The organism is Microcoleus sp. D3_18a_C4, assembly GCF_036702415.1.
Lineage (GTDB): Bacteria > Cyanobacteriota > Cyanobacteriia > Cyanobacteriales > Microcoleaceae > Microcoleus.
This window is the reverse complement of the sequence record NZ_JAUBTI010000014.1, coordinates 1-57,671: the sequence shown is the minus strand read 5'-3', so window position 1 is coordinate 57,671 and position 57,671 is coordinate 1. Positions and strand designations below refer to the sequence as shown.

Sequence of the window (57,671 nt, the reverse complement as noted above, 5' to 3'; positions counted from 1 at the left end):
ATTTATAGCAGGAGGCAGGAGGCAGAAGGCAGGAGGCAGGAGGCAGAGGTAATCAGAGCAAGGGTTTCAGCAATCGATACCGTCCTAACCGCCAAGGCGGTTGCTATACATATTTCAGTTAAAAATTAGAACATAAAGATTGACAGAGAAACCCAGTTTATCTTAGATAAACCGGGTTTGTAGGGGTAGGAAATTTTCATACATCCCGCAAGAATTGCTTAGGACTTAGGCACTCCGAACTCAAGAAACCGGGTTTCTGAGTCCAGGAATGTTGCTATATGTGCGTAAAATGGCGCTCTGTTAAATTGGCAAGCGATTGATATCTTTATTAGAACCAATTACTACCATCACCTCGCCCTTTCTCAAGCGTTCGCTTGGCTCCGGATTAATCTCGAACTTGTCGGCGCGCCCGACTGCTAGCAAGTTCAAACCATACTTGCGCCGGAGTTCCAATTCGGAGATGGTTTTACCGTCAAACTTTTCAGGAACGAGCACCTCAACGATGCTGTGATCGGGGTCGAGGTCAAAGCGTTCTAAAATGCTGGGTTTTGTAAGAAGGCGGGCCAAAGAGCAGCCCATTTCTCGTTCGGGAAAAACTACATGATCGGCGCCGACTTTTTTCAACAGTTTTAAGTGAGTTTCCGAAGAAGCTTTGGCTATTACGTGACGTACCCCCCCTTCCTTAAGGTTAAGGGTGGTGGTAATGCTTTCTCCTAGGTAATTGCCGATCGCAACAATCACTGTTTCAAATTCAAATATACCGGCTTCAGCAAGAGCGCTAGGCTCCGTAGAATCTAACTGCAAAACGTGAGCAGCAATACGATCGCTCAAAGCTTGAGTTACTTTTTTTTCGTCGGTGTCAATTCCCAAGACTTCGTAACCCAAACCGTGCAGAGTCGAACAGACAGCTTTGCCGAAGCGTCCCAAACCAATAACTGCAAACTGCTTGTTGTCGGCGCGCAAAGTGCGAAAAAAATTCAAAGATGACAGGTTCACTAAATTTCCAGCGCTGAGCGTCTTGCTGTTTAAATTTTAGCAGAGACAGCGCCGCCTCCTTTTGATTTTTGGGTAAGTAGTAAAAGTTGATTTGGGTTGTCACCCATTGTTTAGATTATCAGCAACGAGACAGGATTTTTTTATCCCACTAACAAACTTTCCTCAGCATACTTAAAAGACCTGGGTTTTGGGTCGCCGAATGCAGCACTCACCAGCAGCAGCACCCCAACCCGACCTATGTACATTGTAGCAATCAAAATCAACTTACCGATCGCTGAAAGCGTGGGTGTAATCCCAGTGGAAAGACCGACCGTGGCAAAAGCTGAAACTGCTTCATACAGCGCTGCGATAAATTCTACTTGGGGATTGGTCAGCTCGATTAAAATTGCAGATGTGAACGCGACCAACAGGGAACCGAAGACTACGCTAATGGTTTTCAGAATCATTGGTGGCGGGATCTGACGCTGATAGCACTCCACATCTTCCTGGCCTTCGACAACTGCTGTGGTACAGCAAAACAATATCCTAAAAGTTGTGGTTTTGATTCCGCCGCCAGTGCTGCCAGGACTGGCGCCGATAAACATCAGCGCGATCGTCAGAAATAGCGAGGCTTCGGTCATTTGGCCAATGCTAATTGTATTGAATCCCGCCGTGCGGGGAGTAACAGATTGAAACCAAGCTGCCATCAGCTTTTGAGGAAAAGTTAGAGATCCGAAAGTGTCTGGGTTGTCGTATTCCAGCACCAAAAACGCTAGCGTTCCTAAAATTAAAAGGACAGCCGTTGTAGTGGTAACAACTTTGAAGTTCAGGGAAAAAACTGTGCAGATAGGGCTTTTGTTGAAGCGATCGCGCAGCCACAGGTACATTTCCATAATTACTTGATAGCCGATTCCCCCAAATATGATTAAACCAGTGACTGTGAAGTTAACCATAGGCGAACTGATGTAGCCGATCAAATTATCTGAATAGATGCTAAAACCCGCGTTGTTAAAGGAATTAACGCTGTGAAATATAGCAGACCACACACCCTGTTTAAATCCGTATTGGGGGACGAAAACCGTCATCAGCAAAAACACTCCTGTTAATTCAAACAAAAGCGTTGTTGCTAGAATTGACTGCACGAGTTGTACTACGCCGGCTAGCCCGGATTTGTCGAGAGATTGTTGCAGGGCAATTTTGTCTTTCAAACCAAAGCGGCGGCCCAATAACAGCAGCAAGAAAGTCGTGGCTGTCATGTAGCCCAAGCCTCCTATTTGCACCAGTAAAACTAGGCACAGTTGCCCCCAAAAAGAGTAATATTTTCCGACATCTACAACCGACAAGCCCGTGACGCAGACAGAGGAAGTAGAGGTAAACAGTGCTGTTATTGGATCGCTCCAAGTTCCATCAATTGTGGAAAAGGGCATCATCAGTAATAGAGCACCTACGAGGATGACAGCGAGAAAGCCCAAAGCAATGGTTCGCGAGACAGTCATTCGATTTTAGGTTTTAGATTTGAGATTTTAGATTTGAGAGGGAAGCCACAAATCGATTTGGGATTTGAGGTTTGAGAGGGAAGCCACAAATCGATTTGAGATTTGAGGTTTGAGAGGGAATCCACAAATCGATTTGAGATTTGAGATTTTAGACGCAGCCCACAAATCGATCGTCGGGCTTGAAATCAGAACATCTCTGTCTGGCGAATGCCGGAGACCGATCGAACTCAATAGCCAAATTCTATGACAACATCGGGAAAATAACGGTAGAATTCCTTTAATAACTTGCGATCCGGCGATGACATCAACACTTTACCAGCAAATTCAGCAACTTTACGACGCTTCTAGCGGTCTGTGGGAGCAGGTGTGGGGCGAACATATGCACCACGGTTACTACGGCCCGGATGGCAATTTGAAAAAAGAGCGCCGACAGGCTCAGATAGATTTGATAGAAGAACTGCTGGCTTGGGCTGGAGTACCGTCAGAGAAGGCACTCTGTGAATCTTACCGCATTCTCGATGTCGGTTGCGGCATCGGCGGCAGCACGCTGTATTTGACTCAAAAGTTTAGTTCGATCGCGGAAAATAATTTAAAGTTGGATGGCAGGAGCGATCGTGATTTTAGCATATCTGCCGAACCAAATAAAACGGGCGCTAGCGTCGTTACAGCGACCGGGATTACTCTGAGTCCGGTACAGGCCAACAGAGCGACCGAACGCGCTAAAATTGCTGGGCTTGAAAGCAATGTGAATTTTTTGGTGGCCGATGCTTTGAATATGCCTTTTCCTGACGAGTCATTCGACTTGGTTTGGTCGCTCGAAAGTGGCGAACATATGCCAGACAAAATTAAGTTTTTGCAGGAATGCTGCCGCGTACTGAAGCCGGGAGGAACTTTGATTTTGGCAACTTGGTGTCACCGCCCGCTGGGAGAAACGGCGGGAGAATTAACTGATGAAGAGAGAAAGGAATTGGCAGAAATTTACCGAGTTTATGCTTTGCCTTATGTGATTTCTTTGCCGGAATACGAGGAAATTGTTCGCAGTTTACCTTTGACAAGTATTCGCAGCGCTGATTGGTCAAAAGCTGTTGCTCCTTTTTGGGATGTGGTGATCGATTCTGCTTTGACTCCGAGCGCGATTTGGGGTTTGCTAACTAGCGGTTGGACGACTATTCAAGCTGCACTTGCTCTCGGATTGATGAGCCGTGGATATCAGAGCGGGTTGATTCGTTTTGGGCTGATTTGTGCTGTAAAATAACAGGCAGATATCAGAGAAGTTTTGAGTCTTGAGTTGATGAGTAAGGTGTGCATTGCACACCCTACAGAATATTATTTGTTTGGTGCGGGTGTGAGATTTATGGGCAACGATTCGATTGGCAAGTCTTGGATTGATAAAAATGGCTCGGCTCCGCAAAGCTGGGTGAGGGCATTTTGGGAGTTTTCTCGGCCGCACACAATTGTGGGTACTAGCTTGAGTGTATTGGCGTTGTACGCGATCGCCCAAAGCGCGCGGCTGTTTGTGAATCCTGTATTTGGGGCCCTAGCTTTTGCCTGGTTGGCTTGCATTTGCGGCAATATTTATATTGTGGGATTGAACCAGTTAGAAGATGTTGAAATTGATAAAATTAATAAGCCGTATTTGCCGATCGCATCGGGAGTGTTTTCTCGGAAAACCGGGGAATTAATCGTAATTGCAACGGGAATCCTAGCAATTTTGAATGCTGTTTTACAAGGGCCGTTTTTGCTGGCTACCGTTGGCGTTAGTTTGGCGATCGGGACTGCTTATTCTCTGCCGCCAATTCGGCTGAAACGCTTTCCTTTGTGGGCGGCGCTGTGCATTTTTACTGTGCGGGGCGCGATCGTAAATTTAGGGTTATTTTTGCACTTTAATTGGGTGTTGAATTTGGGAAGGGCGAAAAGCGCTTTTTCTGGCTGGAGTTTGGAGAGTATGTCTTTTGAGATTCCTGCGGAAGTTTGGGTGCTAACGGTTTTTGTTGTGGTGTTTACGTTTGCGATCGCCATTTTTAAAGATATCCCCGACATGGAAGGGGACAAGCAATATAATATTACTACGTTTACGATTGAGCTGGGCAAGCCGGCCGTCTTTAATTTATCTCGCTGGGTGTTGACGGTTTGTTATTTGGGCGCGACTTTGGCGGGAGCGATCGTATTGCCTAATGTTAATTTAGTGTTTCTGGCAGTTTCTCATTTGGCGGCTTTGGGTTTGATGTGGTTTTGGAGCACGAAAGTTGATTTGGACGATAAAATAGAAATTGCTGCATTTTATCAGTTTATCTGGAAGTTGTTTTTCTTAGAATATCTGATTTTTCCCGCAGCTTGTTTGTTGGGGTAGAAGGGGAAGTTCGGCAACGGATTCGCTCGACGGATGTAACGGATGTAAGGGATGTCAGGTAGAAGGAAGAAGGAAGTTCGGCAACGGATTGTGTAACGGATGTAACGGATGTAACGGATGTCAGTCCGATGGAAGGGGGAAGAAGGAAGGGGGGAGGAAGAAGGAAGGGGGAAGAAGGAAGAAGGAAGGGGGAAGAAGGAGGAAGGAAGGAAGAGTTAACAAATTAGAAGAAGTTGGCAATTACAAGTTAGCGAACTCCCAAACAACCAAGACAACTATGGCTTCTCAAAAAAAATCGCGAAAATCTGCTGGCAAATTGGGTGCAGAAGACTGTTTGAAATTAGCTTGGGAACATCACCAAGCGGGACGTTTGTTAGAAGCTGAGAATTTGTACCGGCAAATAATAGAAGTACAGCCGGAATCAGCAAACGTGCTGTGTTTGTTGGGAATAGCGGCGAGACAGCAGGGAAAAATTGCAGAGGCGATCGACTTTTACGAAAAGGCGATCGCCCAAAACCGCGATTTTGTAGAAGCACATTTAAATAAGGCTAATCTTTTACTGGATGTAGGCGAGTATCCAAGGGCGATCGCCAGTTACGAACAAGTCATCAAAATCCAGCCCAATTCAGCACTCGCTTACAATAATTTGGGCTGGGCAAAACAGCAATTATGCGAAATAGACTCGGCTATCTTATATTACCAAACAGCGCTGCGACTCGACCCCAACCTGCAGGAAACAGCGCACAATTTAGGACATTTATATAAACAAAAAAATCAATTAAACGAGGCAATCGCCTGTTATCGGCACGCTTTAAAAATCAATCCCAACTTAACATATTCTCTGATGGGCTTGGGAACAGTTTTGCAACAGCAGGGGAAATTAGACGAAGCTTTCAACTGCTACCAGCAAGCGGTAAAACTAGAACCCAACAATCCCGAAGCTCACAACAATGTAGGAGCATTTTACCACGAACAAGGTAATGTAAAAGCCGCAATATCCTACTACAGACAAGCATTAAACTTAAAGCCAGACTTCGTGGAAGCTATTAACAATCTCGGACACGCTTTGGTCGATTTAGGAGAATTTCAAGAAGCTTTTTCTTGTCACAGTCGAGCCTTGGAATTGCAGCCAGACAACGCCACCGCACACCTGGAATTCGCCTTAACTTTGCTATTGTTCGGAGAATTTCAGCGCGGTTTTGCTGAATACGAGTGGCGGTGGCGCACTCCGCAACTACAACCGAGGCAATTTAAACAGCCGGTTTGGGATGGTTCGGATTTGCAGGGAAAAACTATTTTACTGCACGTCGAGCAAGGCTTCGGCGATTCGATTCAGTTTATTCGCTACGCGCCGATTCTTCGCAGCCGAGGCGCTAAAGTTATGGTGGCTTGCTATCCAGAAGTGATGCGCTTGTTTGCCACAGTTGCTGGTATTGAATATTTATCAGTGAGTCTGGAAGGTTTGCCAGAATTTGACGTTCACGCGCCGCTGATGAGTTTGCCGCGAATTGTCGGGACAACTCTGGAAACAATACCTGCAAATGTTCCTTATTTATATCCGCCTGCTGAGTGCAAATTTGCGCTTTCTTCTGATGCAAAATTGAAGGTAGGAATTGTTTGGGCGGGGAGTCCCAAGCGCCGGAAAGACAATCAGCGTTCTTGCAGCTTGAGCGATTTTATTCGATTTTTGGATGTTCCGGGAATTGCTTTTTATAGTTTACAAAAAAACTTGTCCGAGAGCGATCGCACTTTGTTGAACCAACACTTGGTGCCGGATTTAACTCCGCATTTGAACGACTTTGCTGATACCGCTTCGGCTATATCTCAACTGGATTTAGTCATTACTGTCGATACGGCTGTGGCGCACTTAGCCGGTGCTTTAGGAAAACCGGTTTGGGTGCTGCTTTCTTTTGCTCCTGACTGGCGTTGGCTGCTGGATCGTGAAGACAATCCTTGGTATCCAACTGCGAGGCTTTTCCGCCAAAGTCAGCCGGAAAGTTGGCAAGAATTGTTTGAGGATGTACAGGCGGCTTTGAGTTTATTTGCGATCGCAAATACTGCTAGTTATTCCCAGGATTCTGCCAAAGATTCGCTTGACTTCGTTTCACTTGCAATGACTGCTAATCATACGCCTGACCTCGATTCTGTAGCTCTCAAAATGACAGGTGCAAGGGTAGTTCAAGAGAGTAAACAAATATTTGTGATTGCGAGCGAAGGCTTAGCAGAAGGCTCTGCAGCTAAGCAATCGCAGGGGATTGAGACATCGATTGCGATCGGAACGGCTGGCGATAATTTGGTTGTTTTAGAGGATTTATTGCGGCAAGCAGAGCATTTAATGGAAACAGGCGATAGGGAAGAGGCGATCGCCCTTTACGAACAGATTATATCTCTTGAGCCAAATTGCGTTCAAGCGCGGATTAACTTTGGTTTTCTCAAGCAAGAAAATGGCGAATTAGAAGCCGCTATCCCGCATTACCTAGAAGCTTTAGCCATCGATCCAAATATTCCTCAAACATCTTACAACTTGGCCAAGATTTTTGAGGAACAAGGTCAAGCGGAAGAGGCGATCGCACATTACGAACAAGCTCTTGTCGCTGAACCGAATTTCGTACCCGCACTGATTAATTTAGCTGTCGCGCTGCAAGAAAAAGGCGAACTTTTCAGGGCGATCGATCTGTACCGGCGAGCGCTGGAAATTAATCCGCATAGCTGGGAAGCTTACAACAATCTGGCAACAGTGTTGCAAGAACAGGGCAATTTAGAAGATGCGTTGGAGTATTATCACAAAGCTCTAGAATTGCTGCCGGATTTTGTGGAAGCTATCAACAATTTAGGCAGGACGTTTCTGGAAAAAGGCGCGGTAGAAGATGCCATATCCTGCTACAGACGAGCGATTCATTTAAGTCCCAATCATGCTAGCGCTCACCTGAATTTATCCTTGGCTTTGCTGTTGGTGGGAGATTTGGAAAATGGTCTCGCTGAATACGAGTGGCGCTGGCAAATTAAAGAATTTCACACTGGTCATTCCTGTTTTTTGACGGGGCCGGATAATACTGTTTCGGTGAGAGAATACCGGCCGCTATGGGACGGTTCTGATTTGGTAGGAAAGACTATTTTGCTGCACGCCGAACAAGGTTTAGGCGATTCGCTTCAGTTTATTCGCTACGCTGCGATCGTCAAAAATAAAGGCGGTAGGGTAATTGTGGGCTGTTACCCGCAATTGCACCGTTTATTTGCAACGGTTGATGGCATTGATTTGCTAATAGTTAAAGGCGAGCCACTGCCGGAATTTGACGTGCAAGCGCCGATGTTGAGTTTGCCCTATATTATCGGTACAAAGCTGGAAACAATACCAGCAAATACTGCTTATTTATCTCCGCCTGCGGGTGCTGAATTTACGCTTGGGCCCGATCGCACTTTGAAAGTTGGGATTGTCTGGGCGGGGAATCCAAAACACCGCAAAAACAAGCAGCGTTCTTGCAGTTTGAGTCAGTTTCTGCCGCTTTTTGACGTTTCGGGGGTAAGTTTTTACAGCTTGCAGAAAGAGGTTTCCGAGGCCGATCGCGCGCTGTTGAATCAAAGGTCGATCGTAGATTTGAGCCCGCATTTTGGCGATTTTGCCGATACTGCTGCTGCGATCGCCAAACTGGATTTAGTCATTAGTGTGGATACCGCTGTCGCCCATTTGGCGGGCGCTTTGGGCAAACCAGTGTGGATTTTGCTGGCGTTTTCGCCGGATTGGCGGTGGCTGTTGGAGCGTGAAGATAGTCCTTGGTATCCAAGCGCAAGGCTGTTTCGCCAGCATCAGCGGGGCGAGTGGGAGGACGTTTTCGATCGGGTGGCGGAAGCTCTAGGCGCGGTGGGTGCTGCATCCCGGCCGTCGGATTCGGCGGATGCAGAGTTTCGGTTGGGCGTGGATTTGCAGCAGCAAGCCGATGTGGGCGGTGCGATCGCTTGTTATGAGCGGGCGATCGCGATCGATCCTAATTACGCAGCCGCACACAGCAATTTAGGCGTTGTTAAACAGCAAAGCGGCCAGCTAACAGAGGCGATCGCGCACTACCGACAAGCCTTAGCAATCGACGGGAATTTGGCGGAAACTGCAAGCAATTTGGGCAGCGCGCTTGCGGAAGCAGGGGAGACTGAAGAGGCGATCGCAGAATACGAGCGGGCGCTTTCTTTGAACCCGAATTGCGCGGAAGCGCTGATTAATTTGGGCCTGTTGCGGGAAGAGCAAGGGAATGTGGTGGAGGCTATAAGCTGCTACGAGCAAGCGATTCAAGTCAATCCTAATTGCGCGGTGGCTTATTTGAATTTGGGAATTGCTTTGGAGGCACAAGGGGAGGAAGCGGAAGCGGGCGCAAATTACGAACGGGCGATCGCGAATTACGAACGGGCGATCGCGATCGAGCCAAATTATGTGGACGCCTTGCAGCATTTAGCTTACGCCTCGATCCGACAGGGCCAAATTGACCGTGCGATCGCATACTACGAGCGATCGACTGCAATGCAACCGGATTTAGCAGAAACTCTGATCGCTTTGGGGAGTTCTCTGGAACAGCAAGACAAGTTGGATGAGGCTCTAGCAGTTTGCCAGCAAGCGATTCAGCAATTGCCAGCCAGTGCACAGGCTCACGGCAATTTGGGAATTGTCCTGCACAAACAGGGCAAAATTGAAGATGCGATCGCCTGCTATCACCAAGCTTTGAGCCTGAAACCCGACTTTCCACAAGCTTTGAACAATCTCGGCAAAGCTTTTGAGGAATCGGGAAAAATGGCAGAGGCGATCGATTGTTACCGTCGGGCGATCGAACTCAAACCCGGTTATATCAATCCCCTCACCAGTTTGGGAAGTGCTTTGCACGATCGCGGCTTCTTTGCAGATGCTGTCACCTGCTACAGCCAAGCAGTTACATTTAATGTCGGCAATCCTGAATCTCACCTAAATTTAGGTTTAGCTTTGCTGCTGGCGGGAGACTTTCAGCGCGGTTTTTACGAGTACGAATGGCGACTCCTAGTTAAAGAAAAACAGTTCCGATCCCACAACTTTATTCAGCCGCTTTGGGATGGCAAAGATTTGCAGGGAAAAACTATTTTGCTTTGCCCGGAACAGGGTTTAGGCGATGCAATTCAGTTTATCCGCTACGCAGATTTAGTCAAACAAAAAGGCGGTAGGGTAATTGTTTGGTGTTTGCCGCACTTGCAGCGCTTGTTTGCACAAGTTTCGGGAATCGATGGGTTAATAGTTAATCCAGAGGATGCGCCGGATTTTCAAGTTCACGCGCAGCTAATGAGTTTGCCTCACCTTCTGGGAACAACTTTAGAAACTATACCGGCGAATGTTCCTTATTTAGCTCCCCCGCCCGGTTGGGAATTTACTCTCAGTCAAACTCCTAATTTGAAAGTGGGAATTGTGTGGTCAGGAAATCCTAAAAATTCCCAAAATAATGTGCGATCGTTACCCATGAATTTATTGACCAAACTGTTAGATATTCCCGGAGCCGATTTTTACAGTTTGCAACAGGAAATGACAGCAGACGATCGCGCTTTGTTAGAGCAAATGGCCGTAACAGATTTAAGCTCTTATTTGCACGACTTGGCGGATACTGCGGCGGCAATCTCGGCTCTGGATTTAGTAATTTCTGTAGATACTTGTGTGGCGCACTTGGCTGGTGCTTTGGGCAAACCCGTGTGGATTTTGCTGTGTTTTGTGCCGGATTGGCGGTGGATGTTGCAACGCGAAGATAGTCCTTGGTATCCGACGGCGAGGCTGTTTCGCCAGTCTACAGCGGGGGATTGGGAAGGAGTTTTAGATCGGGCTGCTTTGGCGTTGAGAGAAAGAATTTATCAGTATCAAGAAGCTCGACCGCCAATAGAAACTCAGACCAATATTCAATTATATCAAAAACAGTTCAATCAGGCAAATATTCTCAAGTCGCAAGGAAGATTTGCCGATGCGATCGCTTATTTTAAAAATGCTTTAGTTTTGCAGCCGAATTCGATAGAAGCCGCCACTAATTTGGCAGTGACGCTGCACCAAACAGGCGATTTAGCCGAAGCAGCCGCCTATTATCAGCGCGCGATCGAAATCGATCCGAACTGCGCTCAAGCGCACAATAACTTGGGTATTTTGCTGCAAGATCGAGGCAATATACCCGATGCTGTATCTTGTTTTCAAAAGGCGATCGCCCTGAATCCGATTTACGTCAAAGCTCTCAACAATCTCGGCGCGACACTCCAGCAGCAGGGCGAGTTGCCGACTGCGATCGCCTGTTTTCATCAAGCACTTTCTGTCAATTCCAATTATGCGCCAGCGCTGGTAAATTTGGGTGCGGCGATGCAAACACAATCTCAGCTAGCCGAGGCTGAACGGCTTTACGGGCGTGCAATTGAAGCAGAACCGCACAATCCTAAAGGACACTATCACCTGGGAACGTTATGCTTGGCTGCGGGAAAAATAGAACAGGCAATTTCTAGCTTGGAACGAGCCATATCTTTGAGTCCTAATTATATAGAAGCTATTACTAATTTAGGCAGTGCTGTTGAACAATTAGGAGACGTGAATAGAGCAATTTTTTGTTACACTAAAGCTCTGGAAATTGATGCAACTTGTGTGAAAGCTCACTTCAATTTAAGCTTAGTCTTGCTGTTGACTGGGGACTTGTCGCGCGGTTTAGCAGAATACGAGTGGCGCTGGCAAACAGAACAGGCGAAAAAATTGCCACGGTTGAATTTTGACCAACCAGTTTGGGACGGTTCAGATTTGAACGGCCAAACTATTTTGCTCCGATCCGAACAAGGTTTGGGCGATGCCATTCAATTTGTGCGATACGCGGCAATTGTGCAGCAAAAAGGCGGCAAAGTAATCATTTCTTGCTATCAAGAACTGAAGCGTTTATTTAAGCAGATTCCTGGGATTGAACAAGTGGTGATTCGGATGGATGAATTGCCGGATTTCCAACTGCAAGCACCGCTGATGAGTTTGCCGTATATTCTCGGAACAAATTTAGAAAATATACCGGCCAATGTTCCTTATTTAGCTGCGCCGCCGAATTGGCAATTTTCTCTAAATTCCGATGGCAAGTTTAAAGTTGGGATTGCGTGGGCGGGAAGTGCGGAACATTTGAAGGATTTTCAGCGATCGAGCGATTTAAGCTATTTTCTGCAATTCTTAGATGTTCCCGGTGTAAGTTTTTACAGTCTTCAGAAAGAAATGTCGGCTGGCGATCGTACTTTGTTAACTCAAATTCCCGTGATAGATTTGAGCGACAATTTGAACGATTTTGCCGATACTGCGGCGGTGATATCGCAGCTAGATTTAGTAATTTGCGTGGATACTGCTATCGCGCACTTAGCCGGTGCTTTGGGTAAACCGGTATGGATTTTGCTGTGTTTTATGCCGGATTGGCGGTGGATGTTGGAACGCGAGGACAGCCCTTGGTATCCGACGGCGCGGCTGTTTCGGCAGCAAACACCGGGCGATTGGGTGGGAGTTTGCGATCGCATAAAAACAGCCTTAAAACACCTAATCTCTAGTCGTTCCCAGGCTGTGCCTGGTAACGGAGATACCGAAGCTTCGCCTCGATTTTCTTTATCGCCCGCACAGGTACAATTTCACATAGCAAATGCCTTAGAAAAACAAGGTAAAAAAGCAGAGGCAGCCGATCGCTACGAACAAGTAATTGCCGCCTCACCCAGCCACGCAGAAGCCCACAGTTGTTTAGGTTATCTCAAACAGGAAAACGGGCAAATAACCGAGGCAATTTCGCACTACAAACAAGCGCTAGAAACCAATCCCAACCTGAGCGAAACAAACTTATACTTGGGTTCCGCCCTCGAAGAACAAGGAAAAGTTGCAGAGGCGATCGACTTCTACAATAAAGCAATTCAACTACGTCCCAACTCGCCAAATTGGCGCTTGAGACTAGCCTTCGCTTTGCTCTTAACTGGAGATTTTGAGCGTGGTTTTGCGGAGTACGAATCGCGCTGGCAAACTGAAGAATTGGATCGGCGCTCTTTTGAGCAACCGCTTTGGGACGGCTCTGATTTGCAGGGAAAAACAATTTTATTGCACCCTGAACAAGGTTTTGGTGACACGATACAGTTTATCCGCTACGCGCCTTTAGTTAAGCAAAAAGGTGGCAAAGTTATTGTTGCTTGTCATGTCTTGCTGAAGCGTTTATTTGAAGGAGTTGCAGGAGTCGATCGAGTAGGAGTCAGGCCGAGCGATTTGATAGAGTTTCAAGTGCAAGCCCCCCTGCTAAGTTTGCCCAGAATTCTGGGAACAACTTTGGAAAATATACCGGCAAATATTCCTTATTTAGCCCCTCCACAGGATTTTAAATTTTTCCTAGAGCCGAACAATAAACTAAAAGTAGGTATTGTGTGGGCGGGCGGCCCGCTGCACCGCAACAATCATCAGCGATCGTGTAAATTGAGCGATTTTGTAAAATTTGTAGATGTTCCGGGAGTGAGTTTTTACAGTCTTCAGAAAGATTTGTCAGCGGGCGATTCCCAACAGGATAGCTGCGCTTCACGCACTTTATTAAAGCAACACCAAATTGAAGATTTGAGCGAACATTGCGTCGATTTTGCCGACACAGCAGCAATTATTTCGCAACTCGATTTAGTAATTTGCGTAGATACTTCTGTCGGGCACTTGGCCGGTGCTTTGGGCAAACCCGTCTGGATTTTGCTGTCTTTTGTTCCCGATTGGCGCTGGATGTTGGAACGCGAAGATAGCCCTTGGTATCCCACTGTGCGTCTGTTTAGGCAGCAAAAAGCGGGTGATTGGGATGGAGTTTGCGATCGTATAAAAGCAGCCTTGCTAGAGAGGGCGGGCACGGGGGCACCGCCCCTACAATCTACTCGTTACCAGGCTCTGCCTGGTAACGCATATTCAGAGGCTCCGCCTCAAATTCAACCCCCAGAAACTCCCCCACAAATTACAGGAATCGGCATCACTTGGCCGATCAGCATCACCAGCGGCTGGGGAATTTACGCCATGAATTTAACACTACAACTGCGGCAAAATCCTGCCTGGGAAGTTGCACTTTTAGCACCGCCCTCAATCACCTCAGAATCGATGAATCCGCTGCATAAATCGCTGTTGTTACCTGTAATTGAAAAGCACAAAACTTTTCAGGAATTAGTAGCAGCAAATTCCGACAAACAAATCAGTTGTAATTTTCCCGTCCTTTACGCTTTGGGGAATAATTTAGCTTCGTCTGGAGTTGACAATCAAATTACCAGCGCTTGTCAAATAGGAGTCATATTTTTTGAAGACACACGAATCACAGCAGAAGCACTAGAAACGGCCAAAAAATATAGCGCGATTGTCACAGGTTCTAACTGGAATGCGGATGTTTTGAGAAGCCGCGGCTTGACTAATGTGGCGATGGTACATCAAGGAATTGACCCAACAATTTTCCATCCTGCACCCAAATCTAATCTATTTGGCGATCGCTTCGTCATTTTCTCCGGCGGCAAATTGGAATGTCGCAAAGGTCAAGATATTGTAATTGCCGCTTTCAAACGATTTCGCGCCAAACATCCAGAGGCTTTGTTACTAACAACATGGCACAACTTCTGGCCTCAGTATATGCTAGGAATAGAAAAAACCGGAAACGTGGCCGGACTTCCCAATATCAACCGCGACGGAAGTTTAGAAATTTCCCAATGGTTAGTGGCTAACGGTTTGCCGGTTGACTCTTTTATCGATATCGGCTTAATTCCAAATCACCTGGCCGGACAAATTTTGCGAGAAGCCGACTGCGCTGTTTTCACCAACCGCTGCGAAGGTGGCACTAATTTAGTCGCGATGGAAAGTATGGCCTGCGGAATCCCGACTATTTTATCAGCAAATACTGGTCATTTAGACTTAATTTACAGCCATATTTGCTATCCTTTATGGAGTCAAGGACGAGTTAAACTAACTCCTCCTTTTTCCGGTGTAGAAGGTTGGGTAGAGTCTGATGTGGCAGAAGTTGTCGAGGCTTTGGAACAAGTTTATACTAATCGCGAAGAATCACAACGTCGCGGTTTAGCTGCGGCTAAGTTTATGCTGGATTGGACTTGGGAAAAACAGGTTAAGCGCTTTCTCGATGTTATATCAAATTCGATTTAACAATCATCTTTTTACGGCGAATAGAATTCGATCCTCCACAAACAAAGTTTGTTTTTGTGGACTAAATAATAAAGAATCATATCATGTCCGATCGCCCATAATACAATTGCCGGGGCGGGTTTGTGAGATTGTCCGTTTTTGGCAAATATTATTGGTGAACCCGCCCCTACAGGAATCAGGGTAATCGACCGGACATGATATCAAGATTAACTTGCGATTAGTTCCAATAGCTTTTCAGCATTATTCACGCTTTCCATATCGTAAAGTTCCCGGTTGTAACAAACAATTTGTGCTACCAACTTTTGATGATATTGCTGAGCTTTTGCCAACATAGAACCCTGGGAACGCCGATAATTGACAACTACTTCTCTCGTTCCCAAAAATGGAATATTGTGCTTGTGGCAGTTAACCCAAAACTCCCAATCTTCGTAACCTTCCTTCATCCCCACTTTGTACCCCCTGACCAAATCCAAAATAGATTTGTGATAGAGTGAAGACGGGTGAATCATGTTAGATTGCTTGATATTTTCGGGAGAATACAACTCGTAACTGGGTACTATGCGATTTTCAGTGCCAAACATTTGATAAGAACCAAATGCTACGCAAGGTACATTTGATTTTAAACATATTTCTAAAAGGTCAGTCAAGGCGTTTTCAGCTAGGATATCATCGGCATCTAAAGGCATAATGTATTCACCTTTTGCGGCGGCTATGCCCGCATTTCTAGCATTTGAAAGCCCTTGATTTGTTTGTTCTACAAGCCTAATTTGATATTGAGAATTGGCTACTATTAAATTTTTGGCAACTGTGCTGGTAGTATCTAAGCTGCCGTCGTTGACAATGATAATTTCCCAATTTTTGTAAGTTTGGTTAATCACGCTAGTTACTGCTTGCAGCAAAAAATGAGATTGATTGTAGCAGGGAATAATCACAGATACCAAAGATCCATCTCCCAATTGTGGCGAGGGTGCAACTTTTTTGACACTTTCTGATTGTAAATTCGGTGCCGATTTTCTAGCAGTTTGCAAGCTGTAAAAATAAATTTTGGGATGGACGATCGCTAATTGATTCAGATCGGTATTTTGATATTCATTTACTAACCTCGGATATCCCGGCAAGTATTCTTGTTTAACAAAAATCAAGATATTCTGAGCGTACCAAGGCTCTACTTTGTCATTGTTCCATATTTTTTTTCTCAACCCGTCAATAACTGCATAGCCGTTTTTCTGAAAGTAATAAACCCAATATTGTGGCCACTGTTCGTTAACGTGTTCGACGCCTCCTTGAAATGGTATCGCAGCCGAAAACAGAATCACCGGTGCTAGTTGAGTGAGAGAATTAACAAAATTTTCGGCACAGGTAGCCGGCAAATGTTCGGCAACTTCCAGAGAAATTGCTAAGTCAAACTTTCTGTTTATTTGCAGCGGTTGCTTTAAATCGGCGGATTGGAACTGATTTAAAGGAATTTGTAAAATAGTGCGATCGACATAATCGCCATCTATTCCCAAACAATCAGCAATTCCCAACTTGTGAAACGCAGCTAACCAACTTCCCGTACCGCAGCCCACATCCACCACACTTTTAGGTAAAATCGGTGGCAGCAAGTCTAACAGCAGGGGAATAATTTCTCTAGCAGAAGTGCGAGTTCCTTCTCCGATTAATTGGTAAAAATCTCTTGTATAAGATGACTGTTGGTTTTGATTAGTTTGGGTGGCTGTTTGAGAATTAATGGCCTCTAAACTGCTAATATTGTAACCGTGCAAATGTGCTGGCAACTGCCAGGAAATATTGGGGTCTGGTTGATGTTTTACTGGCTCGACCTTGCCCCGCCAAGCAGCCCCCATAATTTGCATTGTTTGATATACTACCGTTTGCCATCCCCTTTGCTTCAAGTAATCTAAACCTTTACCAACATCGGGCGCTGTTAAGTCGTGAAATAAAATTATTGCATCTTCCTCAGCCAATTTTTCACACGCAATGGCATCATTGAACGGGCCATCACCTCCGTGTTCTCCGTCAATAAAAATTAACGACCATTTGCGGTTGAATTGAGCGGAAAATTCTTCGACTCTTTGGGGGCTGTAGCCTGGTATTAGCTCGACTGATGTTTGAACGCCCGACGCATTTAGAGCACCTTGAATTGAGTCTATTACGCTTTGTCTAATGTCCTCTCTTTCTAACAACGGATCTACGACATCTAACGCAACTCCTGCCAGGGCTAAGTGACAGGCAGACCACCCTAGCCAACAGCCTATTTCTAATGCTTTTTTCCCTTTGAATTGCAGAGCAGTATTGTAAAGAATATGTGCTTCGTCGCGACTGAGAAATCCGACTGAATTAGCACGGCGATCGACATACCAATTGTGCTTGATTTCCCGGCGCAAATAAGGCCACGGACAAGTCTGAGTATCCCCAATAATCATGTTGGGAAAGTACGCATCTGGGAGAACAACTTTCAATCCGGGCGAGACATAATCTCCGGCGGGCAGCAAAGTATTGTTTGTAATTTCAGATAACGGCGGTAATGTCATTTTTTTTGGTATTAAATTAGGAGAGTTGGGCTTTTTTTTCGGTTGGTAACGGAGACTAATTTCTATTTGATTTCCGTCCGTTGTTGCTAAGTTTACCAAGTCGTGTTTGTGACCAGTCATGTGCAGAATGCCGATCGCCTCCTGTGGCAAATACGGCTCCACAAAACAGCCTCGCTGCTTGTCCCAAACGGGCAAACCAAAGTTGCAGCTCCAGTTGCACCGAGCCGGCAGCATCTCTGTTTTGTCAAACATTTCAGTGCCGTAAACTAACCGATTTAAAGCTATTTGGTCGGTCATTAAAGAAACGTGCTGCTGCAATCCTTGCTCCAGATATTCTGCCCAAATTTCCCAATGGGGGGCGTCTTTTTGCAGCGCGAAAATACCTGCATTTATGGTTGGATAGCTGTGCAACCGTTCGGCTACTTCTTCGCCAAAAGCGGCCTGATAATCGCGGTAAACAAATTGCCAGTACCAAGGCAGTTTGCCGTAAGCTAAATAATAACCCCGGTCGAGTTCTGCAACAACTCCTAAACCGCGTTTAGCCGCGCCTTTAACTAACAGTTCAACAGCTTGCCAATCTTGCACCCAAGCATCGGCATCTATCCAAAGGTAGATGTCAAAATTGGGAAAATATCGACGGAGAAACGGACGCGCTAAAAGTCCTTTGAGATAGTGAGGGGCTTCATTTTGGCCAGGAAAGTCAAAGTCCCAATCGGGCTTTTGAATAATATTAACTTGTGTTTTTAACCACTGCAACTGTTCGGGAGTGCAGCCGAGATCGAAAAAGCCGATCGCCACATTTTCACCCTCTGGTTGTTCCCGCACCGATAAAATAGTACCTTGCACCAATTCAAAGTAATTTGCATCGGCCGCCGTGATGATGATAATCTGCATAAATAGTAACGGGTGCATCTCGTTGGGTGGGGGCGGGTTTATTTAACCTGTTTGCACCGTTGAGGGGAAGGGGTGAACCCGCCCCTACAGGCTGCTTGAAAAGTCTGATTAAATTATAGGGTAGAGTAGGGTGCGCCGAAGCACCGCAATATTCATAAAACTATACTATCGAGACGATCGAGGAGGAATTGTGAAAAACCACAAAGGGAAAGTTTATCTAGTCGGTGCGGGGCCCGGAGATTGTAACTTGATGACGGTGCGATCGCACAAACTGCTATCCCAAGCCGAAGTCTTAATCTACGATGCTCTCATCGACATCCCGCAACTCGAATTAATCCCAGCAACTTGTCGAAAAATCGAAGTTGGTAAACGCGGCGGCAAACCTTCCACCCAGCAGCAAGAAATTAACCGTTTGCTGGTCGAAAATTGCCAACTAGGAAAACAAGTGATCCGCTTAAAAAGCGGCGATCCGTTTATTTTTGGTCGTTCCAGTTCCGAAATTCAAGCATTAATCACAGCGGGCTGCGAGTTTGAAGTAATACCCGGAATTTCCTCCGCCTTAGCCGCACCTTTACTAGCAGGAATTCCCCTCACAGATCCGGTAATGAGCCGCTGTTTTGCAGTGATGAGCGCCCATGAACCCGATGCTTTGGAATGGGAAGCATTAGTGCAGATAGAAACTTTGGTAATATTGATGGGAGGGCGCAATTTAAGCGAGATAATTTGGCAATTGCAAAAGCACGGACGATCGCCCGAAAATCCGATCGCCATTATCCGAGATTGCGGCCGCCCCGAACAGCAAATTTGGCTCGGTACTCTCTCCAACATTGTACACCAAACAGCAGGTCAATCTCTGTCGCCTTGCGTGATCGTAATTGGGGAAGTAGTCAGATTGCGCGAATATTTAATCCAGCCCGAAAGCACAAATATGATCGATACACCTGTCACCATTAATAACAGCAAATTGCCATTAGCAGGAAAAACCATTTTAGTCACGCGATCGGTTTCTCAGTCTGCTGAATTTAGCGATCGACTCCAGCAACAAGGAGCCCGCGTGATCGAAATGCCCGCCTTGGTAATTGGGCCACCGTCCACTTGGGAACCATTAGACAGTGCGATCGCACAATTGTCAAGCTTTCACTGGTTAATTCTCACTTCCCATAACGCTGTAGACTGCTTTTTTCAACGATTACAAGCAAAAGGCAAAGACGCCCGCAGCTTGTTTGGCATTAAAATCGCAGTTGTCGGGAAAAAAACAGCCGAAAGTTTGCGATCGCACTCTCTACAACCAGACTTTATTCCCCCCAACTTTGTCGCCGATTCCCTAGTCGAGAACTTCCCCTGGCAGGGCGGGCACGGGGGCACCGCCCCTACAAACTGCAAGATTCTATTTCCCAGAGTAGAAAGCGGCGGCAGAGAAGTTTTAGTTAAAGAATTAACCGCCAAAGGAGCGCAAGTAATAGAAGTGCCAGCTTACCAATCTTGCTGTCCCGAAACAATCGCTCCGATCGCCCTATCCGCACTCCAAAATCAAGCCGTAAATATCATAACATTTGCCAGTTCCAAAACTGTGCATAACTTTTGTCACCTCCTAGAACAAAGCCCGGAATTGTCCCTGTCTAAGGATTGGTTAGAAAGCGTTTGCATCGCATCCATCGGGCCAGAAACTTCTAAAAGCTGCCAAAATTTATTGGGTAAGTTAGATGTGGAAGCTAAGGAATATACCTTAGATGGATTGACTGAGGCGATCGTTGAATGGGTTACAGAATATCAAAGATATAACAGTCGTTAATTATCTAATCTGTAGGTTGTAAAATGGTTATAATACCACTTTAAAAAATCCGGGTAAGGACACGACACTGCCGTGTCCCTACAGATGCTCGCTTACAATCTCTCGGTTGCAAAACTTTGATGAATTAGGATAAAATAGTTGTAAAATAACTAGGAGGAAATATGACCGCAAAAGACCAACTTCTTCAAGAACTAGACCAAGTACCAGAACCTATGTTGAAAGAAGTGCTTGAGTTTGTACTAGCCCTGAAGGCAAAACAGCCTGTAAAATCAGAAAAAAGTGATGTTTGGAAGGCTTACCTAGCATCTAAAAAAGAACGAGAGGAGGTTTACCGTCGCCTTGCCAACTCCTAAATTTCTATCTTTAGATGAAGTGCTAGAACTTCATGACGACCAAATTTCAAGCTTTGGTGGCACTCCCGGCGTCAGAGATGAAGGCTTGTTGGACTCGGCTTTGGCTCAACCGCAAGCAACTTTTGGCGGTCAATTTTTGCATCCAACGATTAGCGAACAAGCTGCCGCCTATCTCTATCACATAGCGATGAATCATCCCTTTATTGACGGCAATAAACGAACGGCTTTTGCAGTGACAGATACCTTTTTGCGTTTAAACTGAGATCTTGCACCATTCTCAATTAGCCGTAGGGGCGGGTTCGCCAACAGCCTTAAAGCTTGCAAATAGGTTCTATAAACCCGCCCGACCCCACGAAAAATCCTCTTATTGATATTGCTGCAAGATGTCAGCTTAAATGGTTGCGCTCTGAATTTGACCGACGATCGAGCATATGATTTAGTCATGCGAGTCGCACGGGGAACGATGACTAAGGAAGAATTAAGCACGGAGTTCGACTCATGTATTGTTTAGTTTTAATAAGTAAGTGGGACCGCATTCATTGAGGTTAAGTAAGGTGCGGCGTACTCACGCTACATTGAAATAGCGAATCGCGGAACAAAAAAGCGAGTAAAATTATCACTAAAGAACAAAGCCGAGATCCTTTGCGTCAAATCAGTAATAAAACTAAACAGAAAAAAGCACAAACCGCCGATCGCCCTTCCTCCACCAAATCCCGCTACCCAGCTACAAATTAGCAATCGCCATGAATATAAATTTTTCTCGTTACGACACCTTAACCACCCTGCTAGCAGGAACTACCGCAGCCTTAACCATAGTCATCAGTCAGCCCGCGATCGCCAAAACCCCCCAAGAAGTCGCCAGCATTGCCGGGCCGCTGACAGTACAAATTAATAGTTCCCTCGGAGACGGTTCTGGCGTAATTATTGCCAAAAACGGCAAAACTTACACAGTTTTAACAGTCAATCACGTCGTAGAAAAAGCAGACGTGAAATACACCGTTCGCACGTCTCAAGGCAAAAACTATCAAGCAACCTCCGTCACCCGTTTGCAAACCGCCGAAACTGACCCGGATTTAGCCGTAGTCAAATTTGAAAGCCCCGAAGAATATCCAGTCGCGACGATCGCAGATTCCGATCAAGCCGTCATCGGCAGTCAAATCTTCGTTTACGGCTATCCCGCTACGGGCGGACTTTTCGGCGCCCAACGAGAACCAGAGCTCTCTCCGGGACTCGTTACCAGCCGCCCCAGCAACCGCCCGGAAGGTTACACTTTGCGGTATCAGGCCGTAACCTGGAGTGGCATGAGTGGCGGCCCAGTTTTTGACTCCGAAGGCCGAGTTATCGGTTTACACGGACAAGGGGAATTCGGTTTCGCGCAAACGAGTTCCGGCGAAGTCGCCCCGATTAAAACCGGATTTAATGCAGCAGTTCCCATCAATACATTTATCGCGAAGCTAGTGGCGGCGGGAATCAACAAATCCGAGTTGAAAGTAGACAATACTCCCGCAACGACCGGCCCCGTATCCACCGCCAATCCGCAAGACGCCCAAGCCTATTATTTTCGAGGACTTTCGCTGTTAGATCAAGGAGATGCTTGGGAGGCGATCGCCGATTTCAACAGAGCACTCGCTTTCAAGCCCAAATATACCCCTGAATTGTATTTTAATATCGGTAATGCCCGCACTTTCATGACCGCCAGCGCGCCCCTACTCGGTCCCACTCGCGGTTCCAATGCTATTCAAGCATACACGCTGGCGATCGAAGCCAATCCCGGTTTTGCCGACGCTTACTACAACCGAGCTTTAGCTTACCTGGACAACCAAGACCAACCGAAAGCAATTGCCGACTTTCAAAAAGCAGCAGAACTTTACAAGCAAGGCGGCCGAACCAGCGCCTATCAAGACGCAATTAACAGACTCCAACAGTTGCAATAAACTTACCCTTTAAGAGTTCAAACATCAAAATGAAGCTATTCATTTTGATGTTTGAATTTCCAACTAGGGTAATTAATATAATCAGCAACTACCATGAACGTAAATTTTTCCCGTTTCGACACCTTAACCACCTTGCTAGCAGGGACTACGGCTGCCCTAACCATAATCATCAGTCAGCCCGCGATCGCCAAAACCCCCCAAGAAGTCGCCAGCATTGCCGGGCCGCTGACAGTACAAATTAACAGTTCCCTAGGAGACGGTTCTGGCGTAATTATTGCCAAAAAGGGCAAAACTTACACAGTTTTAACAGTCAACCACGTCGTCGAAAAACCCGATCTCAAATACACAGTTCGCACCTCCACAGGCAAAAACTATCAAGCAACCTCTGTCACCGGGCTGCAAACAGCCGAAACAGAGGCGGATTTAGCCGTAGTCAAATTTGAAAGCCCCGAAGAATATCCAGTCGCGACGATCGCAGATTCCGACACAGCCGTCATCGGCACTCAAATCTTCGTTTACGGCTATCCCGCTACGGGCGGACTTTTTGGCGCCCAACGAGAACCAGAACTCTCTCCCGGACTCGTTACCAGCCGCCCCGGCAACCGCCCGGAAGGTTACACTTTGCGGTATCAGGCCGTAACTTGGAGCGGCATGAGCGGCGGCCCAGTTTTTGACTCCGAAGGCCGAGTCATCGGTTTACACGGACAAGGGGAATTCGGTTTTGCTCAAACGAGTTCCGGCGAAGTCGCCCCGATTAAAACGGGATTTAATGCAGCAGTTCCGATCAATACTTTTATGGCGAAACTGGCGGCGGCGGGAATGAACAAATCCGATTTGAAAGTAGACAATTCTCCCCCCACCGCAGTTCCCCTATCCACCCTCAACCCAAAAGACGCTGAGGCCTTTTATTTTCGAGGACTGGTGCACTTAGATGAGGGATCTACTTTCGAGGCGATCGAGGATTTCAACAAAGCACTCTCTTTCAATCCCAACAACACCCCGGAATTGCATTTCAATATTGGTAATGCCATCACCATCGCCAGCACTCCCGATACACGCACTAACCCGATTCCAGCATACAGGCGGGCGATCGAAGCCAATCCCGGCTTTGCTGATGCCTACTACAACAGGGCTCTAGCCTACCTAGATCAAAAAAACAAACCGAAGGCAATTGCCGACTTTCAAAAAGCGGCAGAACTTTACAAACAAGGCGGAAGAACCAGCGCCTATCAAGACGCGCTCAACAGAATCAAGCAATTGCAGTAAAATTAGAAGTTAAGAATTAAGAATTAAAAATGACTAATCCCATTTTTAATTCTTAATCAAGTTCATAAAAACAGCAGGTAAATAACAATGACTGCTATCACCTTAAACCTCAATTCCTTCATCAAACTAACTTCAGAACAGTTTTATCAACTGTGCGAAGAAAACCCCGATTTGAAACTCGAACGCAACGCCAACGGAGAATTAATTGTCATGCCGCCAACCGGAGGAGAAACAGGGAAACGCAACTTAACAGCAGGCGCTCAACTCTGGACGTGGAACGAACAAACCGAACTCGGTGAAGCCTTTGATTCCTCAACAGGATTTACTCTGCCTAATAAAGCCGATCGCTCTCCCGATGCGTCTTGGGTAGAAAAATCCCGCTGGTCAGCTTTGACACCTCAACAAAGAGAAAAATTCATCCCGCTTTGTCCCGATTTTGTCCTTGAATTAGTCTCGCCCAGCGACAGTTTGAAAAAGACTCAGGAAAAAATGCAAGAGTATATGGAAAATGGCTGCCGTTTGGGTTGGCTGATTAACCGCAAAAAACGCGAAGTTGAAATTTATCGCCCCGGTCAAGATGTGGAAGTTTTACAATCTCCTCTCACCCTTTCTGGGGAAAATGTTTTACCGGGATTTGTTCTCAATTTGCAAAAAATTTGGAATTAGCAGAATTCACTGATGAACCGTTGAAACCCTTATTTAAGCGTTGGTTTACGGCTGCGGAGCCTTTAATGTACCCGCAGCAAACCAAGCGGGTAAAGAGATTGGGAATTATTCGAGATATAGCCACTCCTTACAGCACTATAGCTTCTTTGTCCTTAAACTCGATAACTAAACTGGATTCGGGAGCAGAGGTCGAATTAAATCCATAATTTGGTCATACTTAAAGTTATTGAGAGAATCAATTAGCGAACTGGAAAGGGTTGATTTAGATGGGGGAATTTGTTTGATTAGCTCGTTCATGACTTCAGGATCAACATAGTAGGCAGCTTGATACATTTGTTCTAACCACTGAGAGGACATCACGGCTAAATCTTCTGGAGATAAAGAATCAACCAATAGTTTTTGGGAATCTTTTCCTACAACTTTGTAGATGTACTCTACTCCCAAGTGTTGAGCGAGTTTGTCAAAGACTATCCGTTCCTGAAATGGCTTGCTGATAAAGTCGTCACAACCAGCCATAAGAGCTTTCTCTCGCTCTTCTTCAAAAGCACTGGCAGTTAAAGCAATAATGACAGTCTCTTGTCCCTGAGAGTGTTCTCTAATGCGTTTGGTAGCTGTGTAGCCATCCACGATCGGCATTCGTAGATCCATCCAAATCAGGTGTGGGGACCAACTTTCCCACAGCGATAGTGCTTCAACTCCCTGTGTTGCTTCGCGCACCTCAAAACCGACTGAGGTAAGGAGTTTGACCAATAAGCGGCGATTTTCCTCTACATCTTCAACCACAAGGATGCGGTAAGTTGGTTGTCCTAGAGCTATACCAATCACTCTTTGTTTAAGCAATTCTGAAGCAAGGCAGACTGTTTGAGGTAACTTTACCCCAAGTTCAAAGTAAAAAATGCTGCCCTGATTCAATGTGCTTTGAACCCGAATCTGACTACCCATGAGTTGGACAAATCTTTGGCTGATAGCTAGACCTAGACCAGTACCTTGATTCAATTTATTCCCAGCTTCAGCTTGCACGAACGCCTTAAATAAGCCCTCAACTTCTGTTGGAGCAATTCCCACTCCAGTATCCTCAATTTCAAAATATAGGCGACAGGACGTTTGGTCGCTCTGTTCCGATCTTAGTCGTAAGGTGACGCTTCCTTGATTAGTAAACTTAATCGCATTACCGAGCAGATTGAGTAAGACTTGATACAGTTTTTTCTCATCGCTATGCACAAAATTGGGCAGATGGGGGTCTCGCTCGACAATTAGTTTCAATCCTTTCGATTTGGCTTTAATTTGCAACATTTCTTCAAGAGAAATCAGCAAAAATTTGAGGTCAAAGTCAGAAAGAGAGAGTGTCATCTGTCCGCTCTCAATTTTGGATAAATCTAAAATGTCGTTAATCAATTCCAATAAATGTTCCCCGCTACGATTGACGATCGCCAAATCTTGTTGGAGTTCGGGAGTCAGAACAGGATCGTAACTCATCAATTGCGTAAATCCCAAAATAGCATTGAGAGGAGTACGCAGTTCGTGGCTCATATTGGACAGGAACATACTTTTGGCTCGGTTTGCGGTTTCTGCTGCTTCTTTAGCTTGCTGAAGTTCCAACTCGGCTTGTTTGCGATCGCTAATGTCAATTAAATATCCCAAGATTTCCACTGGTCTACCTGCACTATCTCGAATTAGCCTGAGTTGACCGAGTATCCAGCGATAAACGCCATCTGAGCGACGAAGACGGTATTCATGGAAATAAAAATCATTGACGAATAGATTCTCTAAGCCATTAAGCACTCGTTCTAAATCATCTGGGTGTAAGTTATGCACCCAAAATTCAGAATTTTCTAAAAAAGTAATGCTTTCATAGCCCAATACATCTTTGACATTTTCGCTGATGAACGTTGCTGGATAATCGCCATCAGGTTGACTGCTAAAAATAACGACGGGGCTGTAGTTCAGGAGAAAGTTGAGGCGATTTGTGGTAGCTTGCAAAGCTTGCTCAGCTTGTTTGAGTTCTGTCACATCCTCCTGAACGGCAACATATACAGTTCCGTATTCAGGATGCTCAAACCTGGATGTATGAACTCTGCACCAAAAGAGAGTTCCATCTTTTTTCTTATTGTAGACTTCATATTTGGCTTCTCCGTTCTGATTGATTTGAGTGACAATATCTAGAAAACTTGCGTCTGGTGTTACCTCTGTATCGATATAATTCAAGACACCAACGGGTTGACCTGCGAGTTCGCCATTTGTGTAGCCAAACATAGCGTCAAATTTGGGATTGGTGTAGACGATCGTGAAATCTGAGGCTTTAATTAAACACACTCCACCTGCCATGTTATTCATAATAACACTCTGAAGCTCTAGCGTCTTTTGAGCTTCTTTGCGAGGGGTGATGTCTTGGATTTGAGCAATAAAATGCCGTGATTTTCCCTGTTCATCTTGTACTAGCGAGCCATCCAGAAGAATCCAAATTATATGTCCTTGTTTATGGAAATACCGTTTTTCCAGTTGGTAAGTTGAAATGGTTCCTGCTAAGAGTTTATCTCTATAACTAATATCCCCGTCTAAATCATCAGGATGGGTAATGTCTTGGAAAGTTAACGATAACAACTCTTCTGAGGAGTAGCCAATAATCTGACATAAGGCAGGATTGACTTTAACCCAGTGCCCATCAAGTGAAACGATCGCCATTCCAATTGACGCATTTTCAAACGCATTGCGAAACTGCTCTTCACTGTTTCGTAATGCCACCTCAACTTGTTTGCGTTCGTTTTCAGCCCGCTTGCGATCGTTGATCTCCTTCTCTAAGGCTTGATTTGTCGTAATAAGTTGAGCTGGACTAGGTAAAGCTAAGGCTGATGGAATTAACAAGACTAGCTCAGATGCAGTATATATAGAAATCAGAGCAGTAATAGCTTTAAGTCCTCCCGAAAGCCAATAAGTAGGAAACCAAAGCGTCCAAATTTCCATGATATGAGTTGTACCACAGGCAATTATGAAGGCGCAAAACAGAAAAAATACTTTCTGAAATGGAATATCTGGGCGCTGTCGCACAAAGTAGATTAGCATGATTGGGATGGAGTAGTAAGCTAAAGCAATTAAACCATCGGATAAAATATGTAATCCTACTAAGTTTGTTTGCCAGAGATAGCAGTGACCATGAGGAATGAATCCTGCCGTCTCAAAAAATTGTGTAATCATACCTAACCTGCATTATTGATGAGTGCTGAAGTGCTTAGCGATTTAGTTCTGCCATTGCCCGCTTCATCGTCGAAGTTTTACCGGGAAAACCAGTTTTGAGTAGGGAGATGTCAAATTGCCAACCTAGCAGCACGAGACATCCGATCGCAATGACGAGTAGACTTGCCCTTTAAGAAATGTGCTTGTTCATAAATCGGCTGCTTGGGTTGAAAAAAGGTTCTCCTAATGTTACCCGAAACGAAGAAGGGCAACCACAGGGAGATTATCCCTACCTCAACAAGTCAGATTTTGTAGGGGCTGTGCCAGCGTGCCAGTCCTCGAACTCTGCTCACGCAGGACTTCTTTGTGCCTAAAGTGAGTTTCTAACCTAATAATTCAACTATACTCTTATTTATAGGGTTATATTCCTCTGACCAAAAAGTATAGAAAGGAGTAGGATTCTCGATACAAGTAGCGATAGAGTTAGCGATCGAAACTTTTTGATTGAATTATCATAATTTATCTGGGCTAAAAGTTTTTAGTAAAGACTTGTATACGCTCAATATTTCTGGCGCTAGCAGTCTAGTTGTTTGAAATTTTTCGGGTTCCATTTTATCCAGTTTTCGATGTTGAGGTCGCGGTTTCTAGTGTGAGTTACCGCACTTTTTTAGGTATTCCCATCCTCCGAGTTTTGCGATTTGTTCTCTCCCGGTTTTTTTGCCATCCATAATGCAATTTTTAGCCGACTCGCCTCTGCCTCAATCGGGCGATTCTCCTTTGAGACTTAAACGCACTACTTCTAATTGTTCTGCCTTGAGCAAAACATGGCTGGGACGTTTTTTAGAGGCTGCTTTTTGAGATGAATCGCTCTCTTTCCGTGCTGATTGTAGCTCTTGACTATTTCTCACTTCATAATCATAATTAATTCCGATTACCGCTGCTTCTTTAATAGTCCAGGAGAGGGCAATTAACCTGACGTAATTGCCAGCGACGCGCTGCTATCGGGTTAGTTGCCGAACTCTGGACGATGCTTGAGTTCGGAGTCGCTCAAGTAAGGTTCTAGATGTGCTACTATGCCTCATCTTTTTGTTTGAACTATTAACTGAGGAACACGATTGTAGCTCCTTTCCTCACCTGCCCAGATATCGATCGCCCGCCCAAATATCGATCGTCCGCCCATGTCTCGCCCGCCCAGAGCTCGATCGCCCGAAACGTCCTGCCTGATATCAAACAGTTTTGAAGCTTAACCATACCCTGATTCCATCAGCCATTAACGATCGCTGGCGAACAAGCAGGTGCGGGCTGAGTTTCTTTTCGCCATCATAAAAAAGGGGGTAAGTAACCCGGATTTGGTATTAGTCATGAGTCATGAGCCATTAGTCATGAGTGAGTTTGGCCGATCGCACTCTCGGACTTCAGAATTACCAAGGCGAACCGATCATGGTAAAAGCAGCCCAATAATAAGGATGCGAGAAATTTCGATCGCCCCTGGCAGTCAACTCCGACGGCAAAGGCAGAGCTTGATTGTTGCCCGATCGTACCAAATAACCATCTTGCAACCGCGCTTCGCCCCGCAACATCGCCAACTGCGCTTGCCGCAAAGCCTCAGCCTTAATCGGCGCTGTACGCAACTCCTGGTAAAACTCAGTCATCAGCCCCAAAGTAGCGACATCGCTGACATACCACAAACTCGCCAAAGCTGATTTTACCCCCGCGTGCACCGCCAACCCTGCAAACCCCAACTCAGCTTGTTCGTCCCCCACCGCCGTAGTACACGCACTCAAAACCAACAACTCCACCTGCGGGTTAGATAACTTCAACTGATCCAACTGATCCAACCGCAACTTAGTATCCCAAAACTGAATGTAAGAATTTTGGGCTCCCCCAGGCTGAAAATCGCCGTGAGTAGCTAAATGAATAATTTTGTATTGCGGTTGATTGCGCTTCTGCTTCAAATTTGCCAAAGTAAAAGCTTCATTGAGAAAAGACGAACCCGGCCAAATCTTGCCCACAATTGTCGATATTTCCAGCGGCACCGCAGGCAAAGGATTTTGATCGTATTTTGCAGGAAAATTCGACGCACCCATCGCTAACACTTCAGAACCCTTAACATCGGCATAGCGAGTATCAGTTAAACTCAAACTCGGAATCAGCCCCAAACTGTACTTTTCTACCAAAAACTGCTTGCCGTCGTAAAGAGCAGCCAAAGGCAAAGTTCGCAAACCGACATCCATCGAAAACACCAAGGTGTCAATCTTGTTAGCCTCCAATTCCGGTTGCAGCGGTGCAATTAACCACTGGTAAAGTTCCTCGGCAGGTTCCTTGTAGTCAGCAGTATTCAATCTCCTGGGACTTCTGATAGCATTAGTGAATTTTTTAGCAACTTGCAGGACTGTCTCGCGGCTTGCAGGCACGCTTTTAAAAACATTTTTGCCGTCTGGCAATAACAACACAAGTTCTAAATGTTTTTCTTTCGCCCACACGTAAAGGATGGCGGGTTTAACCCCAGTCAACTGATTGACGCTGCTGAGAGTATCTCGAATACTTTGCTGCGTGACTGACTTTTCAGTGACAGTGCCCCCAAAGTAACGTTCAAATTCCCGGCCCTGAGTTCTATCCCTTTGCTGCACTGCGTCGATCGGATTTATGGGCGCGATCGAACTCGATCGAGAAATCTCAGGAACCCTCACATTCCCCATACTTTCTGCTGTTACCGCACTCGCCGGCTTCTGTGCAGTTGCCGCGCTACGGTTTTCTGTCGCTGCAGGCGCGGCAAAATTGTCTTGTAACACCGACGGCGACAGCACTACCGGGCCGGCCGCAGTCTGGTTCGACTGAGCCTCAACAAAGACAGCAGCAGGTTCTGGCGAGACATTTGCGTTAGTGCTCTTGGGCACCGGCGCTGCGGGGCCGATGCTCACCTGAGTCACAATTTGTTGAGAATTGGCTGTAGTTTTCAGTTCCACGCTGGTAGTTGGTGCCGGACTCGGCACGATCGCCAGCGATCCGATCGCAGTTGAGGAAGTGGCAGTGTTCGACTTCGAGCTTCCCGTCCCAACAGTCGCCGCCGTGCAGGTTCCCGACGGGCAAGTGCTTTGCAGCAGCGTCTGTGAACCCGATCGAGCCAGCCCGTCTGTAGAAATGCTGACCTGGGCGCGTTCAGCAGCCGTTCCTGTTCCCGCAGCCCGAAACGCTCCCCCAGCCTCGATTGCCACATCGCCGCCCGTATTGCCGCGAGCTTTGATCGAAACAACTTCAACATCTTTCTGGCCGGTAATTTGGCTCGAACCCGCACTTCCCGATTGCGAACTCGAGTTGATCACCCCTGTAACGATCTGGCCTGGCGCCGCAATCGAAATATCTCCCCCGCTTCTAGCACCAAAAGCATCGATGTTGCCGGTTTCTACCGCACCGGCGCTGCGGATATTGATAGGCCCCGCCACCCCGGAAGTTGAGCGAGATGAAACCGTACCCGCAGTCAACTTGCCTTGACTGCTAGTGATGTTAATCCCCGCAGTCGAGGTAACGTCTCCGACGGCTACAGTACCGCCCATCAGAGAGATGGTGGCGTTATCAGTGCCGACGATCGCACCCGTTCCCACGATCGCGCCGGTGCCCGACGGCGATTGAATCGTCGTCGGATCTTGAAATGTCACCGCTACTGGCGTTGAATTCGGCGTTGAATTGGGCGCTGGAGAACCAATCGAGATCGCACCGCTACCGTCAGAACGTCCGATCGCGATCGAAGCAAACCCATTGCGAAAAGTGTTCAATTCAGCAGCAGTCAAGTTCAGAGCTTCTGTATCGCCAGAACCTTGAATTATAATATTTTGACTGGGATCTGCCGGTTGCAGCACCAGATTGCCCTTGCTGGCGATCGAATTTTTGTCACCCGTCAAGTCAATTTCGTTGCCGGTTAAAGTAATATTTCCCGGTGTTTTCGAGCCGCCAGCTTCGATCGCGCCTGCCGTGACTCCATTGGGTCCCGTCAGCGTCACATTCCCCGCGCGATCGCCCCTCGTGTCGATCTGCCCTGCCGTCACCGTGCCCTGTGCGGTAACACTAACATCTCCCGCCGAATTGCGTATATCTTCGGAAGAATTGACAGAAGTGTTAATGGTGCGGGCAGTGCCAGTAACTAGCTGACCGGTTGTGACATTGCCTGCGGTGCTGACGATGCGAATTTCCTGATTGTTGGTAGTGATATTTCCGGTACGGATATTGCCGTCAGCTTTGAGAGTAATTGAGGCATTGTCTGCCCCTGTCAGGGAACTTGTGGTAGTGATTGTTCCCAAACCCGCTGGCGATTGAATAATTAGCGGATCGTAAAATGTGAAATCGTTGGCCATCAGAATTGAACCGATACCGTTGCTGCGGCCGATCGTAATTCCAGCAAACCCATTTTCCAAACTTCCGAGGTCGTTTGCCGTCAGATTCAAATAAATATTAGTGCCGACATCTCCAGAACCGCCGATCGCAATATTTTGACCGGGACTCCAAGGTTGCAGTACCAAAAAGCCAGTACCGCTGACTGAATTTTTGTCGCCTTTGAAATTAATTTCATTACCAGTCAAAGTAATGTTTCCAGAGCCCCCTGCTACGAAGCTCACTCCCAGAACATTTCGAGCCGTCACAGTTACATTACCCGCCGCTTCCGGGCCGCTGGCATCAAGTTTTTGGGCCGTTACGTTCAGGCCTTCGATCGCAATATTCCCGCTGCTGCCGGTGCTGGGATTGGATGAAGAAATATTGTTGGCAACAGTCGAACCCGGACTAATCAAACTAATATTTCCGCCGTTACTCGACAAATTGCCCGCAGTAATTTGACTTCCCTCCAGGGCGATCGCACCGCCAGCCGTGCTAATTGTATCTCCAGAATTCATCGAAAAAGCACCCGCACCATTGCGATCGGCATCTGCTTTCAATGTTACCGAACCAGTAGTTGCTTGAAAGCTCAACTGATTGTCCGCCAAATCAGCAATTGTAATATCATTGAGCGCTTCGAGAACCACATTTGACGTAGCCGACATCCTTTCCAAAGCTGTAGCCGAAATTGTCAGCGAAGGCTCAGAATTGTTTTCCTGTCCTGGTGGCGTTCCTGTTGCCAAAATATTATTGTTGGCAATTATTTCCGCATCGCCCGCAGCTTCTGGGGAATCTGTAATGAAAATATTTTTAGGATCTAACAGCAAAGTCCCCAAACCGTTTGTCCCAGAGGTATCAACAGTACCGTTAAAAATCAATCTTTGCTTGCCCGAAACTTCCACAAACCCCCCAACCCCTGCGGTTCCCGTTGCAGAAACGCCATTTGCGCTGATGCTGCCCAAAAATGCTGTTGTGTTGTCAGCCCAGACAAAAACTCTGCCGCCGTTGCCTGATTCAGTTGCGTTGGCTGCGATCGAACTTTTGCCATCCACGTAAGTCATCCTGGCATTCGGCACAGTTCCCTCGCCTCGGTAATCTCCCCCGATCCGCACCGTTCCGCCGCCGTCCGGCCCCGAAGCCTCAATCTTCGCTCCAAACAGCCCTACCTTGTCGCCCAACACGTTGACGCTTCCTCCGACGCCCCCCCTGGCAGACACGTCCGCAGAACCCCCTACCAGCGCAGTTCCAGCCCCTCCAGGCACTGTTTGGCCGCCTGTCAGTACGACTTCACCTTGAGCGTTCGTAGTTATACCCGTAGCGTTTGCCACGCCGGGGCCCGAAAGCAGCCGAGGTAAACTCAGCGGAGAGAAGGGAACACCTTCGGAACCCGACACTCCGGCTGCTGGAGAAACTTCTAAACTCAGCAAAAGTCCGTTTTGACTCAACCGCACCAGATTTTTGCCCGGAACAGCCGCCACAGTAATTTGACCGCCTGGGGCTGAAAGTTGCCCTGTACTGATGACTGTACCGCCCAGCAAAGTCAAATTTTGCTCCGCGCCGACAGCCAAGTTACCGGCATTGACAATACTCGCCGGCTGTGTGCCAAAAACAAAAGCATTCGGCGTTCCGACGAGGGCCGCGAAGTCGATCGCCCCAGTACCGTTGAACCAGCCGTTGTCAAAACCGATACCGCTAGCGGTGGTAGCCAAAAAAGACCCGGACACATCGAGTCGGGCATTTGTTCCGAAGATAATGCCTGCGGGATTCATCAGCAACAAATTAGAATTGCCGCCGCTAACTTGAATTAGGCCGTTAATTAAGGAAGCGTCGCCCCCGACAACGCGGCCGAGGATATTTTTAACGCTGGGGTTGGAGATGAAATTGGCAGTTTCGCCAGCATTCAGGCCGAACCGAGTAAAACTGTGGAACAAATTTGCTCCGTCTCTGGAGGTAGTGCCGCCGTTAATGTCGTAGCGAGGAGGCGACACTGTACCTGGGGCGGTGACAGCGGTTCCGGTGCCGTCTGGGGCTGGAGTAATAGATTGTGCCGCAGCAATTTGAGATTGGGGATAAATTGCCACGAGTACCCATCCGTTGCTGTTTTCTTTGAGGAAAACCAGGTTGGGGAAAAAATCTAATATCAAAAATCCAGCAAGGGGAATTGCTGCCAGAATCGATCGCACAGCACGTTGAGCATTCATAAGTTTGCCTCGATCTAGACCTTAATTCGAGTTTAAAATTGAGATTTTAGTTGACATACTCCCCAGCCTGAAGGCGTGGGGATTCTTTACGCTTCATTGACGGACGCTACGCCCGGTAGTCTTACTCTGTCTCGACGTACATTTAGAGTCGTGCCGATGCCCCAGGCCAACTTTTTCTATATTTACCGAAGCGTTTTCATCTCGGTCGTGTTCTGCACCGCAATTTAGGCAAAGTATAGAACGCACAGACAAATCAATTTTTCCCCATTTATATCCACAATCAGAACAAGTTTGGCTTGTAGGCTCCCATCGACTAATGATTACGAACTTGCGTCCCTACTTTTGAGACTTTGCCTCAACTAAGACCCTAAACTCTCTCCAACCTTGCTGGCTAATTGCTCTAGACAGTTTACGGTTTTTAACCATTCCTGATACATTCAAATCTTCCAAAACAATAGTTTGGTTTTCGCTAACTACTTTGGTTGATAGTTTGTGCAAGAAATCTTTGCGAGTATCAGCAATCTTGTTGTGCTGTTTGGCAATTTGAATACGGGTTTTGCTTCTTCGTTTAGAGTCTTTCTGTTGACGCGCTAACTTACGCTGAAGTTGGCGAACCTTGCGGTCTAGCGCTTTATAGCAGGGGCTTACAGCTTTTTCACCGTTGCTCATCACAGCAAAAGTTTTAATACCCAAGTCAATCCCGACACTTGGGTTTTTGGCGTCGAGTTGAACGGGTTCTACTTCTACTACAAAGCTCAAAAAATAGCGGTTAGCGCAGTCTTTAATTATCGTAACTGAGCTAGGCTCTGACGGTAGCTCTCTAGACCCAATCGGCTTGACAATACCAATCTTTGCTAAATAAACACCCTGCCCCTTGACTGAAAACCCACCGCGAGTTAGTCTAGCTGACTGACTAGAGGTGCGTTTTTTGAATTTAGGGTAGCCAACCTTTTGCCCCTTTCTCTTACCTTTACAGGAATCGAAAAAATTCTTGAAGGCTGCCTCTAAATCAGCTACCGACTGCTGCAAAGGAATTGCCGACACTTCACGCTTGCCAAGCTCTTTGCTCAGTCTTTTTTGCCTGAGTGATAACAATCTTTTGGAGTTGGGCCGATTTAGGCTTCTTTTGAGATTGTTTGCAGATTGCAAGAGCATCGTTATACACAACACGAACGCAACCGAACAAGTGAGCTAAGCTCTGCTGCTGTTGGCTTGTTGGATAGAAACGGTACTGATATCTTGCTTTCATGCTTACCATGATCACATAATAGGGTAGCAATTGGGTAGCCAAATGACCAGAGAAAGATTAAGTATTCGCATTGCCGTGAGTCGGCTAGAGAAGTTGCGGAGAATTGCCAAACAGAAAGAAAAAACAATGACCCAACTTAGAGAGGGCTGGATTGATAAACTTAAAGAGGAAAAGCCGTCAAGCTTATGACGGGGCTTTAGACCCAGTTTTTCGGTAAAAAAGAGTCGATCGCACCCCAATGCTGACACTTCCTAACGCGAACTCTCGATCGCAAATCTTAAAATTTCCGTCTAAATTTGATTGTGTCACCAACATAGCAAAGACTGGCAGTAAGTGTCGAAATACAGGAATTTTAAACAGAGAAAATTATGAGCGATCGAATTGTCCGTCGGATCGGTTTAACTGGGGGCATCGCCACCGGCAAAACCGCTATATCTAATTATCTGGCAGATGCCTGTGGATTTCCGATTTTAGATGCCGATATTTACGCCCGCGAAGCTGTGAACCCAGGTTCGCCAATACTTGACTCTATTGTAAAACGATACGGCGCGGGTATTCTGCTCCCGGACGGCAATTTAAATCGGCCAGAGTTGGGAAGTATTATTTTTTGTAACGCAGACGAGCGGCAGTGGTTGGAACAACAGATTCACCCTTACGTGCGCCGCCGATTAGTTGAGGAAACTCAAAGCTGGATTGCTGAATCGAGTTTGGTATCCCAAGGCACACATGATTTAGGTACAAAGACTCAAGAAACCGGCTTTTTTCACCCTCATCAAAAGCTAGAACCGAGTATTGTTGAAAAAAAACCCGGTTTCTGCGCCAAGGCTGACACGTTGACTTTGGTTTTGGTAGTGCCGCTGCTGTTTGAAGCTAACATGACTGACTTGTGTACCGAAATTTGGGTAGTGTACTGTTCACCAGAAGTGCAGTTAGAACGACTAATGCAGCGAGACGGCTTGAGTTACGATCGAGCGTCGGCCCGCATTAACGCCCAGTTGCCGCTAGCTCAAAAGTGTCAACAAGCTGATGTTATTTTGGACAACTCGTCAACCCTCGACTCGCTATTCCAGCAGGTAGATGTGGAAGTCAGTCGCTGTGAGATTTGATACTTGAGATTGACTCGGCGATATCAGTTTTAAAACCTGGTTTTTTTAATTCCTGCGCGGCAGTTCGATTTGAGAGTTGAGATTTGAGATTGAATCCACGATTTTGTGAAGGGGCTTTTTTCTCCAACCGCTTTCGACTCCTCCTTCGGAGTGGCGCGTAACCGCTCTTGTCACAAAGCCAGATCAGAAAAGATCAGAAAAAATAAAAGGTTCACCATTTATTTAAAAATACAATAGCAACGATTTATGAAGTTAATGTGAAAAATTAGGCATTGCTCCCTTTAAGGAATCTCATTCACCAAGATATTTATATTTGACACTCCTCGACCTGAAGGTGCGAGGATTCTTGGATCGTCCAGTCGATTTACTCATTGATGCTGCCATCAAAGAGTAGAGATCGTCTGTCCCCAAGCGTGAATTTCGGCGTGCCCCGCCGTATTTAAATTAATTTTTGCCTGCTTCAACCCTTTCACCAAAATATTGCGAGCGGCATTGTGGTCGCGATCTAGTACCGTTCCGCAACCACAAATATGGGTTCGAGTTGACAGGGTTTTCTTGACTAAATTGCCACAATTTGAACAGTTCTCAGAGGTGTACTGTGGTGGAACAGCAATTACTGTTTTGCTGTACACTTTCCCAAAATATTCTAAATAATGATCAAGTTAGTGACCACGCCGCGTCGCTGATTGATTTAGCGAGCTTGTGGTTTTTCACCATGTTCCGCACCTGAAGATCTTCGTAGGCTACAAAATCGTTAGATTTTACCGCGCACAACGCTGTCTTAATGGCGAAGTCTTTACGCTGCCTACTGACTTTCAGGTGTTTTCTTCCTAACTTGTTAATCGCTTTTTTTCGATTACCAGAGCCTTTCTTCTTTCGAGAAACTCGCTTCTGCAATCTTTTCAAAGCTTTTTCGCTTTTTCGTAGGTAGCGAGGATTGGCGACCGTTTCGCTATCGCTATCAGTGTAGAAATGGTTTAACCCAACATCTATTCCGATAACTTTGCCAGTAGAAATAGATTCCTCTTTTCGCTCTACGTTGATACAAAATTGGGCGTAGTAGCCATCGGCACGACGCACAATTCTGATTCTTTTTATTTCATCAGGCGCATAGAAATGCCAATCCCGACTACCAATTAACTTGAACTTCCCAGCAGCAAAGCCGTCCTTAAATGTTAGACATCTTTTGTCACTAGAAAGCGCCCAGCCGGATTGTTTGTACTCAACGGAACGACTGTGTTTCTTGAACTGCGGGTATCCTTTTTTCCCTGGTTTCTTGGCTTTGCAATTACCAAAGAAACGTTGGACAGCAAAAATGGCACGTTCCGCCGAAGCCTGACGTGCCGTCGAGTTAAGCTTGCCTGCCCATTCAAACTCTTTCGCCATAATGGCGCATTGTTTGTACAGGTCTACTAGCTTAATCCCTTGATTGTCTACCCAGTGTCTAAGAGTTTTGTTTCTGACAAATTGAGCAGTCCGAATCATGTCATCAATGATCCGATATTGCTCCGCTTTGCCCTTCAGCTTGAACTCTAATACTATCATTGCAATAGTCTACCATTTCTACTGAAACTTTTACTTGCAAGTTTGTATGTTTGACAAAACTTCATATTCCTTGCAATTAATGCCGTCCTATAAGGACGGGGCTTTAGACCCAGTTTCTTGGTAACGTGCTGATGGCGCGCCTGGGTACTCTCCTGTTGTGTCTTTAATCCCCGGGTTGCCGCTTCAACTCAATAAATTATGAAGTTAATCATAAAAGTAGTAAAACTTTACAATTGGCGGTTTTTGTTTCTTTCTTGGAAGACTGTTTCAAAAGGATTCCAGGGGCGATACCCTTTTAGATTTGAGATTTGAGATTTGGGAATAATTTATAACTACCAGGGTGGGGAATACGGGCATAGAAGAGTAGCATTCTTTTTTTTTGAACATGGTCTTGAGTTCTGCTGGTTGCCCGCAAGTAGCAGAGAACTAGAAATTACCAGCGAAAAAGCGAGCTAGACGATGGATTTCACCCGCTTTTAACCAAAAATCAAAAAAATTGCAGGTGCCGTCACTTACTAATTGATGACTTCGCCACAATTATTTTTTTTATCCTGATAGCAGAGTACAGACTGCGTATCAAGAAGGGGAAAATACAAACACCACAATTTATGATGCGCGTTTACTCTTCCATCCTGATGTCCAGCCTGTTACTGAGTGCTACCGCAGTTAACGCTCAAAGCTTAGAAACTCGATCGACCTTTTTTGCTCAAGACAACTCTGCTCCAGAAATTTTAACCGCCATAGCCGACTCTCAGACCTTTTACGATAAGCCGCCAGATAATCAGCCGCCAGAACGAGGCACCGGGAGATAAAGCCTAAAAAAGCGATAATTGCGGGGAATTAGAGGGAGAATGGGAGAATATAAAATTGGGAGAAGAAAAAAAAAATTGAAGATTTCGAGCCATTAATTGCGGACTTACGTACTGCGTAGCAAAAAACCGATTTTTCAGCGGTATTTGACGACTCAAGGCATAATTTTTGGCTATTCCGGTTTTTTGGCCAAGCGTCCTCAAGATATCAGACAACACCAACGGGCGGGAAATGTTGCACTCAAAAAATAAAGAAAGGTAAAGCGCGAGTAGGAATCTTACGCTTTACCTTTTTTTTCAACTTTTGCAGCTTTAATCTTCTTCCGCAGCTTCGCCGCCAACAACGACATCGCGAATCCGCAAACTCGGGCCGCCACAGCCGACGGGCAAACCGCTTTGCCCTGCCTTGCCGCAGCCGCCGGATTCATCCCAGTAGAAATCGTCGCCGATCGCCTCAATATCAGCTAAAGTGCTGAAAACATTACCCGAAAGAGTAACATCCCGCACCGGATTGTCTAGTTTTCCGTCGCGGATCATCCAAGCTTCGCCCGCACTGAAAGTAAACATTTCGCCGTTAGTCATGCCGCCTTGCCAATTGCGCGCATAAACTCCTTCTTTGATACCTGAAAATAAGTCCGCAACAGGCGTGTCACCCCGTTCGATCCAAGTATTCGTCATGCGGACGATCGGCGGATAATGATAATTCAAACAGCGAGCATTACCAGTAGGCGTTTCTCCCAATTTACCCGCCGTTTCCCGCGAGTGCAGTCGCCCGACTAAAGCGCCGTCTTTAATTAACTGAGTAGTAGTCGCCGGAGTGCCTTCGTCGTCGTAGAAATAGCTGCCCCGGTGTCCCTCTGGCGATGCACCGTCGAAAATTTGCAAGTTTTGTGGGCCGAACTGGCGGCCGAGGGTCATAATTTCCAAAATGTCGGGATTTTCGTAGGCCATGTCGGCTTCGGAAAGGTGTCCGAAGGCTTCGTGGACGAATAATCCGGTCAAAATCGGGTCGATGACGACGGTGTAGGTGTTGCCTTGGACGGGGGGTAAGGCTAGGGAATCTACGGCTCTCTGGGCGGCGCTGCGAACTTGAACATCGAGATCGGTTAAATCTTCGTAAGCTTTGCGGGAACCAGTGGTTTCGCGGCCGGTTTGTACGGTTTCCCCGCTGCGGGCTGTGGCGGCAAAGCGCATTTCCATGTCTGCCCAACCTTGTTCGAGCATGGTGCCTTCGGAGGTGGCCAGGATGATGCGCTGGGTGGTGTCGCCGTAGCGCACGGAGATTGTGGCGATGCGGGGGTCAATGCTGCGGAGAATGGCCGCGTAGCGATCGCACAATTGCTTTTTGTCAATTAGGGGAACCAGACGGGGGTCTGTTCCTGTCAGCGGCAGCAAGCAAATGTCTTGTACTGGGGTGACAGGCGCCAGGATCGTTTCTTCTTCGCCGATCAGTTTTGCCGCGGCGATGGCTTCTTCGATTCTTTCGGCGAGGGTGGAAAGTCGGTTAAAACTGGCAAAGCCCCAACCGCCTTTGTGGCAAGCCCTGACTTGGCCGCCAATTGAGACTCCTTCGCTGAGGGTTTCAATTTTTTCGCCCCGCAGCAGGATGTCGGTGCCTTCGGCTTCTTCCAGTCGAATTGCCAGATAATCGACTTGGTGGCGGTAGCGTGCCATTAAGTCTGACAGCAGATTTTTCGAGTCGGCGATCGAGGTGGGCATAAGGAAAGCACGGTGTTTAACTTACTTCATTTTGCACTGTTGTCAGGGCGATCGTCCAAAATATCGCCCCAAGCGCGGAGATTGCGACTTATTGGTACGGTTCTGCCAATATCGTTAGTTGACAAATGTGGATATCCTGTGAGTTAGGAGGAAGGTGCAAGAAATTATGCGGGATTTTTCGATCGTGCTGGTGCTTGACCCAGCCCAAAAACGGATACCGTGCCACGTACTTAAGTCGTGGAAAGATAAAAATTTTAGACCAAAGTTCAATCTCCCAGATTTATCTGTGGGGTAAATCTAAAATCTAAAATCTAAAATCTAAAATCGACTGACTCCTAACTCCTGAACTTTCCTATACATAAATACTTCACCCTTCATGCCTCCGAAGGTGGGTTTATAACTGTGAATACTTACTTTTTACCGACAATAAGCGAAATTTTAGCCTCCGAAGGCCAAGAAAATGACCTCAGTCTCTTTGATGCTAAGTTGGCGGGAGGAAACAACCGCCATCGGTGTCCTGCAAGCCGTGGGGCTTCTCGGCTGAAAGCTGAACAGGAATGGTATGGGGCGATCGCAGCTTTGAATCAAATGCTCGATCGGCAAAAAGCAGGACAAAAAACAGATGCCGAGCGAGCAAATGGTCGATCGACAATCCCCCATTCCTGTCAGGGATTGGTGTTGTCTGGCCCGTCTTCGGTTTTGACTGGCCCCGCTTTGGCCAACGGCTTTGCCAATTGGATTTTTACCAGTATTCCCGACAACGATGCAGCTTTGTGGTCTTTTCGGGCTAGACAAACTTTAGCTTTAATGCCGGCGGCTGATGTGCAAATATCAGTCCCTGCGGCGGCCCCGGCTTTGGCTTTGGCCAGTGGCGATCCCTTAGCCAACGAGCAGTTTTGTTTGGTTTTAACTGCTAGTTTTAGCCTGGTGATGGTTTTGGGTGAAAATTCTGCGGGAATTCCGGCTTTTCTATTTTCTTTCGATCCGCAAGTAGTCGCCAAAGCTTGGGAGGTTTTGCGGCGCCGGGTGACTGAAAGCGAATGTTTGCTTGCCAATTCTGACGCTAGCTTCAATTTATCAGTTAGCAAATTAACTAATAATTCTACTAAATTAGACGGGCTGTTCCAGCAGTTTTTGCCTGTGGAACCCCATTATCAAACAGTGATGCTGTTCAGCCGCTTGCTGTTGCATAATTTGCAGGTTGGGAAAGATGAAGCAGGCAGGATAAAGGATGAAAGAATTGATGATGGTTTGAACCACAGACATCACAAGTTATCGGCTACAGATATCAACTGCAAATCTCCAATTCCTCTGGCTACTAAAGAGGTCGAATTGCTACAGGCGATCGCCCACGAAGTCCGCACTCCTTTGGCTACCATTCGCACGCTGACTCGGCTGCTGCTGAAACGTCCCAAACTCGATGCGGTGGTGGTCAAGCGTTTGGAAATGATTGATGCTGAGTGTACCGCTCAGATCGATCGCTTCGGTTTAATTTTCCGCGCCGTGGAATTGGAAATGTCGCAAGCTAAAAATTCTGGCGTGCAGCTAACAGCAATGTCCCTCGGTGAAGTGCTACAAAATAGCATTCCCCGCTGGCAAAAACAGGCGAGTGTGCGAAACCACACTTTGGAAGTTATTGTGCCGAAAAAGTTGCCGGCGGTAGTCAGCGATCCGACGATGCTGGATCAGGTTTTAACTAATTTGATTGAGAATTTTACTCGAACTTTGCCTTCGGGGAGTCGCATTCAGGTGGAGGTGACATTGGCGGGCGATCAGTTAAAGTTGCAGTTGGAATCAGAACACTTACCTGAAGGTAATGTCGCATCGACTTTTGCAGAAGCGGCGAATGCTCCTTTGCGATCGATCGGGCCTTTGTTGATGGTGCAGCCGGAGACGGGAAGTTTGAGTTTAAATTTGAGCGTGACTAAGAATTTATTTCGGGCTGCTGGCGGGAAGTTGGTAATTCGCCAGCGACCCCAAAAGGGCGAGGTGATGACGGTATTTTTGCCGTTGCAATAGTCATTAATTATTGGCAAAATCTGTAGGGGCGGGTTTTACCAACCATCTATGTCAGAAATGAACAATATAATAAACCCGCCCCAGCCCAACGACAAATCCGAATTAATATTTTTTGAAGGGGATCGAACATCAGGTTAATCAGGGTTATTGGTTGGGTGGGGGCGGGTTTTTATAGATTGTTTCTGAGCGTCAAATATTGTTGGTAAAACCCGCCCCTACAGCCGGATCGCATTAGTCAATTAAAATCTCAATGACAAACTCCGTTCCTTCTCCCGGTGTAGAAAAACAACTCAGTTTGCCGCCGTGTTTTTCTTCTACAATTTGACGCGCGATCGCCAGTCCTAACCCAGTTCCTTTGCCCACGTCTTTAGTGGTAAATAGATGGTCGAAGATACGATTCTTCACCTCTTCCGACATTCCATTTCCGTTATCGGCGATAGCAATTTTTACCTGGTCACCTTCCACGTCCGTCCGAATAGTGATGTGATTGGGATGGGATTTAATTTCGGCAAAACTCCGTCCTTGATTCGAGTCTTCTAAGGCATCGATCGCATTTGCTAACAAATTCATAAATACCTGGTTTAATTGTCCCAAATAACATTTTACTTTGGGAATATTGCCGTACTCTTTAATGATTTCAATTTCCGGATGCTTGTCGTTCGCTTTCAGGCGATGGCGTAAAATCATCACAGTGCTGTTGAGGCCTTCGTGGATATTGGCCTCAACTTTATGGGCCGTATCCGCGCGAGAGAAAGTGCGGAGGGAGGTGCTGATGTTTTTGATGCGCTCGCATCCTATTTTCATTGAACTCAACATCTTGGGTAAATCTTCTACTAGATAATCTAAATCTATTTCCTCTGCTTTCTCAATCAATTCTGCTTCGGATGGAGGAAACTTTTCTTGATAGAGGCGCAAATAATCAATTAAGTCTTGAACTCCAGCATGAGCTTCATTAATGTTCCCGGCAATGAAACCAACGGGGTTGTTGATTTCATGGGCAACCCCTGCCACTAGATTACCTAATGCTGACATCTTTTCACTTTGGATCATTTGCATCTGAGCTTGCTGAAGTTCATTCAAAGTCTGCTGCACTTGGTGATAGAGGCGGGCATTTTCCAGAGCGATCGCCGCTTGACTAGATAGAAAATTCAGCACTAGGAGGCGATCGCGACTAAACACCCCACTGGTTATCCGATTTTCTAGATACAAAATGCCGACCAAGTTCCCCTGATTTAGAATTGGCAAACCCAGCAAACTCTCTGGTTGGTGGTGGTCTAAATAATCGTCAATCACAGGCAGATCAGTTTTGAGGTGATCGATGACAACTGCTGCTAGGGTGTTTTTGACATACTGGATTAATTTAACAGGAACGGTGGGATTGTTCTCTAGGGGTTCCCTTTGCAGGCTAATGTTTTCCCAGGTAGCTATCGCCCGCACTTGCCATTGTTGATCTTGGCACAGCATCAGTACACAGCGATCGGCTCCAGAGTTTTGTAGCATGGTTTGGGTCAGAATTTGCAGCAACTCATCTAGGTCGATCGTGCTGGAGATCATTTGGGAGATTTGCAGCAGAGTCGAAAAATCTAGAGCCTGGTTAATGGAGGTGCTTGAGGTAGTGTGATGGGTGATCGAAGGAATTGAGTAGGTGGGATTGGTGAGGGTGGATAGGGTTTCTAAAATAGTGAAGGGTTGGACGCACTGTTGTAAGATGGGACGCAGCAGATCGGGATAACGTTTTTCTAGGTCATCGGTTTTGGCTTTTGCTCCCCAGCGGGCGTAACAATAGTAGGCTTCCTGCATATAGCCTGCAGCGACTTTTTCTTTGCCCCAATTGAGGTATAATTTAGCTGCGAGTTCGTTTGCTAAGGCTTCTTCGTTGAGGAATTGGTTTTCTTTAGCGAGTTGAATGGCGCGATCGTACAACTCAGCAGCCGGCCATTTTTCTTCAGCAACACGAGCCATCTCCGCCTCTAAAAGCAGAAATTTGGACAGACAGTTTTCAGGACTGTTGTGTGCCCAGATTTGAAGTTGTTGCCGATTATTCTGAAGAATTTCTTGATAATCTTTTGGTTGTTTTTCCGGTGCTTCCCCATAAAGTTGCAATACAGTCAAAGACTGATAAAAACAATGCAGAACACGTTGAAATTGTCCATAGAGTGCATTAGAAAAATCGGCAGCGGCTACTAACATTTCATAAGCTTTAGCATACTCACCATAGGTAAAAAACAAAAAGGCTTTAGCGAAATAGTAAGTGCTACTGCCATAGCCATAGCCAATTTCATTGAACGTTGCTAGCGCCGACTCTTCATCAAATGTTTCAGAGCTAAGGCTATACTTCCCTATCGTTAGCCCTTGCAAGTTCTCTAGGAGCTTGCACTGAAGAATTAGGGCAAAGGCTGTCGTAATCTCCGTTCGTTCCGCAAAGCTGATGTACTTTTCATGTCGAGCCAGCAAACTGTGAATATCGCTTGAGACGATCGCCTGCTGCCAGAAACTGAACAGAGCACTGTGATGACACCAAGAAAAATCGCCTACTTCCATTGCCCCCTGATAAGCAGCTTGTTGCAGAGCAAGATTAGAACTAACGTGCTTGCGCCAATGGTTGATAAAGTTGCCGAAGGACATATAAATTTTGCCATTCAGGGTGGTGTTATTAAATTTTTCATTCACCTTCAACCCTAAAAGTCCAAACTCATAGCCCAATTCATAGTCTTGAAAGCGTTGGCAGAGAATTGTGCCATACCAAACATAAACAAAACCCGCCACATTTGTATTCCCGTATTGCAAACAGAGATTGGTCATGTGTAAAACAACCAACACTAACAACTCCTGATTAGTTAGGTAAGTGGGCGGTACCATGTTCATTAGCAGTTTGATCTGCATCTGGCGTTCTTCATCGACAATGAGCGGTGCGTCGATTAGTGCTGCAACTTGGCGCTGATTTAAGGTTTTTTTAACTTCCAGAGCCATCCCTTCTAACTCTGCTTCGTTTGGCACGATCGCCAGTTCTAAGCCTAACAGTTTCAGCCCTTCAATTCCTACCTGAATCGCCTTTTGATACAGGGCATTATTTTGATAATGAGTTAGCTGAATCGCAATAATATTGGCTCGCTCAAGACTTGAGTTTGCATGACTAAAGGCGATTTCTATCAAATTTTCAGCTTCCTCAAGATGACCTGCCAAAAATTCAGCCTCAAGGCTTTCTAGATACATCGTAAATGTTAATTTATAAGCAGAGTCCCATTTATTAGCGGGTAGGAAACTTAAACCGAAAGCGAGATATTTGGTCGCCGATTCATAAGCAGTTGATAGTTTAGCTCTCTGCCCCGCAAAGAGGCTAATTTTAGCAAGCTTGGTTCGTTCTTCCTGCTGCGTTATTAGCTCCGAGCCAATGATAAAATGATTGATAATATCGAACACTTCTTCTCCTCTTTCAACCTCGGAGAAATTCGGCAGAAGTAACTGTCCAATTTTGAGATGAGTAGCTTGCTTTTGGTCATCAGGAATTAATGAATAAGCAGCTTGCTGAACCCGATCGTGGAGAAATTTGTAGTGAGGTAATTGAGCGGCGGTATTTGGCAAGTTGGGGGTGCTTTTCCCATCTTCTTTCCCTATATAAAACTTGTAAATTTCACTGGTTGGTAAGATGAATCCTTCTTGCAAGGATTTCCACAAATCGGCAGCAGTTTCTTCCGGCGACTTCTCGCTGACTACCGCCAATGTATTCAAATCAAACTGCGCTCCAATGCACGCAGCCAACTTCAGCACATCCTGAGTTTTTGGCGGCAATTTCTGCAATTGCACCGCCATAAACTCCACTACATCATCGGTGATAGTTAGGGCTTTGACTTTGGCGATATCGCACTGCCACCCCCCTGTTACCCCCCTGTGTCCTCCCCTGATAAGGGGGGATGTTACTCCCCTCTCTCCCCCCTCGGTAAGGGGGGATGAAAGGGGGGTGGGATCAAACGCAATCAACCCCTCTTCCTGTAGCGCCCTGAGAAATTGGGTGGCAAAAAATGGATTGCCTTTGGTTTTTTGATAAACTAACTCGGTTAATGGCTGAGCAAGAGGGCGATCGCACGAGAGCGTATCTGCTATCAAATCGTTAATATCGACTTGACTCAGAGGTTCCAAGGTAATAGTATTTACCGTTACTTGGGATTTTTCCATCTCTGCTACTGCCAACATAAATGGATGAGCCGGAGATACTTCGTTATCTCGATATGCCCCAATTACCAGCAAATTCTGACTATTTTTTTCACTCATCAACACTTGCAAAAGCTTCAGGGATGCTGAATCTGACCATTGCAAATCATCCAAAAAAATCACTAAGGGATGTTCTTTTGTAGCAAAAACAGAGATAAATTTTTGAAATAGTAAATTGAAACGATTTTCGGCGGCACTTCCCGAAAGTTCAGAGACAGGCTGTTGTTTGCCAATAATTCGTTCCAATTCAGGAATTACTTCTACAATAACTTGAGCGTTTTCGCCCAGAGCCTTGATAATTTTCCTTTGCCATCGTTCTAGCTGAGCGTCGCTTTCTGAGAGTAATTGATCCATTAAATCTCGGAAGGCTTGCACAAAAGCACTAAAGGGAATGTTGCGTTGAAATTGGTCGTATTTGCCTTTGATAAAATAACCGCGTTGCCGAACTATGGGTTTGTGAATTTCATTGACTACAGCGGTTTTCCCAATGCCGGAAAATCCGGCAACTAGCATCATTTCGCTGCGGGATAAGTTCGAGTCCCCCCCGTCGCCCTTAGTAAGGCGTGAGTCTTCTTTTCGCTGGTTTCTCTCGTTCCCAGGCTCTTGTGGGGAACGAGATTTAGAGGGGTTGGCTACTCGATCGAATGCTGCTAATAATGCAGCGACTTCGGTTGCTCTGCCGTAGAGTTTTTCGGGTATGATAAAGCGATCGCAAAAATCTCGCCGACCAAGGGCAAAACTCTCAATTCTACCTGTCTCATTGAGTTGTTGCAAACAATTTTTTAAATCGGCTTTCAGCCCTAATGCACTCTGATAGCGACATTCGGCATTTTTGGCAATCAATTTGCTGACAATTTCCGAGAGGACAAGGGGAATTTCGGGATTAATTTCACGTACAGATGGTGGGTGCTGGGCAATATGACAGTGGATCAATTCCATCGGATCGCTGGATTGACATGGCAATTTTCCTGTCAGCAATTCGTAAAAAGTTATACCTAATGAATAAAAATCTGTGCGGTAGTCAAGGCCGCGATTCATTCTTCCTGTTTGTTCGGGAGATAAATAGCTGAGTGTTCCTTCGATCACGTTGGGACTCATCAGCATTTGAGTTTCTCGCGGCAGCAAAGATGCAATACTAAAGTCAATGAGTTTGACTTGTTTAGTCTCAGGATTAATCAGAATGTTGGCTGGTTTAATGTCTTTGTGAATGATGCGGTGGCGGTAAAGTATATCTAATGTATTGCTTAGGTCGATCGCAATTTGCAAAAAATCAACCAGAGATTGCACGGCTTTTCCTTTCCCCGTCCATTCCTTCAGAGAAATTCCCCCGAAGTCTTCCACAATCAGCGCATAGCCGTTCCGGTAGGGCTCCAAGCTGTAGGTTTGGATGATTCCGGGCAAATTCAGGTTTTTGGCGATCGTGTATTGATTGCGAAAATGCAAGAGTTCGCTGAAGCTGGGATACTCGTTTCGCAAGACTTTGATGGCTACAGGTTTTTGGTCCGAGAGGCGAGTTCCGCGATAAACGAGGGTGCGAGTGCCTGAGTAAATTCGAGCGAGAATTTGATAGCCAGTTAATTCTATCATAGCAATAATTATTTTTTAGATAAATATTTGATTTACTCTTACAATCTAGTGCAAATCAGATTCTTCCTTGGTATTAATACTTAAAAATATAACAAATTTCGCAGCGCGCGAACAGCTAACCGTTAAAGGTTAACCGGATTCGGTTAACCGTTAACAGTTAACCGAAGTCAGTTAACCGAATTCATTCTGGCTTTCAAGGCATCTCGCGCTTGTTCTCGATCGTCAAAATGGACTTTTTCGGTGCCCAAAATTTGATAATCTTCGTGTCCTTTCCCTGCAATCAGCACGCCATCTCCCGGTTTAGCGTCCATAATAGCAGTGCGAATTGCAGCGGCGCGATCGCACAAAACGATCGGCTTTACTGCGGCGGGAATTCCTGCTAAAATATCCTCCAAAATGCGATCGGGATTTTCAGTGCGCGGATTGTCGGAAGTAACAACCGCTAAATCGGCTAATTCTGCAACGATTTTACCCATGATCGGCCGCTTAGTGCGATCGCGATCGCCGCCGCAGCCAAACACGCAAATCATCTGACCCGGAATAAACGGCCGCGACGCCTTCAACAAGTTCTCCAAACTGTCTGGAGTGTGCGCGTAATCCACAATAACGCTAATATCTTGTTCCGGGCTAATTTGCACCCGTTCCATCCGTCCCGGTACTCCCGAAAACTGAGATAATTTCTCCACAATTGCGGACAAATCTAAACCCAATTCTAAAACAGCACCGACAGCCGCCAACATATTTGATAAATTGAACTGACCGACTAAAGGCAAAGAAAAAGCCGTTTCTCCCTTCGGTGTGTGCAGCATTCCTTTAACTCCATTGGGCTGATACTGCAAATCAAAAGCATACAAATCTGCGGTTTTCAGAACAGTGCTGTAACTCCAAACTCGGTCGGATTTGATGGTTTCAAATATCCGCTGCCCGTAGGGATCGTCAATATTAATTACAGCGCGATTTTTGAGGTAATCCGAACCAAATAAAAGCGATTTTGCCTCAAAATAATCCTCCATATCGCGGTGATAATCCAGATGGTCTTGAGTCAAATTTGTAAAGACAGCCACTTCAAAACTACACCCTAAAACTCGCTGTTGCGCTAAAGCGTGGGAACTGACTTCCATCACGCCGTGTTTGCATCCGGCTGCTACAGCTTCTGCTAGTTGTTTTTGGAGGTCAACTGCAAAAGGTGTGGTGTAAAGTGCAGTTTTTTGGAATCCCGGCCAGCGAGTATAAAGCGTACCGAAAATCGCCGTCGGCAACTGCATTTCATTCAGCAGAAATTCGATTAAATGAGTTGTTGTAGTTTTGCCGTTAGTCCCGGTAACGCCGACAAGTTTTAATTTGCTAGCTGGATTGCCGTAAAATGCGGTTGCTATTTGACCGCAAACTTGAGCCATATCGGCTGCTGCGATGACGCAGGGAACCTCTTCTAGCCCCCCCTTAGCAAGGGGGGGTTGGGGGGGTGTTTTCTCGGCTGCTTGGGTGGAAATTATGGCGGCAATTGCACCAGATTCGATCGCACTTTGCCAAAAATCTCCCCCATCAACCCTAGTTCCCGGCATTCCCAAAAACAAATCGCCCGCCTGACAAGCGTGGGAATTAGTGGATAAACCCTTGACTTCGGCATCGAGGGCGGGATGTTTGGCGTCAAAGGAAATGCTGGGAACTGCTGCTAATAATTCTCTCAATTTCATCTGAAAAACTCCTCACTTGGATGTCTTGAATATGACTGGCGGAACCGATTGTTTGAGCCACTCTCTACAGGTTTTTGCTGTGGGCGGTGCAAAGCCTAAGTTTTTTTGGTGCGCGATGTAAAATCTATCTGCCTAGAGTAAGCTGCACACCAAGTACCCCGATGTCAGGATTAAAACCTGAGTTTTTGGGTAAATCTCACATTTTGCACCATTCAATTACTTGTTTAGGAACAGGCTTTCCGGCCTGTGAAGCGAGAAAACTCATTGTTTGTGGAACGGGCCGGAGAGCCCGTTCTTGACAAGGGTGCAACATCTGAGTAAATCGTATTATTGTGACGGATCGATTTGCAAATATTTCTGTAGCATTTGCTCCAATTGGGCGACACTACAGCGGGGAGAAGGGCGGGGTAACAGTTGTTCAGGGGAGAATCCAGCCTCGCCAGCAGAATTTGTTGGCGGGGGCTGCACTTTAAACAAAACAGGAACTTCGTACTGATAAGCTTGAAACCAGTCATCGCGTTCGGTAATATCTCGGACTTCGAGTTGAAACTTCAGGCTTTCAATCTGTTCCAGTTTTTCTTGCAACCCTTCGCACAAGTGACATCCGGGTTTGCTGTACAAAATCAATCGCATCATAACAGTAAGATTAAACTCGATCTTAAATTCTCAAACCTGCGATCGCCAGTTGGCGAACCAGACTTGGCAAGAAGCAAGCCGTGGCATAATTGACCTCAACGCGCGATCGATGTTATCTTAGCATTGACGGCGAACCGATTACGGTAATTTGCCATCTCAATGTAAATACAGGTCGATCTATCCATACACTAGGTCCGTAAAAAATGCAAATTACGCCTGAAATTTCTGGGAAAATTCAATTATTACGTCTCCCCCTAATTATTGGGATTGTTACTATTCACTCGTCTATAAATTCTGTGGGATATGCTGACAAATTTTTCCAGACTTTTATTGCGAGCACTTGGGGCGGTTCCTGCGTGTCTTTTTTGTTTGTTATTTCAGGAGTGCTTTTTTTCAAAACTTTTAACTTATCGCTAAATTCTTACCTAGAAAAGCTCAAGTCTCGGTTTTGGACTCTCCTGGTTCCCTATTTATTTTGGAACTTAGCTTTATTGGCAATGGTCTTAATTGTCTTGAACATACCGGCAACAAGTTCTATTATTCAAGGTCATTACAAAAAATACATTGAAGACTACAGCTTCGCCAATTTTATAGATTGTTTGACGGGGTACAGAAACGGTTATCCGATCGCATTTCATTTCTGGTATGTCCGGGACTTAATCGCGATGGTGATTCTATCTCCGGTATTTTTACTGGTAGCTAGAAAGATTCCCTATCTAGGTTTGGCTTTGTTTGCCGCGCCTTGGTTGCTGAAATTACAACTTGGTTTTATTAAAATCCAGTGGTTGGGGCCACTGTTCTTTTATTTGGGATGTCTGATTGCTGTTCAAAAATTGGATTTAACTTGGCTCAATCGACGAAAAAGTTTGATAATAGGCATATACTTAGCGATGGCTGTTGTGCTGGCAATAATGCAAACATCAGAAATAGAAAATTTTAAACACCTGTTTGAATGCTGCACGAGAGTAGTAGGTACGATGGCGATTTGGTGCGCTGCCGATTTGGTAGCTGGAAAGCTGCAAAAGGTGTGTTTAAATCTTTCGGGTTTGGCATTTTTTGTTTATGCTTCTCACGAACCGACGGTAACAGTTTTGAAGGAAGTTTTTGAGAGATTGTCAAAAAATCCAAATTCGATAACGGTCATGGTACAATATTTGTTGATAGTGACAATTGCCACTTTAGTAACGCTGGCTGCGGGTAGTCTTTTACAAAGGTACACGCCTAAATTTTTCCAATTGATAACAGGTGCCAGGGGATAATCATACCATTTTAGATTTTAGATTTTAGATTTTAGATGTGGGAGGGATGACTCTCATGGTTTGGATCTTGCCTACAGTAGCATTTTTTTTGCGAACTGGTATCAATTTTAGATGGAGGATTAGAGAGTTTAGATTACTCTCTTTCTGCTCTTCCTCTGTGCCCTCTGCGCCTCTGCGGTAAAAAAATAAATCTAGTTCACCAATGAAAAAGTTAAATTTATTCACACCACCTAATTATCAAATTACGATTGACTAATAAATCAAGCTTTAGTATAGTATAGAAATAGCCCTACATAAAGGAGGCAGTATGGACTGCACCGAATACGCAGAAGCCAAACGAAAAGCAGCTAAAAAAATTAGCGCCGACATTCGAGAACGCTGGAACAATCGCATTGTTCAGCGAGAATTGCACTTGATGGGTGAAGCGGGGGCCGTGCAGTATTTATCTGATTACGGGCGCGGCATCGGTACGGCAAAAGTTATCGGTTTTGCACTGTGCGCCGAGTCGGAAGGATACCCGGAAATGGCGATCGGCTTTTGGAAAAGAGCGTTTGAATTGGAAACCGGAGAAAAGCCGATCGCCCTCAATACTCCAAACAATTCTACCGCCAATATTGCTCCTGCTGCAAAATCAACTTCCGCCCCAAAAATAGAAACTGCCAACAATCCCATTGTTGCCGAATTGCCACCGCATTTACAGCCCGGAAGGATTGTCACCATGCAGCCGGTGGACGCGCCGAGTGAACGTTCTTATTACATCGAAAATCCCGATTATTGGGGACAGCCAAAGCGCGACGGCAATCGAGTAGTGGTCATTGCGACGCCAGATAAAGTATACTACCAATCGCGATCGACTAACCTGCGGCAACAGGCATCGATTGAGATCGATCGCACATTAATCGACACAGCCGCTAAAATTGGCACCTTTGTTTTAGACGGCGAACTGTATTACAAAAGCTGTACGGGCAGCGAACATCGCACCGGCGCGCAAGCTGCTACAGTTAATATTGAAAGCGGTTTTCCGACAATCCAGCCTAACGCAATTTATGCCATTTTTAAAAGTTTGTTTTTCAAAGGCAATGATTTAACTACCGTGGCAGAATCCGAACGAATTGCAGCGGGTGTTGAAGTTGGCGAAATGCTGGCGAATTTATCCCCAGCATTTGAAGTTGTACCGACATTTCGCACCACCGCCGAAAAACTCGTCCTGGCAAATCAGCAGGAATCTGAAAATAAAGAAGGCGAAGTTTGGGTGTTGCACAACTGTCACTATGTCGGCGGCAAAGATGTTAAGAAATATCCGATGGTGAGGACTAAATACTGTCAAGAACACGATTTGTTTATTGTGGGTTTGACGGCGACAAAAGTTGCGGGGCGGCCGTTTAGTGCCGTCAAAGTAGCGCAAGAAATTGATGGCAAATTAGTCCCAGTAGGAACCGTGGGAACCGGGTTTAGCGCCGAGGAAATGCAGGAAATTGCCCGACTCTACGAGGCTAACCCCAAAAGTGTCAAAATTAAAGTGCGATCGCAGGGTTTGACGGAAAGTGGCAAATTATGGCACGCACGATTTCTGGAGTTTTGTTAAATTTGTAGGGAAACGGCAGTGCCGTTTCCTTTTGTGATGTATGAAAAAAAACTTTCTTTGGTTCGTAGTCAGGAATGCAAGTCTTGCTTCTGAGGACTTCAGTTCTCACTCCGAACCGAAACGATAGCTAACCAATAGAAAAAACAATGATTAAAATCTTACACCTTTCAGACATTCACATGGGCAGCGGCTTTTCCCACGGCCGGATTAATCCAGAAACTGGTTTAAATACGCGGCTGGAAGACTTCGCGGCGACGCTGAGTAAATGTATGGATAGAGCAATTTCTGAACCCGTAGATTTAGTCATATTCGGCGGCGATGCTTTCCCGGATTCGACGCCTCCACCGTTTGTTAAAGAGGCTTTTGCTCGCCAATTCAGCCGCTTGGTAGACGCGCAAATTCCGACGGTTTTGCTAGTAGGAAATCACGACCAACATTCTCAGGGACAAGGCGGCGCGAGTTTGGGGATATATCGGACTTTGGGAATACCTAAGTTTATTGTAGGCGATCGCCTGGACACTCACCTAATTCAAACCCGCAGCGGGCCGGTACAGGTGGTAACATTGCCTTGGTTGACTCGATCGACCTTAATGACACGTTCCGAGACTGAAAGCCTGTCTATGGGCGATGTTAACCAATTATTAACCGAAAAACTGACGATCGCAATGGAAGGCGAAATTCGCCGCCTCAACCCCGACATACCAACCGTACTTTTAGCGCACTTAATGGCAGATAAAGCAAGTCTGGGCGCAGAGCGTTTTTTAGCAGTTGGCAAAGGTTTTAACATACCCGTTTCCATGCTAACTCGCCCTTGTTTTGATTACGTTGCTCTCGGCCACGTTCACAAACACCAAAATCTCAATGCTTCCAACAATCCGCCCGTAATTTATCCCGGAAGTATCGAACGAGTTGATTTTAGCGAAGAGAAAGAAGATAAAGGTTTTGTGTTAGTTAATTTGGAACGGGGAAAAGCAGAGTGGGAATTTTGCGCTTTGCCAGTGCGGGTGTTTCAGACTATTAAAGTGAATGTTTCCGAATCGGAAAACCCGCAAGCTGAGTTAGTTAAAGCTATTGGCAAAAAAGAGATACAAGACGCGGTTGTGAGATTGATTTACCAATTGCGATCGGAACAGTTAGATTTAATCGACAACGCAGAATTGCACGCACTTCTGGGCGAAGCGCACAGCTACACAATTCAACCGGAATTAGTCAGTCAGTTAGCGAGGCCGCGTTTACCCGAATTGAATGCTAATAATAGTATAGAACCCTTAGAAGCTTTGAAAACTTATCTGGCAAGTCGGGAAGATTTGAAAGATGTTGCGGAGAGTATGTTAGAGGCGGCACAGGGTTTGTTGGGCGGCGCGGAGGAAGTTTTGGTCGAATTTTAGGTACTGTCTCTCACGTTATATGCGGATCTCTACACAGAAATATTACGTGACAGTTAGTAGGTGCTAATAGACAATCGCCTTCCACATAGTATAGGTGAAAATGTTCAGGTTTTCGACTATTTTCATGGAAGTAGTTTAGCAATGACATACCCAGCTTATGAAAAGCAGATTTAGAACCTTCAAATACCAGATTTCTTTGGTTTAGGTGAATTTTGATTAAGTCTAATCCTTCTGGATTTTTTATCGAAGACAACTTCATGGAAATACCTTCCAGGTTTTCAGGATAAAACTCGGAATTTATTTTCTCCGCGTGAAGATTTAAATCTTCACTGATGCTTTTGCAAAGTTCTCCAAGTTCGATCAAACCTCGTGGCGAATCAGATATCTCTATTTCTGGTTCGTCCCAGTTGCCATCAAATAAGATATACACAGTTTGCCTCCCGATCTAGTAATCTATTGTTGTAATTCACGAATCAGCATTCCCAAAAATCTCCCCTACAACCAACCGAGTTCCATTCGCAAAATCCACCCCAGACTGCACCTTTTTACCCGCTAACTGCACCTCCCGCAACAATAATAAACCATCACCAGTTTGGACGATCGCCCCCAACCCCTTCACAACCTTAACAACTTCCCCATTTGCGCCCGACAACTGGGCTAAAACAGGCCATTCGCGTTCCAAAACTCTCAAATCCGCTGGCATTTGCAGCCAATATTCCGGCGCGACGGGTACAGTAGCTATCACCTTCAGAGAATTGCCACGAAAAGTCGTCGTGCAATCCGGGAAAAAGCCCCTAACTTGATTGTGAAGGTCGATCGCACTTTTCGACCAATCCAGCACATAATCCGCACTCTTAATCATCGGCGCGTAAGTCGCCTCAGCATCATCTTGAACAACAGCTTTAACCTTATCGTCTCTCAATTTCACCAAAGTTTCTATCAACAAATCCGCCCCAATTTCCGCCAACCTATCCGCCAAAGAATCAGCATTATCCAACAGTGAAATACCAGCAAAAGCCTTCAACAGCATCGCCCCAGTATCCATGCCAGCATCCATCAGCATAGTAGTAATTCCTGTTGTCTTTTCCCCGTCAAAAAGACAGCGCTGAATCGGCGCCGCACCGCGATACTTCGGCAAAATTGAACCGTGAACGTTAACGCAAGCCAAACTAGGAATATCCAGAATTTCTTGAGAAAGAATTTGGCCGTAAGCCACCACCACAAACACATCCGCCTCCGCTTCCCGCAACTTAGCAAGCGTTTCCGCATCCTTCTTAATTCGGCGAGGCTGCCAAACCGGGAGACTGTGATTTAAAGCCACATCTTTTACAGGTGAAGGCATCAATTGATTGCCTCTTCCCCGACGTTTGTCCGGCTGAGTCACTACACCCACAACCTCAAATTCTGGGTGACTTAGCAAACTGGATAAAGTAGGAACAGCAAAATCGGGAGTGCCAAAAAAAACAATTTTCATAGATTCTTCGTTATTAGTAAGTAGTCCTCAGTCATTACTCATTAGTCATCAAGTAGGTAATGGCAAAAAACCATAGTATATTATACAGACTATTCAGCGCGTCGCAGCTATGATACAAGCTAGTTTATGAGTGTTTTTACCCACCGAGCTCATGTAATGTTTATTTGTCAGCTCAAATAATAGTAGTTGGCTCCTAGATTATACACTTCGAGAAGAGTTCCGAGTTGTGCGATCGGCAAAAAGTATCTCGATTGATACTCAGGTGCAGCCAGACTCGAACGCTCCAAAGCAATGGGTTTGATAGAGGCAACAACATTTGCATCCATTCTTCCCAACTTAACTATAACTGTTCTACACTAATAATTATCATCTAATCTACCTTTGTTACTGGGAATCTCAATCTTATCATATCTCCTCGAACAGGGAAAAACCGTCGAATCTCCTGCTGAATCTCAGCCGCAGCTTATTTGCCGACACCGCCGAACAAGAAAAGTTTATTCATGCCGTCACCAATCCCCAAGCTTTTAATCCTGCTATCTTGTGGCTGCCACCAAAACCAACAGAAAACCCATTTACTGTCGAAATTCCAGTTTCTTGGCAACCGCAATTTGTAGATAGACTAGCCTGAGAATCCCAGCCGGGAAAACATTCCTTACATCAAGCAGGACATTACTACTGTCTCGACTTTTCCTCAATCTTCGCCGCCTCCACATTGTTAACAACACCCCAGCCCATCAAACTAATCGTAGATATGTGCGCCGCCCCCGGAGGAAAAAGTATATTTGCCTGGAAAATATTAAACCCAGAATTGCTGTTGTGCAACGAAGCCATAGGCAAACGCATGGGAATGCCGATCTCTAATTTAAAACGCTGCCAAATTCAACCATCCGCCGCCGCTAACGTCGATTCAAAAATACTTGCCGAAAAAATACCACAAACTGCTAATTTAGTAATAGTAGATGCTCCTTGTACTGGTCAATCACTCTTAGCAAAAGGAGACAAAGCACCCGGCTGCTTTCATCATGTCACCATCAACAGCAATGCCAACCGCCAAAAAAGAATTTTAGCCAATTCTGCTAAAATTGTAGCGCCCCAAGGTTATCTTGCATACATGACCTGCACTTATTCAACCGCAGAAAACGAACAAGTCAGCGAATGGCTGTTAAGCAAATTCCCCGAATTTGGGCCAGTCACTGGGGAGCATCTCAGTTTTGTAAAAAGCATTTTTTTTATTGTAGTGCGAGCGTCCCCGCTCGCGTATTGTACAATACG

Annotated in this window: 33 protein-coding genes and 2 pseudogenes; 17 read left to right on the top strand and 18 right to left on the bottom strand. The window is 46.0% G+C overall.

What is annotated here, in order from left to right; translation table 11 throughout:
- Positions 1–300: 300 nt before the first annotated feature.
- Together QUB16_RS09775 and QUB16_RS09770 are read right to left on the bottom strand one after the other, a co-directional pair.
- Entirely contained in the window at positions 301–996 is a 696-nt protein-coding gene (locus tag QUB16_RS09775; RefSeq protein WP_333315773.1) for a TrkA family potassium uptake protein, read from the bottom strand.
- A gap of 140 nt (positions 997–1,136) precedes the next feature.
- Positions 1,137–2,471, bottom strand: coding sequence for a TrkH family potassium uptake protein (locus QUB16_RS09770; RefSeq protein WP_333315772.1), 1,335 nt, complete (start codon positions 2,469–2,471; stop codon positions 1,137–1,139).
- Between the two features lie 298 nt (positions 2,472–2,769).
- Here QUB16_RS09770 and QUB16_RS09765 point away from each other — a divergent pair, with 298 nt between their 5' ends.
- The 3 genes from QUB16_RS09765 to QUB16_RS09755 all read left to right on the top strand — a co-directional run bounded on the left by QUB16_RS09765 (position 2,770) and on the right by QUB16_RS09755 (position 14,947).
- Positions 2,770–3,726 carry a methyltransferase domain-containing protein gene (locus tag QUB16_RS09765; protein ID WP_333315771.1) on the top strand — a complete coding sequence of 319 codons (957 nt, stop codon included), beginning with the start codon at positions 2,770–2,772 and terminating at the stop codon, positions 3,724–3,726.
- Between the two features lie 36 nt (positions 3,727–3,762).
- Positions 3,763–4,821: a homogentisate phytyltransferase gene (locus QUB16_RS09760; RefSeq protein ID WP_333315770.1), complete on the top strand. Its 1,059-nt coding sequence runs from the start codon at positions 3,763–3,765 to the stop codon at positions 4,819–4,821.
- 277 nt (positions 4,822–5,098) lie between these two features.
- The gene (locus QUB16_RS09755) at positions 5,099–14,947 is read left to right on the top strand and encodes a tetratricopeptide repeat protein (RefSeq protein WP_333315769.1); all 9,849 of its coding nucleotides are present in this window, start codon (positions 5,099–5,101) and stop codon (positions 14,945–14,947) included.
- Between the two features lie 206 nt (positions 14,948–15,153).
- On the opposite strand, the gene QUB16_RS09750 is transcribed toward QUB16_RS09755, so the two are convergent.
- Positions 15,154–18,372, bottom strand: coding sequence for a glycosyltransferase (locus tag QUB16_RS09750; protein WP_333315768.1), 3,219 nt, complete (start codon positions 18,370–18,372; stop codon positions 15,154–15,156).
- 190 nt (positions 18,373–18,562) lie between these two features.
- Here QUB16_RS09750 and cobA point away from each other — a divergent pair, with 190 nt between their 5' ends.
- From cobA to QUB16_RS09720, 6 genes are all read left to right on the top strand, one after another.
- On the top strand, positions 18,563–20,164 hold the full coding sequence (cobA, locus tag QUB16_RS09745; protein ID WP_333315767.1) for a uroporphyrinogen-III C-methyltransferase: 1,602 nt from the start codon (positions 18,563–18,565) through the stop codon (positions 20,162–20,164).
- 161 nt (positions 20,165–20,325) lie between these two features.
- Positions 20,326–20,517 carry a DUF2281 domain-containing protein gene (locus QUB16_RS09740; RefSeq protein ID WP_333315766.1) on the top strand — a complete coding sequence of 64 codons (192 nt, stop codon included), beginning with the start codon at positions 20,326–20,328 and terminating at the stop codon, positions 20,515–20,517.
- Positions 20,504–20,779: a type II toxin-antitoxin system death-on-curing family toxin gene (locus tag QUB16_RS09735; RefSeq protein ID WP_333315765.1), complete on the top strand. Its 276-nt coding sequence runs from the start codon at positions 20,504–20,506 to the stop codon at positions 20,777–20,779. The genes QUB16_RS09740 and QUB16_RS09735 overlap by 14 nt, the downstream gene beginning before the upstream one ends.
- Positions 20,780–21,260: 481 nt before the next feature.
- Positions 21,261–22,451: a tetratricopeptide repeat-containing serine protease family protein gene (locus QUB16_RS09730; RefSeq protein ID WP_333315764.1), complete on the top strand. Its 1,191-nt coding sequence runs from the start codon at positions 21,261–21,263 to the stop codon at positions 22,449–22,451.
- Between the two features lie 93 nt (positions 22,452–22,544).
- Positions 22,545–23,717, top strand: a complete 1,173-nt coding sequence (locus QUB16_RS09725; protein WP_333315763.1) for a tetratricopeptide repeat-containing serine protease family protein — start codon at positions 22,545–22,547, stop codon at positions 23,715–23,717.
- A gap of 87 nt (positions 23,718–23,804) precedes the next feature.
- On the top strand, positions 23,805–24,383 hold the full coding sequence (locus QUB16_RS09720) for a Uma2 family endonuclease (protein ID WP_333315762.1): 579 nt from the start codon (positions 23,805–23,807) through the stop codon (positions 24,381–24,383).
- A gap of 165 nt (positions 24,384–24,548) precedes the next feature.
- Here the strand turns inward: QUB16_RS09720 and QUB16_RS09715 are convergent, their stop codons facing one another.
- From QUB16_RS09715 to QUB16_RS09685, 7 genes are all read right to left on the bottom strand, one after another.
- Positions 24,549–27,575, bottom strand: a complete 3,027-nt coding sequence (locus QUB16_RS09715; RefSeq protein WP_333315761.1) for a PAS domain S-box protein — start codon at positions 27,573–27,575, stop codon at positions 24,549–24,551.
- A gap of 737 nt (positions 27,576–28,312) precedes the next feature.
- A complete protein-coding gene (locus QUB16_RS09710; protein ID WP_333315760.1) occupies positions 28,313–28,462 on the bottom strand; it encodes a hypothetical protein in 150 nt (49 codons plus the stop codon).
- Positions 28,463–28,652: 190 nt separating this feature from the next.
- On the bottom strand, positions 28,653–28,805 hold the full coding sequence (locus QUB16_RS09705) for a hypothetical protein (RefSeq protein ID WP_333315759.1): 153 nt from the start codon (positions 28,803–28,805) through the stop codon (positions 28,653–28,655).
- Positions 28,806–28,975: 170 nt separating this feature from the next.
- The gene (locus QUB16_RS09700; protein ID WP_333315758.1) at positions 28,976–34,120 is read right to left on the bottom strand and encodes a CHAT domain-containing protein; all 5,145 of its coding nucleotides are present in this window, start codon (positions 34,118–34,120) and stop codon (positions 28,976–28,978) included.
- Positions 34,121–34,213: 93 nt separating this feature from the next.
- The gene (locus QUB16_RS09695) at positions 34,214–34,438 is read right to left on the bottom strand and encodes a zinc ribbon domain-containing protein (RefSeq protein WP_333315807.1); all 225 of its coding nucleotides are present in this window, start codon (positions 34,436–34,438) and stop codon (positions 34,214–34,216) included.
- 18 nt (positions 34,439–34,456) lie between these two features.
- Entirely contained in the window at positions 34,457–35,164 is a 708-nt protein-coding gene (locus tag QUB16_RS09690; protein ID WP_333315757.1) for a transposase, read from the bottom strand.
- 1 nt (position 35,165) lies between these two features.
- On the bottom strand, positions 35,166–35,369 hold the full coding sequence (locus QUB16_RS09685; protein WP_333315756.1) for a helix-turn-helix domain-containing protein: 204 nt from the start codon (positions 35,367–35,369) through the stop codon (positions 35,166–35,168).
- Positions 35,370–35,411: 42 nt separating this feature from the next.
- On the opposite strand from QUB16_RS09685, the gene QUB16_RS09680 reads away from it, so the two are divergent.
- Positions 35,412–35,558, top strand: a complete 147-nt coding sequence (locus QUB16_RS09680; RefSeq protein ID WP_333315755.1) for a hypothetical protein — start codon at positions 35,412–35,414, stop codon at positions 35,556–35,558.
- Positions 35,559–35,737: 179 nt separating this feature from the next.
- The gene (gene coaE, locus QUB16_RS09675; protein WP_333315754.1) at positions 35,738–36,475 is read left to right on the top strand and encodes a dephospho-CoA kinase; all 738 of its coding nucleotides are present in this window, start codon (positions 35,738–35,740) and stop codon (positions 36,473–36,475) included.
- Positions 36,476–36,858: 383 nt separating this feature from the next.
- Here coaE and QUB16_RS09670 read toward each other — a convergent pair.
- Positions 36,859–38,020: pseudogene (locus QUB16_RS09670) on the bottom strand (RNA-guided endonuclease InsQ/TnpB family protein).
- A gap of 608 nt (positions 38,021–38,628) precedes the next feature.
- Here QUB16_RS09670 and patX point away from each other — a divergent pair.
- The gene (gene patX / locus QUB16_RS09665) at positions 38,629–38,832 is read left to right on the top strand and encodes a heterocyst-inhibiting protein PatX (protein ID WP_333315753.1); all 204 of its coding nucleotides are present in this window, start codon (positions 38,629–38,631) and stop codon (positions 38,830–38,832) included.
- A gap of 309 nt (positions 38,833–39,141) precedes the next feature.
- Here the strand turns inward: patX and QUB16_RS09660 are convergent, their stop codons facing one another.
- Positions 39,142–40,548: a TldD/PmbA family protein gene (locus tag QUB16_RS09660; protein WP_333315752.1), complete on the bottom strand. Its 1,407-nt coding sequence runs from the start codon at positions 40,546–40,548 to the stop codon at positions 39,142–39,144.
- 402 nt (positions 40,549–40,950) lie between these two features.
- Between QUB16_RS09660 and QUB16_RS09655 the strand changes: the two genes are divergently transcribed.
- Positions 40,951–42,567: a HAMP domain-containing sensor histidine kinase gene (locus QUB16_RS09655; RefSeq protein ID WP_333315751.1), complete on the top strand. Its 1,617-nt coding sequence runs from the start codon at positions 40,951–40,953 to the stop codon at positions 42,565–42,567.
- Positions 42,568–42,798: 231 nt separating this feature from the next.
- On the opposite strand, the gene QUB16_RS09650 is transcribed toward QUB16_RS09655, so the two are convergent.
- From QUB16_RS09650 to QUB16_RS09640, 3 genes are all read right to left on the bottom strand, one after another.
- Positions 42,799–48,363, bottom strand: a complete 5,565-nt coding sequence (locus QUB16_RS09650; RefSeq protein WP_333315750.1) for an AAA family ATPase — start codon at positions 48,361–48,363, stop codon at positions 42,799–42,801.
- Between the two features lie 167 nt (positions 48,364–48,530).
- Complete coding sequence (locus QUB16_RS09645) at positions 48,531–50,057, bottom strand: UDP-N-acetylmuramoyl-L-alanyl-D-glutamate--2,6-diaminopimelate ligase (RefSeq protein ID WP_333315749.1); 1,527 nt, start codon at positions 50,055–50,057, stop codon at positions 48,531–48,533.
- A 327-nt stretch (positions 50,058–50,384) separates the two neighbouring features.
- Positions 50,385–50,690 carry a glutaredoxin family protein gene (locus tag QUB16_RS09640; RefSeq protein ID WP_333315806.1) on the bottom strand — a complete coding sequence of 102 codons (306 nt, stop codon included), beginning with the start codon at positions 50,688–50,690 and terminating at the stop codon, positions 50,385–50,387.
- 206 nt (positions 50,691–50,896) lie between these two features.
- Between QUB16_RS09640 and QUB16_RS09635 the strand changes: the two genes are divergently transcribed.
- The 3 genes from QUB16_RS09635 to QUB16_RS09625 all read left to right on the top strand — a co-directional run bounded on the left by QUB16_RS09635 (position 50,897) and on the right by QUB16_RS09625 (position 54,925).
- Positions 50,897–51,952, top strand: a complete 1,056-nt coding sequence (locus QUB16_RS09635; RefSeq protein ID WP_333315748.1) for an acyltransferase — start codon at positions 50,897–50,899, stop codon at positions 51,950–51,952.
- 307 nt (positions 51,953–52,259) lie between these two features.
- The gene (locus tag QUB16_RS09630) at positions 52,260–53,537 is read left to right on the top strand and encodes an ATP-dependent DNA ligase (protein ID WP_333315747.1); all 1,278 of its coding nucleotides are present in this window, start codon (positions 52,260–52,262) and stop codon (positions 53,535–53,537) included.
- Positions 53,538–53,683: 146 nt separating this feature from the next.
- On the top strand, positions 53,684–54,925 hold the full coding sequence (locus tag QUB16_RS09625; RefSeq protein ID WP_333315746.1) for an exonuclease SbcCD subunit D: 1,242 nt from the start codon (positions 53,684–53,686) through the stop codon (positions 54,923–54,925).
- Positions 54,926–54,935: 10 nt separating this feature from the next.
- Here the strand turns inward: QUB16_RS09625 and QUB16_RS09620 are convergent, their stop codons facing one another.
- The 3 genes from QUB16_RS09620 to QUB16_RS09610 form a co-directional block, all read right to left on the bottom strand.
- Positions 54,936–55,355 carry a hypothetical protein gene (locus QUB16_RS09620; protein WP_333315745.1) on the bottom strand — a complete coding sequence of 140 codons (420 nt, stop codon included), beginning with the start codon at positions 55,353–55,355 and terminating at the stop codon, positions 54,936–54,938.
- A gap of 36 nt (positions 55,356–55,391) precedes the next feature.
- A complete protein-coding gene (gene fmt / locus QUB16_RS09615; protein WP_333315744.1) occupies positions 55,392–56,399 on the bottom strand; it encodes a methionyl-tRNA formyltransferase in 1,008 nt (335 codons plus the stop codon).
- Positions 56,400–56,566: 167 nt separating this feature from the next.
- Entirely contained in the window at positions 56,567–56,725 is a 159-nt protein-coding gene (locus QUB16_RS09610; RefSeq protein WP_333315743.1) for a hypothetical protein, read from the bottom strand.
- Between the two features lie 386 nt (positions 56,726–57,111).
- Here QUB16_RS09610 and QUB16_RS09605 point away from each other — a divergent pair.
- Positions 57,112–57,671 (top strand): annotated as a pseudogene (locus tag QUB16_RS09605) (RsmB/NOP family class I SAM-dependent RNA methyltransferase); the annotation flags it as partial.

What these genes read in the sequence shown, in the direction of transcription:
- QUB16_RS09705 (WP_333315759.1), bottom strand. Translation starts at nt 28,805, where the DNA reads ATGGTTAAGCTTCAAAACTGTTTGATATCAGGCAGGACGTTTCGGGCG.
- patX (WP_333315753.1), top strand. Translation starts at nt 38,629, where the DNA reads ATGATGCGCGTTTACTCTTCCATCCTGATGTCCAGCCTGTTACTGAGT.
- QUB16_RS09635 (WP_333315748.1), top strand. Translation starts at nt 50,897, where the DNA reads ATGCAAATTACGCCTGAAATTTCTGGGAAAATTCAATTATTACGTCTC.
- QUB16_RS09725 (WP_333315763.1), top strand. Translation starts at nt 22,545, where the DNA reads ATGAACGTAAATTTTTCCCGTTTCGACACCTTAACCACCTTGCTAGCA.
- QUB16_RS09685 (WP_333315756.1), bottom strand. Translation starts at nt 35,369, where the DNA reads ATGAAAGCAAGATATCAGTACCGTTTCTATCCAACAAGCCAACAGCAG.
- QUB16_RS09730 (WP_333315764.1), top strand. Translation starts at nt 21,261, where the DNA reads ATGAATATAAATTTTTCTCGTTACGACACCTTAACCACCCTGCTAGCA.
- QUB16_RS09630 (WP_333315747.1), top strand. Translation starts at nt 52,260, where the DNA reads ATGGACTGCACCGAATACGCAGAAGCCAAACGAAAAGCAGCTAAAAAA.
- QUB16_RS09715 (WP_333315761.1), bottom strand. Translation starts at nt 27,575, where the DNA reads ATGATTACACAATTTTTTGAGACGGCAGGATTCATTCCTCATGGTCAC.
- QUB16_RS09650 (WP_333315750.1), bottom strand. Translation starts at nt 48,363, where the DNA reads ATGATAGAATTAACTGGCTATCAAATTCTCGCTCGAATTTACTCAGGC.
- QUB16_RS09640 (WP_333315806.1), bottom strand. Translation starts at nt 50,690, where the DNA reads ATGCGATTGATTTTGTACAGCAAACCCGGATGTCACTTGTGCGAAGGG.
- QUB16_RS09770 (WP_333315772.1), bottom strand. Translation starts at nt 2,471, where the DNA reads ATGACTGTCTCGCGAACCATTGCTTTGGGCTTTCTCGCTGTCATCCTC.
- QUB16_RS09700 (WP_333315758.1), bottom strand. Translation starts at nt 34,120, where the DNA reads ATGAATGCTCAACGTGCTGTGCGATCGATTCTGGCAGCAATTCCCCTT.
- QUB16_RS09645 (WP_333315749.1), bottom strand. Translation starts at nt 50,057, where the DNA reads ATGAAATTGAGAGAATTATTAGCAGCAGTTCCCAGCATTTCCTTTGAC.
- QUB16_RS09740 (WP_333315766.1), top strand. Translation starts at nt 20,326, where the DNA reads ATGACCGCAAAAGACCAACTTCTTCAAGAACTAGACCAAGTACCAGAA.
- QUB16_RS09625 (WP_333315746.1), top strand. Translation starts at nt 53,684, where the DNA reads ATGATTAAAATCTTACACCTTTCAGACATTCACATGGGCAGCGGCTTT.
- QUB16_RS09660 (WP_333315752.1), bottom strand. Translation starts at nt 40,548, where the DNA reads ATGCCCACCTCGATCGCCGACTCGAAAAATCTGCTGTCAGACTTAATG.
- QUB16_RS09610 (WP_333315743.1), bottom strand. Translation starts at nt 56,725, where the DNA reads ATGGATGCAAATGTTGTTGCCTCTATCAAACCCATTGCTTTGGAGCGT.
- QUB16_RS09720 (WP_333315762.1), top strand. Translation starts at nt 23,805, where the DNA reads ATGACTGCTATCACCTTAAACCTCAATTCCTTCATCAAACTAACTTCA.
- coaE (WP_333315754.1), top strand. Translation starts at nt 35,738, where the DNA reads ATGAGCGATCGAATTGTCCGTCGGATCGGTTTAACTGGGGGCATCGCC.
- QUB16_RS09765 (WP_333315771.1), top strand. Translation starts at nt 2,770, where the DNA reads ATGACATCAACACTTTACCAGCAAATTCAGCAACTTTACGACGCTTCT.
- QUB16_RS09680 (WP_333315755.1), top strand. Translation starts at nt 35,412, where the DNA reads ATGACCAGAGAAAGATTAAGTATTCGCATTGCCGTGAGTCGGCTAGAG.
- QUB16_RS09755 (WP_333315769.1), top strand. Translation starts at nt 5,099, where the DNA reads ATGGCTTCTCAAAAAAAATCGCGAAAATCTGCTGGCAAATTGGGTGCA.
- QUB16_RS09750 (WP_333315768.1), bottom strand. Translation starts at nt 18,372, where the DNA reads ATGCAGATTATCATCATCACGGCGGCCGATGCAAATTACTTTGAATTG.
- fmt (WP_333315744.1), bottom strand. Translation starts at nt 56,399, where the DNA reads ATGAAAATTGTTTTTTTTGGCACTCCCGATTTTGCTGTTCCTACTTTA.
- QUB16_RS09760 (WP_333315770.1), top strand. Translation starts at nt 3,763, where the DNA reads ATGAGTAAGGTGTGCATTGCACACCCTACAGAATATTATTTGTTTGGT.